Source organism: Nitrospirota bacterium (genome assembly GCA_016219645.1).
In the GTDB taxonomy this organism is placed as follows: domain Bacteria; phylum Nitrospirota; class Nitrospiria; order Nitrospirales; family Nitrospiraceae; genus Palsa-1315.
Map to the genome: position 1 here is coordinate 1 of JACRLR010000016.1, position 57,671 is coordinate 57,671.

The 57,671-nt window shown below is 59.0% G+C and carries 52 protein-coding genes (1 of these 52 running past the window's edge); 31 read left to right on the plus strand and 21 right to left on the minus strand.

All coding sequences use genetic code 11. From position 1 onward, the window contains the following. The 5 genes from HZB34_04400 to HZB34_04420 form a co-directional block, all read left to right on the plus strand. Positions 1 to 385 (plus strand): DUF3313 domain-containing protein (locus HZB34_04400; GenBank protein MBI5315190.1); only part of this gene is annotated, 385 nt, incomplete at its 5' end. Positions 386 to 473: 88 nt separating this feature from the next. Then, positions 474 to 2,051, plus strand: coding sequence for an arylsulfatase (locus HZB34_04405; GenBank protein MBI5315191.1), 1,578 nt, complete (start codon positions 474 to 476; stop codon positions 2,049 to 2,051). A gap of 191 nt (positions 2,052 to 2,242) precedes the next feature. After that, positions 2,243 to 3,418 carry an ATP-binding protein gene (locus HZB34_04410; protein ID MBI5315192.1) on the plus strand — a complete coding sequence of 392 codons (1,176 nt, stop codon included), beginning with the start codon at positions 2,243 to 2,245 and terminating at the stop codon, positions 3,416 to 3,418. Positions 3,419 to 3,457: 39 nt separating this feature from the next. Further along, the gene (locus tag HZB34_04415; GenBank protein MBI5315193.1) at positions 3,458 to 5,110 is read left to right on the plus strand and encodes a haloacid dehalogenase-like hydrolase; all 1,653 of its coding nucleotides are present in this window, start codon (positions 3,458 to 3,460) and stop codon (positions 5,108 to 5,110) included. 167 nt (positions 5,111 to 5,277) lie between these two features. Then, positions 5,278 to 5,718, plus strand: coding sequence for an META domain-containing protein (locus HZB34_04420; GenBank protein ID MBI5315194.1), 441 nt, complete (start codon positions 5,278 to 5,280; stop codon positions 5,716 to 5,718). 128 nt (positions 5,719 to 5,846) lie between these two features. Here HZB34_04420 and HZB34_04425 read toward each other — a convergent pair whose 3' ends face one another. The 3 genes from HZB34_04425 to HZB34_04435 all read right to left on the minus strand — a co-directional run bounded on the left by HZB34_04425 (position 5,847) and on the right by HZB34_04435 (position 7,531). Next, positions 5,847 to 6,140 carry a putative addiction module antidote protein gene (locus tag HZB34_04425; protein MBI5315195.1) on the minus strand — a complete coding sequence of 98 codons (294 nt, stop codon included), beginning with the start codon at positions 6,138 to 6,140 and terminating at the stop codon, positions 5,847 to 5,849. Next, positions 6,137 to 6,469, minus strand: a complete 333-nt coding sequence (locus tag HZB34_04430) for a type II toxin-antitoxin system RelE/ParE family toxin (GenBank protein ID MBI5315196.1) — start codon at positions 6,467 to 6,469, stop codon at positions 6,137 to 6,139. Before HZB34_04430 ends, HZB34_04425 begins: the two co-directional genes overlap by 4 nt. Positions 6,470 to 6,625: 156 nt before the next feature. After that, positions 6,626 to 7,531, minus strand: coding sequence for a hypothetical protein (locus HZB34_04435; protein MBI5315197.1), 906 nt, complete (start codon positions 7,529 to 7,531; stop codon positions 6,626 to 6,628). Between the two features lie 344 nt (positions 7,532 to 7,875). Between HZB34_04435 and HZB34_04440 the strand changes: the two genes are divergently transcribed. After that, complete coding sequence (locus tag HZB34_04440; protein MBI5315198.1) at positions 7,876 to 9,297, plus strand: TolC family protein; 1,422 nt, start codon at positions 7,876 to 7,878, stop codon at positions 9,295 to 9,297. Between the two features lie 197 nt (positions 9,298 to 9,494). Continuing rightward, positions 9,495 to 10,553, plus strand: a complete 1,059-nt coding sequence (gene cax / locus HZB34_04445; protein MBI5315199.1) for a calcium/proton exchanger — start codon at positions 9,495 to 9,497, stop codon at positions 10,551 to 10,553. Between the two features lie 41 nt (positions 10,554 to 10,594). Here cax and HZB34_04450 read toward each other — a convergent pair whose 3' ends face one another. Together HZB34_04450 and HZB34_04455 are read right to left on the minus strand one after the other, a co-directional pair. Beyond that, positions 10,595 to 10,906 carry a hypothetical protein gene (locus tag HZB34_04450; protein MBI5315200.1) on the minus strand — a complete coding sequence of 104 codons (312 nt, stop codon included), beginning with the start codon at positions 10,904 to 10,906 and terminating at the stop codon, positions 10,595 to 10,597. A gap of 51 nt (positions 10,907 to 10,957) precedes the next feature. After that, positions 10,958 to 11,725: a ParA family protein gene (locus tag HZB34_04455; protein ID MBI5315201.1), complete on the minus strand. Its 768-nt coding sequence runs from the start codon at positions 11,723 to 11,725 to the stop codon at positions 10,958 to 10,960. A 230-nt stretch (positions 11,726 to 11,955) separates the two neighbouring features. Here HZB34_04455 and HZB34_04460 point away from each other — a divergent pair, with 230 nt between their 5' ends. The 6 genes from HZB34_04460 to HZB34_04485 all read left to right on the plus strand — a co-directional run bounded on the left by HZB34_04460 (position 11,956) and on the right by HZB34_04485 (position 17,679). Beyond that, entirely contained in the window at positions 11,956 to 12,225 is a 270-nt protein-coding gene (locus tag HZB34_04460; GenBank protein MBI5315202.1) for a DUF5132 domain-containing protein, read from the plus strand. A gap of 391 nt (positions 12,226 to 12,616) precedes the next feature. Then, entirely contained in the window at positions 12,617 to 12,832 is a 216-nt protein-coding gene (locus HZB34_04465; protein ID MBI5315203.1) for a DUF5132 domain-containing protein, read from the plus strand. 162 nt (positions 12,833 to 12,994) lie between these two features. After that, on the plus strand, positions 12,995 to 13,384 hold the full coding sequence (locus tag HZB34_04470) for a DUF5132 domain-containing protein (GenBank protein MBI5315204.1): 390 nt from the start codon (positions 12,995 to 12,997) through the stop codon (positions 13,382 to 13,384). Positions 13,385 to 13,549: 165 nt separating this feature from the next. Continuing rightward, complete coding sequence (cadA, locus tag HZB34_04475) at positions 13,550 to 15,979, plus strand: cadmium-translocating P-type ATPase (GenBank protein MBI5315205.1); 2,430 nt, start codon at positions 13,550 to 13,552, stop codon at positions 15,977 to 15,979. A gap of 13 nt (positions 15,980 to 15,992) precedes the next feature. After that, positions 15,993 to 16,670 (plus strand): hypothetical protein, encoded by a 678-nt coding sequence (locus HZB34_04480; GenBank protein ID MBI5315206.1) that lies wholly within the window; start codon positions 15,993 to 15,995, stop codon positions 16,668 to 16,670. A 643-nt stretch (positions 16,671 to 17,313) separates the two neighbouring features. Next, on the plus strand, positions 17,314 to 17,679 hold the full coding sequence (locus tag HZB34_04485) for a hypothetical protein (protein ID MBI5315207.1): 366 nt from the start codon (positions 17,314 to 17,316) through the stop codon (positions 17,677 to 17,679). A gap of 33 nt (positions 17,680 to 17,712) precedes the next feature. Here the strand turns inward: HZB34_04485 and HZB34_04490 are convergent, their stop codons facing one another. Both HZB34_04490 and HZB34_04495 read right to left on the minus strand, forming a co-directional pair. After that, positions 17,713 to 18,420, minus strand: a complete 708-nt coding sequence (locus HZB34_04490; GenBank protein ID MBI5315208.1) for a hypothetical protein — start codon at positions 18,418 to 18,420, stop codon at positions 17,713 to 17,715. Between the two features lie 214 nt (positions 18,421 to 18,634). Further along, positions 18,635 to 20,167 carry an alginate export family protein gene (locus HZB34_04495; protein MBI5315209.1) on the minus strand — a complete coding sequence of 511 codons (1,533 nt, stop codon included), beginning with the start codon at positions 20,165 to 20,167 and terminating at the stop codon, positions 18,635 to 18,637. Between the two features lie 210 nt (positions 20,168 to 20,377). On the opposite strand from HZB34_04495, the gene HZB34_04500 reads away from it, so the two are divergent. The 5 genes from HZB34_04500 to HZB34_04520 all read left to right on the plus strand — a co-directional run bounded on the left by HZB34_04500 (position 20,378) and on the right by HZB34_04520 (position 24,013). Beyond that, positions 20,378 to 20,572: a hypothetical protein gene (locus HZB34_04500; GenBank protein MBI5315210.1), complete on the plus strand. Its 195-nt coding sequence runs from the start codon at positions 20,378 to 20,380 to the stop codon at positions 20,570 to 20,572. Positions 20,573 to 20,661: 89 nt separating this feature from the next. Next, positions 20,662 to 20,988, plus strand: a complete 327-nt coding sequence (locus HZB34_04505; protein MBI5315211.1) for a type II toxin-antitoxin system RelE/ParE family toxin — start codon at positions 20,662 to 20,664, stop codon at positions 20,986 to 20,988. Beyond that, on the plus strand, positions 20,985 to 21,272 hold the full coding sequence (locus HZB34_04510; GenBank protein ID MBI5315212.1) for an XRE family transcriptional regulator: 288 nt from the start codon (positions 20,985 to 20,987) through the stop codon (positions 21,270 to 21,272). Before HZB34_04505 ends, HZB34_04510 begins: the two co-directional genes overlap by 4 nt. A gap of 435 nt (positions 21,273 to 21,707) precedes the next feature. After that, entirely contained in the window at positions 21,708 to 22,502 is a 795-nt protein-coding gene (locus HZB34_04515; protein ID MBI5315213.1) for a DUF4239 domain-containing protein, read from the plus strand. A 245-nt stretch (positions 22,503 to 22,747) separates the two neighbouring features. Further along, complete coding sequence (locus tag HZB34_04520; GenBank protein MBI5315214.1) at positions 22,748 to 24,013, plus strand: cation:proton antiporter; 1,266 nt, start codon at positions 22,748 to 22,750, stop codon at positions 24,011 to 24,013. A gap of 240 nt (positions 24,014 to 24,253) precedes the next feature. Here HZB34_04520 and HZB34_04525 read toward each other — a convergent pair whose 3' ends face one another. From HZB34_04525 to atpG, 4 genes are all read right to left on the minus strand, one after another. Continuing rightward, a complete protein-coding gene (locus tag HZB34_04525; protein MBI5315215.1) occupies positions 24,254 to 24,493 on the minus strand; it encodes an antitoxin in 240 nt (79 codons plus the stop codon). 189 nt (positions 24,494 to 24,682) lie between these two features. Then, on the minus strand, positions 24,683 to 25,705 hold the full coding sequence (locus tag HZB34_04530; protein MBI5315216.1) for a hypothetical protein: 1,023 nt from the start codon (positions 25,703 to 25,705) through the stop codon (positions 24,683 to 24,685). A 299-nt stretch (positions 25,706 to 26,004) separates the two neighbouring features. Further along, on the minus strand, positions 26,005 to 27,108 hold the full coding sequence (locus tag HZB34_04535; GenBank protein MBI5315217.1) for a hypothetical protein: 1,104 nt from the start codon (positions 27,106 to 27,108) through the stop codon (positions 26,005 to 26,007). 157 nt (positions 27,109 to 27,265) lie between these two features. After that, positions 27,266 to 28,132 (minus strand): ATP synthase F1 subunit gamma, encoded by an 867-nt coding sequence (gene atpG, locus HZB34_04540; GenBank protein MBI5315218.1) that lies wholly within the window; start codon positions 28,130 to 28,132, stop codon positions 27,266 to 27,268. Positions 28,133 to 28,622: 490 nt separating this feature from the next. Here atpG and HZB34_04545 point away from each other — a divergent pair, with 490 nt between their 5' ends. From HZB34_04545 to pgl, 13 genes are all read left to right on the plus strand, one after another. Next, positions 28,623 to 29,690 (plus strand): fructose-bisphosphate aldolase class I, encoded by a 1,068-nt coding sequence (locus tag HZB34_04545; protein ID MBI5315219.1) that lies wholly within the window; start codon positions 28,623 to 28,625, stop codon positions 29,688 to 29,690. A 38-nt stretch (positions 29,691 to 29,728) separates the two neighbouring features. After that, positions 29,729 to 30,955, plus strand: coding sequence for an acetate kinase (locus HZB34_04550; GenBank protein MBI5315220.1), 1,227 nt, complete (start codon positions 29,729 to 29,731; stop codon positions 30,953 to 30,955). Positions 30,956 to 30,995: 40 nt separating this feature from the next. Then, positions 30,996 to 33,404 (plus strand): phosphoketolase family protein, encoded by a 2,409-nt coding sequence (locus HZB34_04555; protein ID MBI5315221.1) that lies wholly within the window; start codon positions 30,996 to 30,998, stop codon positions 33,402 to 33,404. Positions 33,405 to 34,059: 655 nt separating this feature from the next. Next, complete coding sequence (locus HZB34_04560) at positions 34,060 to 36,534, plus strand: glycogen/starch/alpha-glucan phosphorylase (GenBank protein MBI5315222.1); 2,475 nt, start codon at positions 34,060 to 34,062, stop codon at positions 36,532 to 36,534. A 37-nt stretch (positions 36,535 to 36,571) separates the two neighbouring features. Beyond that, the gene (pgm, locus tag HZB34_04565) at positions 36,572 to 38,233 is read left to right on the plus strand and encodes a phosphoglucomutase (alpha-D-glucose-1,6-bisphosphate-dependent) (protein ID MBI5315223.1); all 1,662 of its coding nucleotides are present in this window, start codon (positions 36,572 to 36,574) and stop codon (positions 38,231 to 38,233) included. A 7-nt stretch (positions 38,234 to 38,240) separates the two neighbouring features. Further along, positions 38,241 to 38,825 (plus strand): histidine phosphatase family protein, encoded by a 585-nt coding sequence (locus HZB34_04570; GenBank protein ID MBI5315224.1) that lies wholly within the window; start codon positions 38,241 to 38,243, stop codon positions 38,823 to 38,825. A gap of 72 nt (positions 38,826 to 38,897) precedes the next feature. Next, positions 38,898 to 40,538 carry a glucose-6-phosphate isomerase gene (gene pgi / locus HZB34_04575; protein MBI5315225.1) on the plus strand — a complete coding sequence of 547 codons (1,641 nt, stop codon included), beginning with the start codon at positions 38,898 to 38,900 and terminating at the stop codon, positions 40,536 to 40,538. Between the two features lie 41 nt (positions 40,539 to 40,579). After that, the gene (gene tkt / locus HZB34_04580) at positions 40,580 to 42,667 is read left to right on the plus strand and encodes a transketolase (GenBank protein MBI5315226.1); all 2,088 of its coding nucleotides are present in this window, start codon (positions 40,580 to 40,582) and stop codon (positions 42,665 to 42,667) included. A gap of 284 nt (positions 42,668 to 42,951) precedes the next feature. Then, entirely contained in the window at positions 42,952 to 43,260 is a 309-nt protein-coding gene (locus HZB34_04585) for an antitoxin (protein ID MBI5315227.1), read from the plus strand. Beyond that, entirely contained in the window at positions 43,200 to 43,526 is a 327-nt protein-coding gene (locus tag HZB34_04590; protein ID MBI5315228.1) for a type II toxin-antitoxin system VapC family toxin, read from the plus strand. The genes HZB34_04585 and HZB34_04590 overlap by 61 nt, the downstream gene beginning before the upstream one ends. A gap of 254 nt (positions 43,527 to 43,780) precedes the next feature. Beyond that, positions 43,781 to 44,650 (plus strand): universal stress protein, encoded by an 870-nt coding sequence (locus HZB34_04595; protein MBI5315229.1) that lies wholly within the window; start codon positions 43,781 to 43,783, stop codon positions 44,648 to 44,650. 97 nt (positions 44,651 to 44,747) lie between these two features. Next, positions 44,748 to 45,440, plus strand: a complete 693-nt coding sequence (locus HZB34_04600) for a voltage-gated potassium channel (GenBank protein MBI5315230.1) — start codon at positions 44,748 to 44,750, stop codon at positions 45,438 to 45,440. Between the two features lie 32 nt (positions 45,441 to 45,472). After that, the gene (gene pgl, locus HZB34_04605) at positions 45,473 to 46,156 is read left to right on the plus strand and encodes a 6-phosphogluconolactonase (protein MBI5315231.1); all 684 of its coding nucleotides are present in this window, start codon (positions 45,473 to 45,475) and stop codon (positions 46,154 to 46,156) included. Positions 46,157 to 46,383: 227 nt separating this feature from the next. On the opposite strand, the gene HZB34_04610 is transcribed toward pgl, so the two are convergent. The 10 genes from HZB34_04610 to HZB34_04655 form a co-directional block, all read right to left on the minus strand. Then, positions 46,384 to 47,031 (minus strand): hypothetical protein, encoded by a 648-nt coding sequence (locus tag HZB34_04610; GenBank protein ID MBI5315232.1) that lies wholly within the window; start codon positions 47,029 to 47,031, stop codon positions 46,384 to 46,386. 192 nt (positions 47,032 to 47,223) lie between these two features. After that, positions 47,224 to 47,499, minus strand: coding sequence for a hypothetical protein (locus HZB34_04615; GenBank protein ID MBI5315233.1), 276 nt, complete (start codon positions 47,497 to 47,499; stop codon positions 47,224 to 47,226). A gap of 62 nt (positions 47,500 to 47,561) precedes the next feature. Then, positions 47,562 to 49,958 carry an arylsulfatase gene (locus tag HZB34_04620; GenBank protein ID MBI5315234.1) on the minus strand — a complete coding sequence of 799 codons (2,397 nt, stop codon included), beginning with the start codon at positions 49,956 to 49,958 and terminating at the stop codon, positions 47,562 to 47,564. 187 nt (positions 49,959 to 50,145) lie between these two features. Continuing rightward, a complete protein-coding gene (locus HZB34_04625) occupies positions 50,146 to 51,750 on the minus strand; it encodes an arylsulfatase (GenBank protein MBI5315235.1) in 1,605 nt (534 codons plus the stop codon). 36 nt (positions 51,751 to 51,786) lie between these two features. Beyond that, positions 51,787 to 52,218 carry a DUF3313 domain-containing protein gene (locus tag HZB34_04630; protein MBI5315236.1) on the minus strand — a complete coding sequence of 144 codons (432 nt, stop codon included), beginning with the start codon at positions 52,216 to 52,218 and terminating at the stop codon, positions 51,787 to 51,789. Between the two features lie 144 nt (positions 52,219 to 52,362). Further along, a complete protein-coding gene (locus HZB34_04635) occupies positions 52,363 to 53,688 on the minus strand; it encodes an outer membrane protein transport protein (GenBank protein MBI5315237.1) in 1,326 nt (441 codons plus the stop codon). 114 nt (positions 53,689 to 53,802) lie between these two features. Then, a complete protein-coding gene (locus tag HZB34_04640) occupies positions 53,803 to 54,144 on the minus strand; it encodes a transposase (protein MBI5315238.1) in 342 nt (113 codons plus the stop codon). Positions 54,145 to 54,221: 77 nt separating this feature from the next. Further along, the gene (locus HZB34_04645; protein MBI5315239.1) at positions 54,222 to 54,920 is read right to left on the minus strand and encodes a transposase; all 699 of its coding nucleotides are present in this window, start codon (positions 54,918 to 54,920) and stop codon (positions 54,222 to 54,224) included. A 114-nt stretch (positions 54,921 to 55,034) separates the two neighbouring features. Beyond that, a complete protein-coding gene (locus HZB34_04650; protein ID MBI5315240.1) occupies positions 55,035 to 56,075 on the minus strand; it encodes a hypothetical protein in 1,041 nt (346 codons plus the stop codon). A 701-nt stretch (positions 56,076 to 56,776) separates the two neighbouring features. Then, a protein-coding gene (locus HZB34_04655) for a hypothetical protein (GenBank protein MBI5315241.1) crosses the window boundary here: on the minus strand, positions 56,777 to 57,671 show its 3' portion. The gene runs 215 nt beyond the window's last position; 895 of the gene's 1,110 nt are visible here — the last part of the coding sequence; its start codon lies off the right edge, out of view — the gene reads right to left on this strand; it ends in the stop codon at positions 56,777 to 56,779.

Sequence of the window (57,671 nt, forward strand, 5' to 3'; positions counted from 1 at the left end):
CAAGAATTATCAGATGGTGCAGTCGCCAGGGCCTGACGTGATGCACGTCCGTATCGGCATTACCGAAGCCGGTAAAAACGTTCCGGTGGTGGATAACCTCACCGCCGCGTATCCGGCCGCCATGGTCCTGTCAAAAGGGAAAAAATACGTCAGCAGCACCGAGTCGTTTGTCGGCAAGGCGTCGATTGAAGCGGAAGCGACCGACAGTCAGACCGGTGAACTGCTGGCTGCCGCAGTCGATCGCCGGGGAGGCGGCAAGTATGCCTGGAAGTCGCTGCATCGGTGGGGCGATGTCGAAGAGGCCTTTACCTATTGGGCCAAGAAGTTTGCCTGGCGGGCCTGCATGATGCGGGGCGACGCCACGTGCGAGCTGCCGAAGGAATAGCGGATCGTTCGAAGTGACGTTCACCGACGGTTGAGCATGCGTTGCGTGAAGAAAGATGCACGCTACCATATAAGAAGGAGGAGCAGTCATGAGTCGTTTGCTTCAATGGTCCGTCCTCGTGGGGGCGATTGCGCTGGTCGCCGGCGCGCTCCCCGCGGTCGCAGCCGACAAGAAGCCCAACATCGTCGTCTTCTGGGGCGATGACATCGGCCAGGCGAACCTCAGCGCCTACACGAAAGGTCTGATGGGATACAAGACTCCGAACATTGACCGGGTGGCCAATGAGGGCATGCTCTTCACCGACTACTATGCCGAGCAGAGTTGCACCGCCGGACGCTCGGCATTCATCATGGGCCAGAGTGTCTTCCGCACCGGCTTGAGCAAGGTCGGACTGCCGGGCGCCGCCGCAGGCATGCAGGCCGAGGATCCCACCATCGCCGAGGTGCTGAAACCGCTCGGGTATGCCACCGCCCAGTTCGGGAAAAACCATCTTGGCGATCGGGACGAGCACCTGCCGACGATGCACGGCTTCGATGAGTTCTTCGGCAATCTCTATCACCTCAATGCCGAGGAGGAGCCGGAGCTGCGCGACTACCCGCCGGCGAAGGACTTCCCGAATTTCCGCGCAAAGTTCGGTCCGCGCGGCGTGCTGCATACCTGGGCCAATCCCGACGGCACGCAGAAAATCGAGAATACCGGCCCGCTGACCAAGAAGCGCATGGAAACCATCGACGATGACATCACGGCCATGTCAGTGGCCTGGATCAAGAAACAGCAGGCGGCCGGCAAGCCCTTCTTTATCTGGATCAATACCACGCACATGCACTTCCGCACGCACGAGAAACCGGAGAGCGTGGGGCAGGCGGGGCGCTGGCAGTCCGAATATCACGACGTGATGATCGATCACGACAAGAACGTCGGCCAGGTGCTGGCCGTGCTGGATGAACTGGGCATCGCCAATGACACGGTGTTCTTCTACAGCACGGACAACGGGCCGCACATGAATTCCTGGCCCGATGGCGGCATGACCCCCTTCCGCAGCGAGAAGAATTCCAACTGGGAAGGTGCGTTCCGCGTGCCCGCGATGGTGCGCTGGCCCGGTCACATTAAACCCGGCACCGTGTCCAATGACATCGTGAGCCACATGGATTGGTTGCCGACGTTTGCCGCCATGGCCGGAGAACCAGACCTCAAGGAAAAGCTCTTGACGGGCTACCACGTGGAATCGCCCCGCAAGAAGACCTTCAAGGTCCACCTGGATGGCTACAACCTGCTGCCGCTGCTCACGGGCCAGGTTGCCCAAAGCCCCCGCAAGGAGTTCTTCTACTTCTCGGACGACGGCGACCTGTTGGGCCTGCGCTATGACAACTGGAAGCTCGGGTTTGCCCAGCAGCGGGCCCAAGGGACCTTGGCGATCTGGAGTGAACCCTTCGTGAAAACGCGCATTCCCATGATCACCAACCTGCGCACCGACCCGTACGAACGGTCCTCCATCACCTCCAATACGTACTGGGATGATCTGATCAACCATGCGTTCCTCCTGGTGCCGGCACAGCAGTACGTTGGCCAGTTCCTCGGGACGTTCAAGGCGTATCCGCCACGGCAAAAAGCAGGGAGTTTCAGCATGGACCAGGTGTTGGAGATGCTCCAGCAGCCTCAAAAGTAACAGCAGACTCGGAGACACGCTGACTCAACACATCGGGCCGCACTCGCCGCAAGGCGGGTGCGGCCCGACAAGCCACTGATTCCAAGCAGGGGCCCCTCATGAAAATCTTACACGCGCAACATCTCATTGTCATGGCGCTCGTTTCAGTTCAGGCTTGAGAAATATAAAATGACAGTTTAAGATTCTCATTCATGCGCTATATCAGACGCCAACTGGAAGAGCAGGTGTTGCAGGCGGTGAAAGGTTTTCCGGCCGTGGTGCTGACCGGGCCGCGCCGTGCCGGCAAGACGTTGCTGCTGCGGCGGCTGTTTCCCAAGGCGAGCTACTTTCTGCTCGAAGACCCCGACATGGTGGCGCGGCTCCGGGCCGATCCGCAGGGATTCCTCGACGCCGTGCCGACGCCCGCGATCCTCGACGAGGTGCAGAATGTGCCGGAGGTATTCGCGTTCGTGCGCTCGCGAATTGATCGCCGGCCGCGGCGCATGGGACAGTGGCTGTTGACCGGTTCGCAGGAATCGCCGCTGATGCGGGGTGTGACGGAATCCATGGCGGGCCGGGCGGCGGTGCTACAATTGCTCCCGCTGTCGTGGCGTGAGACGCCGAAGGTCAGCCTGTGGCGCGGCGGGTATCCCGAGGTGGTGGCACGTCTGAGCGGGGCGCGCTTGTGGTTCAGTTCATATTTGCAGACGTACCTGGAACGGGATGTCCGGGGCGTGACGGCAGTGAAGAACCTCGCGCTGTTCCGCCGGTTCCTCGCGTTACTGGCCAGCCGGCATGGGCAGGTGTTGAACAAGACCGATCTGGCTGCGCCGTTGGGTGTGAGTGTGCCGACCATTGCCCAGTGGCTCGGCATACTGGAGACAACCGCGCAAATCCTGATCGTGCCGCCGTTTTACGAGAACCTCGGCAAACGCCTGATCAAGTCGCCCAAGATATATGTCGCCGATGCCGGTCTCGCGTGTCATTTGCTGGGCATTGATACGGTGGGAGAATTGGCTCGATCGCCGTTTCGCGGCGCGTTGTTTGAAGGTTTCATCGCGGCGGAGATCGCCAAAGCTCAGGTGAACGCGGGCGGCCGGCGCGAGCTGTACTATTTTCGCGACGAGCAGGGCTTGGAAGTGGATTTTCTCGTGCCCGGACGCGCCGGAGCTGTGGCGCTGGTGGAGTGCAAGGCCGGACACACGGTGACGCCCGCCATGGCCGCGCCGATGCAACGGCTGGCCGAGGCGCTAAAACGGAATCGCGCAAAGGCTGCCGGCACGAAGATGTTCCTTGTCCATCAATCACCGCAGGCGGGAACACCGACAGCGGCTGTCGCTCCCGGCGTGCGGGCGCTGCCATGGCAGGAGTTTCTCGAAGAGCTGTGACGACGAAGCAAGCCTATCAAGCGCCGAAAGGACCCCATGATGAAAACTATGCGCACACAACATCTCATTGTCGCTGCGCTCGTGTGCGCGCTGGCTCTTACCACCACCATCGCCCACGCCGCTGACGCGCTCCCGTCCTGGAATGACGGAGCAGTCAAGCAGTCTGTGGTTGAATTCGTGGCGAAGGTGACGAAGGAAGGCGGACAGGATTTTGTCCCGCCTGCCGAGCGCATCGCCGTCTTCGACAACGACGGCACCCTCTGGGCCGAGCAGCCGCTGCCCGTTCAATTGTACTTTGCGCTCGACCGCGTGAAGGCCCTCGCGCCGCAGCATCCCGAATGGAAGACCAAGGAGCCGTTCGCTTCGCTGCTCAAGGGCGATCTGAAAACCGCGCTCACGGGCGGCGACCACGCGCTCCTCGAACTCCTCATGGCCACGCACGCGGGCAATACCACAGCGGAGTTCGAGCAGATCGTCAAGGACTGGATCGCCACCGCGAAACATCCGAAGACCGGGCGGCTGTACACCGAAATGGTCTATCAGCCCATGCTCGAACTGCTGGCCTATCTGCGCGCGAACGGCTTTAAGAACTACATCGTCTCCGGCGGCGGTATCGAATTCATGCGCCCGTGGACGGAGAAAGTCTATGGCATCCCGCCCGAGCAGGTCATTGGCAGCAGCATCAAAACGAAGTTCGAGTTGCGCGATGGCAAACCCGTGCTCGTGCGTCTGCCGCAGTTGAACTTCAATGACGACAAGGCCGGCAAGCCCGTCGCCATCAACCAGCACATCGGCAGGCGCCCGATCGCCGCCTTCGGAAATTCCGTGGGCGACCAGCAGATGCTGGAATACACGCAGGGCGGCAGCGGCGCGCGGTTCGAGCTGCTCGTGTTGCACGACGACGCGGCCCGAGAATTCCCCTACGGTCCGGCGCGCGGATTGCCGAACGTCAAGCTCGGTGCCTTCACGCCGGCACTCGATGAGCATGCGAAGAAAGATGGCTGGACTGTTGTCAGCATGAAGGACGATTGGAAGAGCGTCTTCCCTGCCGCGCAGTCCGAGATCACCGCCATTGACATCCTGCTGCTGCCGGACGCTACGATGATCCAGCACGCGGAGGCTGACAACGCCCGCCTGCTCGGAGTCTTCCCGAAAGGCTTCGCTCTCGACGCCGCACACCACCCGCACATCACGATGCTCCAGTGTTTCGTCCGCACGGCGGACTTGGACAACGTGTATGCCGCGGAAGAAAAGGTATTCGCCGCCGCCAACGTCAACGCCATGAAGCTGGAGGCCGTCAAGTTGTACTACATCCCGGCCGGGGCGCTTGGGCTCGCCGGCATTGTTGCGAAGCCGACCCCGGAATTACTCAAGCTGCAAAAGGACATCATAGCCGCCGCGAAGCCATTCATGCTGGAAACCGGCCCCATTGGCGCGTTCACTGCTGGGCACGATAATCCTGCCATCGACGTGGCCCTCATCCAGTACGTGTCGACGTTCGATCCGAATGCGTCTGGCGCAAAGTTCAATCCGCATGTCAGCACTGGCACCGCGCCGAAAGAGTACCTCGACAAGATGCTCGCTGAACCGTTTAAGCCGTTCACCTTCTCGCCGGCGGGCGCGGCGGTTTACCAGCTCGGCCCGTTCGGCACGGCGGCGAAGAAACTCAAAGAATGGGAATTGAAACCCTGAGGTGTCGAATGGCGCATTCCTGCTACACCGATTCGCAAGCCGCCTATCGGACAACTCGACAGAGCTTGGGATGAAGCGCAGGCCAAAGGCTGGACGATCGTGGATATGAAACAGGATTGGAAGACCGTCTTTCCGTCCGAAAACAAGTGAGTTGTAATCGGCGAGACATGAAACGAACGTGGTTGTCAGTGTCGATTGTGGCCATTGCCCTGATCTCTCCATGGGAAGGGGTTGGCAGGGGAGAGCCGCTGTCAACTCACCAATTGACGGGCGTCGAGTGGCGGGTGCAGGAACTCTCCGGTCACTCGGTCGCATCGTCCGTTGATCGGCAGCAGCCGTTCATCATCTTTGACGAAGCGAAGAAACAAGCCAGCGGCTACGCCGGCTGCAACCGTTTCTTTGGCGGGTACGAACTGGAGGGAGTTGCGTTGAGGTTCGGCCTGATCGGCGCAACCAAGCGCGCATGCCCTGATCTTGAGGAGGGCGTCGAAACGGAATTTTTTAAAGCCCTCGATGCTACCAGTGGCTGGCGGATCGTCGATGGGACACTCGAGTTGCTGAATGGCGATCTGGTACTGGCGCGTCTAAAGAAGATTCAAGGGCCATGAGGTGTACCGGTCTACCATGCTCCAGCCGGATCCCTGTACTTCCATCACCGGCGCCTGTCGAAACGTTGCTCTCCCTGTCCCTTGCCGATCATTGACTGGTCAGTCGCCTCATACCGCACGCTGCAGACCTAACGAGTCGCCGTTACGGCGAGGCGGAACCCTAATGCATGGAGGAGCGCATCGAGACTTCTGAGTTCGGGGTTCCCACGCTCTGAGAGCATCTTGTAGAGGCTTTCACGGTTGAGCTTGGCTTTCTCGGCGAGTTGCCCCACGCCCCCCTGGGCTTCGGCCACGTTTCTCAATGCCAGTAGGAACAATTCAGGATCATCTTCCTCCAGGGCTGCATTCAAATACTCTTTGGCCTCGCCTGCATCGCGCAGGCTTTCGATCAAATCCGGTTGATAGGCTGTACGTTTTTTCATAACCGCCTCCTGTACTCGTTCCAATACCGTTTGGCCGTTTCAATATCCTTGCTCTGTGTGCTTTTGTCGCCTCCGCAAAGGAGCAGCACGATTGTTGCCCCTTCTTGGCCGAAATACACGCGATAGCCTGAGCCATAATCGATTCGTAGTTCCTGCACTCCTTCACCTACGGCATGGCAATCCCCCAAATTGCCTAGACTAACTCGATCCAACCGTATGCGGATCTTTGCGCGAGCCCTGATGTCGCGGAGAGATGCAATCCATTCACTGAAGGGTTCGCGACCATCTTCGGTGACATAGATGTGAAGCTCTTTGGGTGTCGCTTCCATACCGGCAAGTGTAGCTTATGCGCTACTATCTGGCAAGGGGGGAGAATGCCTCGGGAGAAGTATCGCTGGACGACTGGCCTTGCGTTCCGGCGACTCCAAAATCACCATGTGGGCTCAGTCCAAACTGTCTCAGCAGAGGGTTTCACTCCACTCCTACTACGTTTCCTGCTGTCCTGTTCCTTGGAAGTTTCTGGGAAAACCCAGACAGACATCACCGGCGATGGATCGGTCGCCGCTTGCTCCGCTTTGACGGGCCACAATAGGGTATCGTAGACGTTCCATTGTCAGTGTGGCCATACTGGCCAGCCTGGCCCCAAGCGCAGGGTCCATAGTCTGAACCTGATTCGTGAAAAGCGCGATGGCGTGGCGCCGCAGCCGTTCGTCGATCTCGCGCGCGAGATCTCTGAGGCCGGTTCGAATGGACGTTTCGATCGCGTCCCTTGAAACGAGGAGTCCGACCAGCCACGAAGGACCGGGCAGTTCCAAGAGAAAGTCCTCAACAGAGTGGCGCAGCATCGTCTTCAGATCGCTGGACTGATCGGGCTTGAGCACGAGCCGGCCTGATGCCTTCCCGCCCTTTCCGATGCAGGTGAGGGCGATACCGTTCGGGGTAATCGTTCCGGAGATCCGTTCGAGGTCGGCGACCTGTTTTTTCGTCTGTTCCAATAGACCGGCGAGATCGGCTTGAGAAAACCCGGATTTGTCTGAAATCACAGCGCGGGCCACGTAGATCTCTTGTGCATGTTGGTCTAATGCGCCGGGTCGAACGCAGGCGGATCGATACCAACAACTCTCCTGAAGTTTTTCAGAGCCCCCCGCAACCACGAATACCGGAGCATCGGGGACTTGTGATAGGTCCAGCTCGAAACGCCCTGTGTCATCCGTTCGACAGGGGGGCGGCAACGGAGATCCGGAATGAGCTCCATCGCCTCGGCAGAGTCTGACCCAGCCATTCTTGATCAGGCGGACGCAGTCCGGATGCGGCCGGCGCGACTTCAGCACGTAACGCTGAACGAACGACTCAAAATTTGTGATCTCATAGAGGGTGCCGTGCAGGGTCATACGCACATTACTTCCTGATCGTATCGCCGAAGTTCAGCGATGTGAGTGAAGACCATGAGGTGAGTCGGTGGTGTTAAGGGTGAGGCGCAGACCCGGCGGCTCGTCCTCGGATGCTGATCGGTCCGAGACCTCTCACGTTCAAACAATCCTGGCCGCTTGTACCATGCATCTCCTTCAGCTGACAAGACCTATTTCCTGTCCTTACACTATGTGCTAACTTTACATCCCTTTTCACTTCGTGTGTGGTCTGTCTGGTTTGTTTGGTTTGTCTGGTTAGTTTCGTTCAACCCAACAAACCAAATAAACCAAATAAACCAAACAGACCAGGATCAAGGAGGGATCATATGAACATTCAGTTCAGGCATGGGCGTAAGGAGACCAGACGCTGCATCCTCCCGTGGGCGATGGCCCCCGCGCTCATGATCGCCATTGCATGGCCAGGGTTGATCATAGATGCTCCGGCGCTGGCGGCGAACCAGATAGAAACGGAATCCTGGATCGATAATATTCTTGGGAGGTCTGGGTTCAAGCGCGGTCAGGCGCCGGAACCGACGATGAAGCCGGCGCCGCGTCCTTCCTTCCCGAAGGTCTTGCGGCTCACGCTGGATGACGCGATGGCGCTATTCCTGAAGCAAAACCTCGATCTCATCATCGCAAGTTACGGAATCGATGCCGCGAAGGGCCGGCAGATCACCGCGCGGCTATATCCGAATCCAACTCTATCGGTCAGTACTCTTAGCGCCTATACGCAGGGGTGCAACTTTGACAAGTGCGGTGCGGTGGCTCCGTCGCTGACCCAACTGTTCGAGGTTGCGGGGAGACGGGGATACCGGATGGAGGCTGCCGCATTGGATACCATGTCCATCGAAGCGAAGTTTGAAGACGCGGTGCGGCAGTTGGGGTTCACGCTCAAGGAGACGTATTTCCGGGTGCAACGGCAGCGAGGGCACCTTGCGGTGGACCAAGAGGTCCAAAGCGTTCTTATCAAGTTACTGCACGGCTTCATCGGCGAGGGGAAAAAGGCCGGTCAGGATCTCGATCGCGTCCGGCTGGGCCTGCTGGCCGTGAATGCCGACTCCGAGGTGCTCCGAGATATGCAGAGGATCGAAGAGGCATCGGGAGATTTGCGGATGATGTTGCAAATTCCGCCGGACGTGGAACTGGAACTCGACACGAATCTTGCGTATCGTCCGGCGGAACCGAACTTTGCAAAGTTGCTGGAGTATGCTCTGGCGAATCGGCCGGACATCCGGTCTAAAAGGCTGACCCGTGACAAGCGAAAGACTGAGTTACAGCTTGCCAAGGCGATCCGGATTCCCAACGTGACAACCAATCTCGGCTATTCGGTGCAGGGACCGCAGGGCCCCGATAACCAGCAACAGTGGGCCTTGGGTCTTTCCGTGCCGTTGCCCGTCTTTAACCGGAATCAGGGTGGGATCGTCGAGGCTGAAGTCGCAGTCAGTTCGATTGACGCGGAGATCGAGAAGACGGAGATCCAGATTCAGAACGAGGTCGCTGTCGCCTACCGGAAGTTCTTGCATGGGCGGAAACTTGTTGAGGCCACGAACGGAGCCATGGCGCAGGCGTCAACCCTGTTGGGCGCGGCGCAGCAGGCGTTCGTCAAGAAAGAGATCGGAATTGTGGATCTAGAGAATACATACCGCTCCTATGCCGACACGGAGGAAAACCATCTGGAAGCGATATTCGGTTATCAGCAGAATTGGCTGCGGCTCGAGTGGGCGGCCGGACGTGATATCACGTTCTAGCAGGATGTTGGAATAGTCCGCCTGCACCAGAAGAGCGTTATGGTGTTTATTTGGTTTGTTTCGTTTGTTTGCTCAGACAAGACCAACCAGGTGAACCAAATCAACCAGATAAACAAAACAAACCAGAGCAACCAAATGAACCGTACAGACCATGCTTGTCCAAGATGCGCCGTACGCTGCGAGAAAGGAAAGCCGACATGGGCTTGAATCTGTTGTTGGTGTTTATCCCGATCGCCGTGGGGCTCGACTGGTATGGCGCCAACCCTGTCATGGTGTTTGCCGCTGCGGCGCTCGCGATCATCCCGCTGGCCGGCTTAATGGGGCGCGCCACGGAACATCTCTCGACCTATGTCGGGGCCACCATCGGCGGCCTGCTGAGCGCGTCCCTCGGAAATGCCCCGGAGCTGATCATCTCAGGCTTTGCGCTGAAAGAGGGGCTTGTCGATGTCGTCAAGGCGTCGATCACCGGTTCGATTCTCGGCAATACGCTCTTCTCCCTCGGCCTGTCGATGATCATCGGCGGGTGGGGCAGGGAACGTCAGCGGTTCAATCCCACCGTCGCGGGCATGAGCGGAGGACTCTTGTTCGTGGCGGCGGTCGCACTGCTGATCCCGGCCATGTTTCATTTCGCGAGCGGCAAAGAGCGCGAAGTGAGCATGGAAATCGCGGTCGTGCTCTTTGTCGTCTATATATTGAGTCTGGTGTTTACGCTCAAGACCCATCGGCAGCTTCTTCAGCCCGAGCCTGCTGCGTCCGGCGTGGCGGAGTCGCACGAAGCCTCGCACGAAGCTTCATGGAGCAAAGGGAAGTCCATCGGCGTGCTGGCCGGTGTGACTATCGTGATCGCCGTCGTGAGTGAAATCCTCGTCGGGGCGATCGAGCCTGCGTCTGCCTCGATCGGAATGACGCCGATTTTCACGGGCATCATTTTTCTCGCGCTGGTCGGCAATGCCGCAGAGACCATGAATGCCGTGGGGTTCGCCCGCAAGGACCAGATGGATTTATCGTTCGGCATCGCGGTCGGGGCCAGCACGCAGGTGGCATTGTTCGTGGCCCCCGTGCTCGTGTTTGCGGGCTATCTGATGGGGAAACCCATGGATCTTCACTTCACCGCCTTTGAGATCGTGGCGATCGTCCTCGCCGTCGCCATCGTCAGCCGCCAGACGTCTGACGGAGAGTCTCACTGGATGGGGGGAGTGATGCTGATGGCCGTCTATCTGATGCTCGCGATCGGGTTTTTCTTTCTACCGGCATGAGGGGGCGACTCGACAGTCCAGATAGCTCACAGTCCGGTCGGCTAGAGCATAATCGCAAGGAGGATTGCGCCCACGACCAGCAACTTGATGAACGCATTCTCTTTTTCCAGTGACTGGACGCGGTTCATGAGATCGGCAGGAGAAGGGGGTTGTGCAACTTGCGCGGCGGGCGCTGGTACGGTGCTGCTCTTAACTTTGGGCCGGCTCTGCGGTGCGGGTGTCCGGGCGCTGTCAGCGGAGGGACCAGCGGATCGAGCTAGGGCTGCGGACGGTGACTTGTTCCACCGGTCCTGTTTGGGATCAGGTGGAAGCGTGTCCAGCGGATTGACGCCGATTGTCTTGCGCTTAGCCATCAGCCCTTTCACTTGGTGTGACAGGATTCGAGATTTTTGCGCACGGGAAAATTATGCCATGGGTCCGTTCTCTTGTCGGATCACGTCGCTCGACAGCTTCCGGTAGTCCACCGCTCCGGCACAGAACGGATCATAGCGATCGATGGATTGGCAGAACGAGGGACACTCGGCCAGACGAACGTTTTCCCGAATCATCGTGTCGTATACGAGCGGACCGAAACGGCTTCGGAGTTGCTCGACCACTTCCAGCCCGTGGCGGGTTCTCGCATCGACGCGGCAGGCGAGAATGCCGGCTATTTTAATATCGGGATTGAGTCGCTCCTTGACGACCTCGACAGCTTGGAGCAGCCGCGCAAGTCCACCGAGACCCATGACATGGCACTCCACGGGAACGAGCACCTCCTTGGCCGCGACCAACACGTTGGTCACCAGGATACCGAGTGTGGGAGGACAGTCGATGAGGATATAGTGCCACGGTCCCTTCAGCGCGGCGAGTCGCTGACGGAGAATCGATTCCGCTTCGACTGTACTCGCGAGAGCCTTCTCAGCTCCGACCAGCCACGCAGAAGATGGAATCACCTCGACCCCTTCGGCCGATGACGGTTGAACCAGCCCGGAGAGTGCCAGTCCGCCGGTGAAGACGTCCAGCAGGCCTCGCCCACCGTCTTTCACGCCGAGCCAACTCGACGCGGACGCTTGCGGATCGAGATCCAGCACGAGCACCCGCCGACCCTGCCTGCCCAATGCCGCCGCCAAGTTGACAGTGGTGGTGGTCTTGGCGCTTCCGCCTTTTTGATTGATGATGGCGATCAGGCGCATCATGATCGGTAGGTTCCGCAAACCCTCGCACCTTTCCTTCATGGCGCGAGGCGGCATTCTATCTGACTTTCCTGCCACTGGCAACGCGCGCTCTTGGCATGAATCGATAGGAGTTCGTTGAGCTTTTCGAAGAAGTTGACTTCGGGGAAATAGTTCCTCTAGACTGAGTACGGTTGAACGCGTAGCAGACTCTTCAGCAGAAGGATGAGCGAACAGAAAAGGAGGGAGTTATGGAAGTTATTATCGGCAGCGTAGCCGGTTTGGTAGTCGGTGCAGTCGCGACGAAGGTGCTCACGGGTGTTGCGTCAAGCGTAGGAACCGTGGTGTGGGCTGCGGCAAAAGAAGTGGTCAAGGGCGGGCTGGTTGTCCAGGAAGCTGTGACCGATATGTGCTCCGGAGGGGGTAGCTACTTCAGCGATTTAGTTGCCGAAGCCAAAGCTGAACTGGCTGCGCCTCAGACTGGAGCAACCGTGCCGGCTAAGGCGCATGCGGCTCATTAAAGTCTGAAGCAAGTCCGTCAGGGACTGTTCTCACATTTCTTTCGGGGCAAACCTTCTCATGGTTATTCAGGTAGCCTGAGGATCGATCGTGGATATTCCCTTCGAGCAGTGCTATGTGACTTGTCGACCGCGACCGCGAACCCATACTACATCCTCCCCCCCCCCCCCGTATACGCACGACACTCCCTCAACCAAAGTTAGAGTGCGCTCCCGCACATCCAGCGGGAGGCTGTTCGTTTCAACTTAAGATCTTATCAGATCATCTGTACCCCCCCCCCTTAAGATGGGTGTCATCTCAACCATGCCTGTATTGAAACTTATCTAAGGAACTTATAGAGTCAACCCCCTATCCCGTTTTTCAAGCACGTCGGTATCTAATAGGAGGTCAGCCATGGAGCGCATCGTATCAGGGATCGGATCTATTCTTCGTCCCATTGCCAAAGAACTGATCAAGGGGGGAATCGTTCTGGCTGACAACGTCGCTGAACTCGCCTCTGAGACGGGCGAGAAGTTTAAGGATCTCCTCGCCGAGGCAAAGTCCGAGATGGAAACATCGAAGACCCAGGCACAGGCGACGAATCAGACTGATGGAAAAGACGGTCATTAAAGACAGCACGTTTGGACTGCCTGTAGTTGCGTGAAGTAGGTACGGGGTGATCAGTTCGTCCGGGCGTGCGCGCCGGCGCCGGTATTGATTGAGCCGCGCGGTGGGGCTCGAAACTTGATTCAGGAAGGCGAGTGCCGACCTTGTTTCCTGAGGAGGCGTTTCATGGCCAGGGAAAAGAAAAAGACCGGAGATCAGGGCAGGCCCAGGGTGATTGTGAAGCGAGACGAATCAGGTGCTGAGGCTGTCCAGAAGAAACCTGATCATCCCCCTACTCTCCATCAGGACACCGGCAGCCTTGCTGAAGACGTTGACGCGACGAAGGCGACTTCCACGTCAGCGGAACGCATCGTATCAGGGATTGCGGCCGCTTTCCGTCCTATTGCCAAAGAACTGATCAAGGGGGGAATCGTTCTGGCTGACAACGTCGCTGAACTTGCCTCTGAGACGGGTGAGAAGTTTAAGGATCTTCTCGCCGAGGCAAAGTCCGAGTTGGAGACGTCGAAGTCTCAGGCACAGGAGACGGAGAAGACTGATGGCAAGGACGGCAGTTAAGGACTGAGTGGATGGACTGTTTGCAGTCGAGAGCAGGCATCATCGGGGCGATTGAGAATTGTCCACTCGCAAGCAGCCGACATTGGTCGATTAGCAACGTGGTATTCACATGTGGAGTTGAGGGAGGCAGTGGCCGACTGCGGCCCGGAAGGGGTATTCCTCATCATGGAATCGATTCACACTGGAACGCGAGTCGAGAAGGTTCGAAAAAGACGGAGTACATTACACCAGGAAGATGGCCAGGGGAACCGCGATGCCTTCTCTCTGCTCACGAATGGAAGTGAGCGAGATGCGCTCTCGACTCTGATACCTCATCACATACCACCGCGCCAGAAAAATGGGGATCACCCTTCTGCCCCGGCAACGACCGTTGAACCAGTCACAACGCCTGCGAAGCTGACTGATACGCTGGCTGATACCAGCGTGGTCCATGCCATTCGCGGGCGCGTTCGATTGCGCGTACCGGCGCTTAAAACCTTCCCCGGCTTGGCCGACCCGCTGCAGCGGCTTCTCAGGGACCAGCCCGGAGTGATCGACGTCACGGTGAACGATTGGTGTCACAGTGTGACGGTCGTCTGCGATCCCTCCACATGGACATCCGACAGGCTCTGCCTGTGGGTGCAATTACTCAATCCGGCAGAGGTCATATCGTACAAATCAGCGAATGAACCGGCAGCTCAGGCACAGGCCTCGACTGACGAGGCGGGCAATGAACTCTGGTATTCGAGCGCCGGCATCTGTCTGGTGTTCCTCGTCCAGCCGCTGGCGGCCCCGCTGGTGCCGCTGTTGCTTCTGGCCAGTGCTCTGCCGATGCTCAAGCGGGCCCATCGCTCGTTGTCCGAAGACGGCAAACTGAACGTCGATGTGCTGGATGCCTCCGCCACTTCGTTGCTCGTCGTGCAAGGCGCCTTCCCGATGGCGATCTTCATGGTCTGGCTCATCAACGTGGCGGACGTGATTCGAGACCTCACCATGCTGCGGTCGAAGAAGGCGATTGAGGAAATCCTCGGTTTCCAGAACATCGAGGCCTGGGTCGTGCGGGACGGACAAAAAATACGTGTCAGCGTGGCAGAGGTTCAACCCGGCGAGACAGTGGTGGTCTATCCGGGTGAGCGTATTGCCGTTGACGGGACCGTGCTCAGCGGCAAGGCCCTGGTGGACCAGGCTGCGCTCACCGGCGAATCGCTTCCGGTCGAGAAGGAAGAGGGTGCCCTCGTATACGCCGCCACGGTGGTTCGGGAAGGCAAACTCTATATCTGCGCCGAGCGGATCGGAAGCGCAACCGAGGCGGCTCAGATTCTGCGGCTCGTGGAAGCGGCGCCTGCTCGTGAGACCAAAATCCAGAATTACGCCGTCAAGTGGGCGAACGATCTCGTACCCTACAGCTTCGTGGGAAGCGCCATCGGAGCGGTGATGGGCGGCGGTCTCCCGGGCGCGGCTGCTGTCCTCGTCGTCGACTACGGAACCGGAATCAGGATTGCGGCCCCCACGACCGTGTTATCTGCCATGACGAAGGCGATCCGGAACGGAATTCTGATCAAAGGAGGGCGGGCTCTGGAAAACCTCGCGGAAGTGGATGCCGTGGTCTTCGACAAGACCGGCACCTTGACCACGGGGCATCCCGACGTCCTGGAAGTAGTGCCGGTCAATTCCAGCACAGTCGATGAAGTGCTGGCGCTGGCCGCTGCAGCGGAACGGCGGTTGACGCATCCTGTGGCGAACGCCATCGTCCGGGCAGCAGAGGCCAGACAGGTGACGATTCCGGAGCGGACGACATCGGATTACAGCCTGGGTCTCGGCGTCGAAGCGATCGTGGACAATTCGGTGGTTCTTGTGGGAAGTCCCAGGTTCATGACCCTTCGGGGGCTGACCCTGTCACCGGTAGTGCAGGACTACATCTCGAGATTCCAGCAACAGGCGATCTCTCCGCTCTGCGTGGCGCAGGATGGCTCAGTCATCGGATTACTGGCTATCTCCGACCCGGTGCGGCCCGAGGCACGGGATGTCGTCCAGGCGCTGAGGGATCGGGGAATCAAACATATTGTGATGCTCACCGGCGATCACACCGATGTCGCCAGGAGAATCGCCGCGGAGCTCGGAATCACCGAGTACCTGGCCGAAGTGTTTCCGGGAGACAAGTCTGAGGCAGTCCAACGCCTGCAACGGGAGGGCTTCAAAGTCGCGGTCGTCGGAGACGGGGTCAACGACTCGCCGATGCTGGCCTATGCCGATGTCGGTATTGCTGTCGAGGGAGGCACGGAGGCAGCGCGGGAAACGGCGCCGGTGGTACTCTTGCACGGGGGGCTCTGGAAGGTTCCCCTCGCGATCGACATCGGCCGCGAAACGGTCGCGTTGATCAAGCAGAATTGGAACATCATTGCGATTCCCAACACGATCGCAGCCGCGCTGGCCTGCATCGCCTTGCTCGGACCGATCGGGGCCACGCTGCTCAGTAACGGGTCGGCGATTGTCGCGACACTCAACGGCCTGCGTCCGATCATGGAGCAGCAGCCGATCAAGGTGGTCTCTCCGGCGCGTGAAGGCGCAAAACTCTTGCCTGCGCCTGCTGCCGAGAAGCTAGTCCTCGCGGGATGATGAGGTTGTACGAATGGCTCGGGACGATATGAGCGCATCCGATGCGCTGCTTGAAGGAGTCAACAACCCTTTGATTACACCTGCGCGTGTTTCAGGAGAGGATCGGCTCGCGCCAGTCAAACGCGACGGACCATTGGTGGCTACCGATGTCATCCATTCGATTCCCGGGCGCGTCCGGTTGCGTGTGCCGGCGCTCAAAGCCGATTCGAACCTGGTTCGCGGACTACAAGGATTGCTGTCGGCGCAAGCTGGTGTGACTGAAGTCACTGTTGCGTCAGTCTGCCAGAGTGTGACGGTCGTGCACGATCCGGCGCGGTGGACCCCGGAGTCGCTGTGCATATTTCTACAAAGCCGCAATTGCGAAGAACTCGATCAGTACGCATCAGCCGTCTTGCCGGACGAGGCAACCAGTTCGTTTGCGAAGACCTGGCTGCAACCGTGGCGATACCTGAATACGGCCGAAGATAGCCCTGATTCCGGGGGTGTGCCTCAGACAGCCGGGCCAGCCAAGTCCGGCTATTGGAAGGTGGGATATGCCAGCATGGTTGTGGGAGTTGCTTTGTTTGCTGTGCCGGGAGTTCCGGGCGTACCGTTCCTGATCCTGTCCACGTACTGCTTTTCCAAGGCCACCATCTTCAAAGCAGGCGATGAGCCTGAAGCCGGAGAGCGAGTTCCCAAAGCAGGGCAGTAGGTTTTCTCCTCTAAAGAAGACAGCTAGATAAATGGTGGTTAGACTATGACATGAAAGGGCCACTCACGTTCACTTTGTGAGCATGAGTGGCCCTTTTGTGCAGTTTCTGTGCGGTTTGCAGACGCGCGGCCCATATGACCGTCGCCGGTCTTACAGGATGGCAACCGTCAGCAGAAATGCTGTGACCTCTAGCCCAAACCCAATGATGGATAGTATAAATCCTATAGTCTTCATGTTTGCTCCTCCTTGTGGGGTTCATGGCCTGATTTGAATCAAGCCCGTCTGTCATGGTTAGCATCGAGCAGCTTCTGTGCCAGGTTGTGTATTTATGCAAAGAGGCTCCATAAGTACATGACTTCTCAGTAAGAACTGATGGTGAAGCGGAAGCAGATGTGCGTGAGAGAAGCATTTCGTCATCAAGCCGAGTGCCTGATCTACCATGCTGGGAGATGCTGTTCATGAACGAACCCTATGGCACCAACGTTCGACCACCTCTCGCAGGTTCGCTGCTCTCTCCTCGGCGACAGTGGCTGGCGTTGCCGAGATACCTCCATTGGAACATCTATACAAGCTACCTCCGTTGAGGTAATATTTGCGCGTTATTTTATTCAGTATGCAGGCCATGAAGGTGGAGGAGAGGGCTATGGAAGAAAGCACAGCCGGTACGATGAACACAGAATCGGCGACTTCGACTGATTCTGTTGCTGCGGGCGGCAAGGGCGCATACCAGGTCCTAGAGGAAGGCTGGGAAGCGATAGGTACTGGAGTCCGGCATGTGTTTCACGCCCTCCCGGGCCACGGGACGATTCCTGGTTTTGCTTTAGGTGTTGGCGCGGCGATGGCGTTCGGCGTCGGGGAGTTGGTAGCGGGCTGCTTCACGGCTTATGTCAGCTATAGATATTTCGCGTATGGAGAATCGCTGAGCGAGGCGATTGAAAAGGCGATCAAGTTCGAGGCAGGCAAGCTTGAGGAGAAAGAGATCAACAAGCCTATTCCGAAGGACGTGTAACGTTTCGCGCAGACATCAAGGGCCGCATCACGATCACTTCACGTCGGATAAGCTCAGCTGTTTCCCGCCCATCACTACATAGGCTGTTCCCGGCCACACGAAGTGTCGGCCTTCCGGGACGTGGATCTGAATCCCAGTGAACACTCCATAATTGCTTCGCGTGGGATCGACCGTCAGGTGAATCATCCGCTCGACTTCTTCGAGGATGACCCCATGAACGATCCTGGTCAAAGAGAGTAAATCCGGGACATCGCCATACCGGAGCTTGCCCAACAGATGTCGCTTGAGAACGCTCTGCTCTATGTCATCAGGATCGGGCACCAAATGGAGAGACCGGCTTTCGAGTTCATGTTGAAACGCTATCAATGCCCCACAGGCATGGGAGGCTTGCTGACGACCTGGACGGAAATAAACGCCGAATTCCCCCTCAGGCCCGATTGCAATATGGGGCAGGGCGTAATACACATATCGCTCTAGGCCGCTTTCATCGACAGGGGCATGATGCTGGGCGGCCAAGAACCCGGTCTTGCCCAAAATGGGTAGTCCAGCGAGACCGGAAAACAAGAACGCTTCTCCCCAGGTTCTCTCAATATCTTCTACCAGGGGCCAGGTGATTTCGTCGCGGCAGACACATGCGAATGCGATCGTATTCTCCGGCCGAAACCCTTGTCTCAATAGTGCCTCATAGGATTGGGCGACGAACCGGTCCTGTGGAATCGCCTCAGGAAACTCACTGGCCATGCGTGTCTCCCAATTCATTGCGTCTGCCTGCCTATCGCACTCAGTTCCCTTGGGCCCTATTCAAAGGGCATTCTAGGATTCCGGCCGGTGGAGGTGTGAAACCTATCGCGGGGCCCAGGTACTGTCAATGAAAGAATACTCGGGCCCAATTGCTCCTCGGTCATGAACAGAGCGCGATTGGAGCCAGATGTCCGGTTCGTGTGGGCGACGGGGTTCAGAAAAAGAGCCGCAACGACAAGAATACATAGTCCGTATTTTTGTCGTTGGGAGCGCCTGCGATGCCTTGCTTCAAGAGATTGGAGTAATAGCTCCCTTTCATCAAATACAGCCATCCTCCTTCAACCACCATATTGGGGCTGACCGTCCAGGCCAGGCGCAGGTCGAGTTCTGACCCGACATACTTGCCGGCTTGTCCGGTCTGGTCCTGCAAACCGGTTCCGACAAATTCGTCTCTAGCCTGGGCCAGCCACCAGAACCGTTGTTTGAAAATGACATGGAGGTCCTTCAGCGGCTCTACGGAAGCGACATAGCCGGGGGAGCTGATATTGGCTCGTTTGAATAGCGACCAAATCCCTGTATACGTGAAGGGGAAGTTTTGTGTGCCGAAGAGCGGATTGAAGCGCCCATTCTGATTGTCGTGAGGATCATTGTCGCCGCTGGCGTAGTCGTATTTGAAACGGATCGACGGTGTCCAGGGGAGCGCGAACGTATATCCGATCTCCGCATGCTGAAAGTACGCGAATGTGGTCAATAGAGGGCTGCCGGGCTTGAGTGCCGATCGGCCGAACTGGTAGGAGGATTCGATTTCGTAGTCAAAGGTGGCCTTGGCTTCCGGCTTGAAGAGCCGGAAGCCTGGGGTATAGAGGTCCGCCAGTTGGCCTTGGGTGCTCTGGTCCTGATTGATGCCGGTGGTGCCCCGTACCTGCTCGTTCTGCGATATGTAATAGACGTACAGTTCGGTATGGAGCCAGGGCATGCGCTGGTCCAGATAGGACATGCCGCTAAACAGAGTATTCGAGGGGACGGTGTCCGGCGACGTCTGATGATTCTGGACTGGGCGCATGACAAATGCGCGGACTTCCCAATCTTTGCGTGGTCCCAACGTCCAGTGAGCGCCCACAAACGAAAAGGGGACGTTGCTGTAGTTGCTCCTGGCGATGAGCCGGCTCTTTCCAAAGGCTTGAGTAAACTTACCGATCTGCAGCTCGGCCGGCAGGCCCGATTCGAGAAAATTGTCTGTCCCCACGCTGCCGTAGAGCTGGAGCACATCGTTCTGATTCTCCATCCGGCTGCTGACCGTGAGGCCGTAGTTGTAGAGCGGGCGGGCGTCGAGGAATTCCAGATGAAACTTGAACGGCTTGTAGCGGGCCTCAAGGTTCACGTCCGTACGTTCAGAGAACTGCGCGCCTCCGGTCGTTTCGTTCTTCTTGACCGGCTGGCTGTAGGCTTCGTAGCGTGTACGAAAGTCGAGACCCAGGTGTAGCCATTCAGGGACATGGAGCATCTGATCAAGATGGAGCGGAGACTGCGGGACGTTGAGTCGGAGATCGTCCGAGAAGATAATCTCCTGAAATCGACGCGCGAGCGGTCCGAGACGCCGCTCGGATGGACGATCAGTTCGTTGTTCCTCCGGTGACGACACGGCTGCCTGCGTTTCACCTGCCCAGGCTGGTTGCGCACCGAGATGAACGGCAATAAGTAACAGGGCACCCAGCGCAGCGGCGTTCAATTCCACGCGTGTCGTCAAGACTGTCATACGTTTAAGGAGTGGCCAGAGCGGAGCGGGGAGACTAGCAGACCGGTTGCTACTGAGCAATGCCTGGCGCAGCGAACCTGTTCAGAAAAAGCGGACATCCGGCGCGTTGTGTTTGCTCTGACTGTCGACGTTGATCGAGCGAGTATCACTACCCGGTCCGGTCGGGTGAGGGGGAGACGCATTGGGAATGTTGAATGGTAAATGTTGAATGTTGAATTGTCGGGACTGGCGCGACGGACGACGGATCAAGGGCCGAAGTTCGAGGTTTCCGGAACCGCGCATCCCGCATCCCGTATCCCGAACTTCGAGTCGCGCCCATCTCGCTCGTCCCGCCCCTCTCGCTTGAGTCAGGCATCGGCGATTGCAGCAGAAGCGCTCGTGAATAATGCGGGCTAGGCTAAGGAGCAGGTGGGGCCTGTCACCGCGTTCTCCTTCTCGCGCGATTTCAATTTGCGTACGTATATCCAATCCAGTATATTAAAGTCATGAAGCTTCTACGATTCCTTGGGGACTCGCTCACGTGCTTGCGGGAGTTCCCCGAGGATGCCAGGCACGATGCCGGCTACCAATTGGATAAGGTACAACGCGGAGAACAGCCGGACGATTTCAAGCCGATGCCTTCCATCGGCAAGGGTGTCGAAGAAATCCGGACGTGTGACGACACCGGCACATACCGCGTGGTCTACACGGCCAGGCGGGCCGATGCAGTCTTCGTGCTGCACGCGTTCCAGAAGAAAACGCAGACGACGGCCAAGCGCGACATCGAGCTTGCTAAAAAGCGATTCGCCGAACTGATGAGAGGTGCCCGATGACCAAGAGCAAAACCAAGATTTTCAGCAGTGTGTGGGATGCGATTGCCGACACCCCAGAGCAGGCAGCCAATCTTCAGGCGCGGGCCGAACTGATGCAGCAGATCGCGGCTATCATCAAGGCCAAGGACTGGAAGCAGGCTGACGCTGCAGCCCATTGCGGCGTCACCCAGCCGCGCATCAATGACCTGTTGCGCGGGAGGGTGTCGCGGTTCTCACTGGATGCTTTGGTGAATATCGCCACGGCGCTTGGCCGGCGCGTGCACGTGGAGTTAGAAGTAGCATAGCCAGCTGCCGGCATGGGCGTGGATATTGGCGGCTCGGTGGACCAGAAATCGTGTACGTTAAAAAGATTGAAGCTTTGAGCTGAGGCCGTGAGCTCCGATCAACAGCTCGCCACTTCGGCACGGGCTAGATTCCTCCTATATGCCGCTCGTGCGCGTGCGTCTCTTTCAGCCGATAAGACTCTTTCCTGCCTGCACGGGCTGTGCTACCTTGAGCGCCCTGTTCACTTCCGGTGTGGTCTGTCTGGTCTGATTGGTCTAGCTGGTCTATCTCGTTTATTTGGTTTGTCTTGTTTATTTGGTTGGACCAGACTAACCGGATACATCAAATGACCCAGATCAACTAAACAAACCAAATAAGCCAAATAAACCAGACAAACCAGAGTGAGCTGATTGAGCGAGTGTCACTGCCTGTTCTGATCGGGTGAGGAGGGAGACATGGCTGGTGAGTCTGGTCTGAGTTATAACGCCATCGCATTCTTACTGATCCTGGGTCTCTTTGCCGGCATGCTCCTGATGCTGACAATCGGGCAGCGATGGGGAAAGCGAAGCCTCGGACAGGAGACGGATGTCGTTCGCTCGCGACTGACAGGAGTCGAAACCGCCATCTTCGGCCTCATGGGTTTGATGATTGCGTTCACGTTCTCGGGCGCCGCTGCCCGATATGAGCTGCGCCGGGAGTTGGTCGTGGAGGAAGCGAATGCCATCGGCACGGCCTATTTACGGCTCGATCTCCTGCCGGCTGCGTCGCAACCGGCGCTGCGGGAGAAGTTTCGCCAGTATACCGAAGCGCGCATCGCGGTCTATAGGCTGTTGCCCGACATCGGGGCCTCTAACGCGCGGGCAGCGGTTGGCATGACGTTGCAGAATGAGATTTGGACCGGGGCTCTCGCTGGATTGAAAGAGTCGCCGCCGCAGGCGACGATCGTCATGGTTCCGGCGCTGAACCAGATGATCGACGTGACCACTACTCGCGCCATTGCGGCGCGGACTCACACCCCCATATTAATTTTTGCCATCCTTCTGATTCTCGGGCTGGTCTGTTCCTTGCTGGCCGGGTATGTGTTGGCTTACACCAATTCACGCAACATCAGGCTCCACGTATTCACGTTCGCTATCGTTGTGACGCTCACCATTTATGTGATCTTCGATCTCGACTACCCGCGGTTCGGTTTCATTCAGCTCGATTTTGCCGACCAGGCGCTCATCGATCTCCTGGCCGGGATGAAGTAAGCCGCTGGATTCTCAGGAGCCATAAGAAACGGAACAGGGCGGATACAACACCAGGGTGCTCACCGGCTCCCTCCTCGAATGCTGTGTTGCACGATGAATTTGGATACGGGGTTTGCCATTGCTAAAACTGTATTAATCGAGTATGTGAATCCCGCATCGACTGTACGTGAAGTTGGGGAGCTGTTGCACCACTTTCTATGGTGCCGGCAGCACATTCCCGACATTTTCCGCCTGGAACTGTTGATATGGACAATATTACAGACTTATTCGCGCTGACCAAGACAACCATTACCCATCTGCCGTTATTAGTGCGTTTCATGATCGGGTTCACCGTCTTCCTGTTAGTTCCAGGCATCAGCGAGCGATTGAAGATTCCTGGCATGGTGGGCTTGATCCTGGTGGGACTGCTCGGAGGGCCGAGCGGCATCGACATCTGGCCCGACAATCCGGTGTTATTGACCGCCTTCTCAGAGGTGGGGGTGCTCTTGGTTCTGTTCTATGCCGGCCTGGAAATCGATCTCGCCGTCTTTAAGCGGGTGGGCGGACGTGCCATCACTTTCGGCCTGGCGACATTGCTCTTGCCGCTCTCGGCCGGGGCCGGCTTGGGCTATCTCATGGGGTATGAACTCAACGCCGCCATCCTGATCGGCTCGCTCATCGCTTCGCACACTCTGCTCGGTTTCCCGATTCTGCAAAAGCTCGGTCTGGCCGGCCGCGAACCGGTGTTGGTGACCATCAGCGGGACCATCTTCACGGACATTGTCGCGCTACTGATCCTCGCGGTCTGCGTGCAGATCCACCACACCGGTTTCGACAAAGCCACCCTGGCGCTGGAGATCATCGAAGTCGTGGCCTATGCCGCAATCGTCCTCTTCGTGGTCAGCCGCATCGCCAGTTATGTGATGAGCAAGTATTCGGCCAACCACGACATGCAGTTGCTCGCGCTGCTGCTCATCATCACCGTATGTTCGCTACTGGCCCAAGTGATTCATCTGGAGCCGATCGTCGGCGCCTTCCTCGCCGGCGTCGCAGCCAGCCGTTCGTTGCAAGGCACGAAGGCGCGCGAGCATATCGAGGTGATCGGCAATACTCTCTTCATCCCGGCCTTCTTCTTCATGATCGGCATGAGGATCAACGCCGGCGAAACTCTGCGCATGCTGTGGGACAACCCGCTGTTCTCGGCAGGACTGGTGCTCGCCCTGTTCGGCGCAAAATTTCTGGCCGCTTGGAGCGTGGGCTGGCTGTCTGGCTATTCCGTCCTCGATCGTCTCAACATGTGGTCGCTGACTTTGCCCCAGGTCGCCGCCACCATTGCCGCCACTGTCGTTGCCCACAGGACCATTAATTCCGCCGGCGAACCCCTGATCGACAAGACCGTGGTGAGCGGCATCTTCGTGCTGGTGATGCTGACCGCCACCTTCGGGCCGATCCTGACCGGGCGTTTCAGCAATGCGATTCACCGGAGGGAGTCGTCTCTCGCGGCAGAGCTGCCCCTTGAAACGGCACGATGAGGAGAATTTCAATTGGTAAGCTTGGAGCGTGGGAGAGCGTCGCTCGGTGCCGGCGCATTCGCCTGGTAGGTCGTTGCTCATTCGCTGACACTTCAGTTATGCGACTCGACCGGCAGGGGGCATGGGCAGAGCGGTCGGCTAGTTCCTCGTGACCTTCAAGGAGTTCCCGCCATGCTAGAAGGCGTCAGCTGCCCTCCCTAGCGACTCTGCGGTCGCGTTGGGGCGGGTCTATGGAGTAGCTCACGTCTTTTTCTCATCGAGAATAGCGTAGTGCGTTTCCTTATCCGTCAGATCGACGAAGGCCCGCATCGATCGTGATGTCCATTTGAAAGATGGCGCTTTCCGCGTGGTCCTCCGTCTTGCAAGAGCTTCGGACAAGAGCTGGGAAATAATTTGTCCCAGTGCGCGATGCTCCTTCTTCTGGAGAGACTTAATCTCCCTGAGAACAGGCGGGTCAATGTCAACAGTGGTTCGCGGCATGATGCGGTGATGCTAAATTATGTGGCATCAGATATCAAGCCTCGATGGCTTGATGCTTTTCAAGCATTATGCTCTCAAGACATAATGTCAAGGGTACCGGTGACGCATGCGGGTAAGACACTCGGAAGCAGCATAAACGAGACAAACCAAACAGACCAAATAAATAAAATAGCGATCTTCGGATGCAGGCTAGCGTCCTTCTATCGGGAGCTCTTCCACGAGTTTTTCGGAAAAGAGCGGGGTCTGAAACACCCACCGTACGCCGGCTAGCACCTGCCAGTCTATCCCGAAGGGCGACTCCTTTCCCGCCACTCCCGCGCCGGACCCGACAAACACGTTCCAATGGTTATCAAACCGGTGACCGACCTCGCCCAGCAGGTTCATCGTGGTCTTGTTGTTATTGTTCCAATCCACATAGTAAGCCATGGACGCCAAGGTCCACCATCGCTCGGACCAGATGGTGTTGACGGCTGCCACGGTTTTCATGAAGTGGATGTCGCGACGGCTGGGATCGCCCCCGACAGAGCTGAAGTCCTGGACAATTGTAAGGAACAACGAGCGCGCCCTGGGTAACGGGATCGCCACCGCGCCTGCCGGCCCAAAGGTATATTTCCCTGTGCTCAGCCGATCGTTCGAGCCTGTCGGAAACACGACATCTGTGCCGATCAACAGAGCCACATTCGGGCTGGCATAGAGTCGGTTAGCGGTGCGGACCGTCATGTCGCTTGCGCCGTGTGTCGTGAATCCGCGGGTTTGGTCCAGGTCGGCCCACACATAGGGCAGGGTTGCCCGCACGATCCAGTTGGGTGTGACGGGCACACGAACCTCGGCGTTCACGCTGTTGAAGCGCAAATTACTGTTGGAGAACGTGCTGTTCGCGTAGCTCAGTTCATAGTAGCCGTTGATGGCGGTGGGGTCTGTGCCGAAGGCCTTGGCGGCCGCCGAGATACGCTTTCGTTCTGCCTCGAGCCGTTCGTGCTCTTCGGGAGTGGCGCCCTGCAGCAGTGTTTGCAGCGGGCGGCGTTTACCCTCTTTTGATTCTGCGTCAGGTTTGGTTTCTTCGCTACTTTCAGATGCTGCGGCGGCTGCCGGCGTCGTACCGCCTCCTGTCACAGTGAGCGAAAGAGTCACGAGTGCAATGAGCAAGAAGCCCGCGTTCACATCCCTGCGCGCTGCCTGGTATTCCCGGTGCAATTTTCTTCGGTCATCCATCGACAGCGAAGCGTCCCGTCGCTTGCCAGACTGAGGAAACCCTACGATGGTTTGTCTGGTTCGTCTGGTCTTTCCGATTGGTCTGGTTTGTCTAGTTAGCAGGCTGTTGACAAAGTCCGCCAGCGGCGTTCCCTGCCTCCGCCGAAGCGCTTCGCGCAGGCAGGTCGCGGCGCTCAGAGGCTCAACGTACTGCAGAGAGTACGCTGTTAGTCTGGTTTACACCAAATAAACGAGTCAAACCAGACAGACCGAACAGACTAAATGAACAAGATGGGCTGGCAGACTTCTTCAGCGTCCTGCTACCGCTTCCCCGCTTTGGTCTGAACTTCCCGGAACATGTCCTTGATATAGGGCGCGGTGATCGCTCGCGAGACGGGATGTAGCGCGGAACTCCCGAACCCCCCGACTTGGTCGGTCGAGACCCGGCCGATGTAAATCAAGAAGGTGCCGTCCTTGGTCGGAAGCGCAGCGATGCCTTGCAGCATGCTGTTGTAGTCGTGGCTCGTGTAGTAGTGACGCTCGATGGCGAGTGCGGCATCGCCCACATGGTACAGCATGCGGTGAACCAGGACGAACATCGGGCGGCCAAACACGTTGATGTTGAGCCAGTAGAAGAATTCCTCCAGGTTCTTGGCCTCATCCTGAGCCAGGCCCTGTGGATAGTTGAGCAAGAATTTATGGAAGGCCGGGAGATGCTTGGCCACGCCGGTCAATTCTTTGGTAGACAGGAGTAGCTCATCGCCTGCCAGCCGCTGTTGTCCGTGGCCACGCTCGTAGGGCGCGATGCCTGGGAGCCCCTTGCTCCGATAGGCCTGGTAGCGGGCGAGCAATCCCTGGCGGATAAGGACCTCGACTTTTTCTACAGGCACGGCGTCCGCATCGCCTCCTGCCTTCAGCGCTTGGAACGCCGCCATCTCCTTCGCGTCCAGATTCAGTTCGCTGCCCGGCTCCACGTTCAGATAGCGCTTGGCTTCCTTATCCCCATTCGGTTGCAACTTTACCCCGGCCAATTCCGCCATGGTGCCTTCCGCCGTGAGCTTGCCGTTTGCCGTGATTACCGAGACTTCTTTCAGCACAAGGGCCTGCCGATACATCTCGGCCAGGTCCTCTGGTTTGGTCTTCACCAGGAAGGCCATGCCGAGCGCCAGTTCCCGATCCGATCCTTCACTGGCCGTCCAATCGACGATCTTGCCCTGCATGATGCTTTCCCTGTCGCTGTCCGCTAGATGCAATTCTTTCAGGACTTCATCGACCGTCGGGAGGGTTGCTGCCTCAAGGATGGGTCCGTTGAACGTCAGGCCGACCCAGAGGCTGAGGGCGGCGCAGGTGACGATTCGGCGGGTCGTCAACCAGTGGTGGAGATTAAGGGAAGGGGAATGGGTGACGGTCATGCGTTGGTCCATAGGTCTGCTCCTCAAGGTTTCGACATTTATCGGGTGTTCACAAGGTCGACCAGCCAGCCTTGTCTATTTGGTTTATTTGGTTTGTTTAGTTTATCTGGTTGGTTTGGTTCGAAGAGCGACAGAAACCAGATAAACCAAACAAACCAAACAGACCAGACTATTTCAAAGCTTCCGCGCCACCCACAATGTCCATCAGTTCCTTGGTGATTGCCGCTTGCCTGGTCTTGTTGTAGTAGACCGTCAACGATTTGATCAGCTCACCGGCGTTCCGCGTGGCGCCGTCCATGGCCGACATACGCGCTGCCTGTTCAGCAGCCGATGACTCCAATAGGATTCGGTAGATCTGGGCCTGGGCCCACTTGGGAAGCAGCACGGCAAGCAACTCTTCCTCGTCTGGTTCGAACAGAAAGGCGCCTCCCGTAGGAGCCGCTCCGGTGTCCTCGAAAGGCTCGATCGGGAGCAATTTTTCGACGATGACTCGTTGCTGGACGGCCGATTTAAATTCGTTGTAGACGACATGGATTTCATCAAACACCTCGGTCCGGTAGGCTTCAGTCCCGGCCGTGCCGATCTCGATGGCATGTTCAAAGCTCAGTCGCTCAAAGATATTGATGAAGGGATCGTGGATCGGCCAATGGCGACGTCGAAAAAAGTCGCCTCCTTTTTTGCCGACCACTCCAACGCTCACTTTTGCGCCCCGCGCCTCGCATTCCTCGATAACCTGGAAGGCCTTGCGAAAAATGTTGGCATTGAAGGCACCGCACAACCCGCGGTCGCTTGTCACGACTGATACTCGAATGTTCTTGACCGGGCGTTTCTGGAGGAGCGGGTGCGCTGTTCGATTTGTCCGGACACTCAGATCCGTGATTGCTTGGCGCATCCGTAATCCATAAGGGCGAAACGCCAGAATGCGCTGTTGCGCACGTTTCAGCTTCGCCGCCGCCACCATTTTCATGGCTTTCGTGATTTTCTGGGTTTTCTTGACGGAATTGATTTTCCGTTTCACGGATTGAAGGCTCGGCATATCGGCTAAATCTCCCTGTCCATCGAAGCGGGCCCTGCACTATGACTCAGCGCCAACTGGGGCAGCAGGCTACCATCGGCAGTCAATGTGCGTCAAGGTTGCCGGATTCCGTCATCCGGATCTGATGCGATGTTCATTAGAAATTAGTCTTTCCCGGGTGAGGAGAATTGGGACAACTCCCCTTGCGACTTTGTGGCACTTCTCCCCACGGACCTTCTTCCATCTGAAGCCCCCCCCCTTTAAACTGCTGGGGAAGTTAACCTTTCTGAGCAAAAGAGGGCACTCAATCCCGCTACGTATTTACGGCAAGGCTATTGCTCAATGCGCTGAGCAGGACGAAGAATTTACCAGGAATTTACCGTTGCTTCTATTTGGGGTGCTGGATACATTATTCCCCATTCAGTTATTTCGGATGGATCTGCCGGAAATAAGAGAGACTGGGTCGGGGGGGATTAGGGAGTAACGAATCCAGATATTGGGGGGCATCCAGATGGGACGACAAGAGCTGGAACAGACGGCAAGAGAGCTGGTCGCCGACGGCAAGGGTATTCTGGCAGCAGATGAAACGGTTTCCACGATCACCAAGCGGTTCGACGCCTTAAAAATTACCTCCACCGAGGACAGCCGCCGCACCTATCGCGAAATGTTTTTTACGACGCCGGGCGCTGCCGCTTTTATCAGCGGCGTCATTATGTATGACGAGACCATCCGCCAGAAGAATGCGGCAGGGGTACCGTTGGCCGAGGTGTTGTCCAAGCAGGGGATTATTCCGGGGATCAAAGTAGATACCGGCGCAAAGGAGCTTACCGGTTCACCGGAGGAAAAAATGACTGAAGGGCTCGATGGGCTCCGGGACCGTCTGAAGGAATACGCGGCCATGGGCGCACGATTCGCCAAGTGGCGAGCAGTCATTCGCATCACCGACACCCTACCCAGCCCGATGTGTGTGAACGTCAACGCCCATGCGCTGGCCCGGTATGCCGCCTTGTGCCAGGAACAAGGCATCGTGCCGATCGTGGAGCCGGAGGTTCTGATGGACGGGGCTCACACCATTGAACGCTGTGACGAGGTCACGAGTTCCGTGCTCCATACGGTCTTCGACGCGCTCTTCGAGCAGTGCGTCAGGCTGGAAGGTATGCTCTTGAAACCCAGCATGGTGATCGCCGGAAAAGTGTGCCCCAGGCAGGCTTCCGTGCAGGAGGTCGCAACGGCCACGTTGCGCTGCTTGCGCCGCCATGTGCCGGCGGCGGTTCCCGGCATCGTGTTCCTGTCCGGCGGGCAGCCGAGCGTGACGGCGACCGCGCATCTCGATGCCATCAATCGCCTGGACGGACCGAAACCCTGGTCGATCAGTTTTTCATACGGTCGCGCCTTGCAGGACGTGGCATTGGAAGCCTGGCACGGGAAAAAGGAAAACTTGAAGGCGGCCCAACAGGCCTTCCATCATCGGGCCAAGTGCAACAGCGAGGCGGCATTGGGCCGCTATACCGACAAGCTGGAGCGCGAACCGGCCGGTGCAAATGCGCCGGCGCATCGCCCGGACTGGCACGATGACTGATATCTTCCGGGCACGGGCCGCAAGGCGTCAGCATTGATATGCAGGTTCTGGTGATCAACAGCGGGAGTTCGTCGGTCAAATTTCGCCTCGTGGAAGTGGTCGAAGAACCGGGGGGCGGACTGACAACCAGGCCGGCGTTGCTCCAGGGCGCCGTGAAGGGCATTGGAGGCGTCGCAAGCTTTGAGGTGACGGGGCAGGCTGCAGACCGTTCGACGACGACGTTGGAGATTCGGGACCATGCGCATGCGTTGCGTGTTCTGCTCGATCGTCTCGCCGGCTCTCTGGGTAAGGTTGAAGCGGTCGGGCATCGGGTGGTGCACGGAGGAGATCAGTACGTGAGGTCCACAATGGTTACTGAGCAGGTCGAGGCCGGAATCGACGCGCTGTCCGAGTTGGCGCCCCTGCACAATCCCTCGTGCCTCGCAGGGATCCGCGGAGCGCGGGCGGCTTTTGGCCCGACGTTACCGATGGTGGCCGTGTTCGACACGGCCTTTCACCGGACCATGCCGGAAGTCGCCAGGCGGTATGCGCTTCCTGTTGACCTGGCCGAGCGGCATCGAATCCGTCGCTATGGTTTTCATGGGATTGCGCACGCTTCGCTTGCGGATGGGTACGCGACGGTTACGGGGATTCCCTTGGAGGAGGTGCGTCTGATCACCCTGCAGTTGGGCAATGGCTGCTCCGTCGCCGCGATTGCACAAGGCCGGTCGGTCGAAACCTCGATGGGGTTCACCCCGCTGGAGGGGTTGGTGATGGGGACACGCTCGGGCGATGTGGATGCCTCCATTGTCGGCTATTTGTCCGACCGGGAGAAGGTCGAAGCAGCTGAAGTCGAGCGGTGGCTCAACGAGCGATCGGGCCTCCTGGGGCTCTCAGGCCGGTCAAACGACATGCGGGAGTTGCTCCGCGCGGTCGGGCAGGAACAGGACAAACGAGCGGAGTTCGCCATTGATCTGTTCTGCTATCGGGCGCGCAAGTATCTCGGTTCCTACCTTGCCGTGTTAGGCGGCGCCGATGCCGTCGTCTTCGGAGGGGGAATTGGAGAAAACGCACCGGAGATTCGGGACCGGATTTGCAAGAAGATGGAATGGTGCGGCTTGAGGCTCGATCCAGACTTCAATCAAGCGGCGGTCGGGCTTGCGCCCGGTCGCGCAGCGAAAATCAGTGCGGATGGATCGCGGTTGGCGGCCTACGTGGTCGCGGCGGACGAAGAAACCTGGATCGCCAGGGAGACGGTTCAGTGCGTGCGAGGCGGACAGTCATAAAGTCAACAGAGCCGGCTATAACAGAGGGAAAGGAGAGGTCATGGACAATCCGTTATCGCAGAAGGAACTGAAATTGATCGATGCCTACTGGAGGGCGGCGAACTATCTCTCGGTGGGACAGATCTATCTGCACGATAACCCGCTGCTGAAGAAGCCGCTGAGCAAGGAACATGTGAAGGCGAGGCTGCTGGGTCACTGGGGCACCACCCCGGGCCTGAATTTCATCTATGCCCATCTGAATCGAGCGATCAAGGCACGCGACCTCAGCATGATCTACATTATCGGTCCGGGCCATGGCGGTCCCGGCATCGTCGCCAATACCTACATGGAAGGCACCTACTCGGAGGTCTATCCGAACATCGCACAGGACGAAGAGGGCATGCAGCGGCTGTTCAAGCAGTTCTCGTTCCCCGGAGGCATTCCCAGCCACGTGGCGCCCGAGACCCCCGGCTCAATACACGAAGGCGGCGAATTGGGGTATGCGGTCTCTCACGCGTACGGGGCTGCGTATGACAATCCCGACCTGATCGTCGCCTGCGTCGTCGGCGACGGCGAGGCGGAAACCGGACCATTGGCGACCTCCTGGCACTCCAACAAGTTCCTCAATCCGGCGACCGACGGAGCCGTGCTGCCGATCCTGCACCTGAACGGGTACAAGATCGCCAATCCTTGCGTGCTGGCTCGTATCAGCCACGAAGAATTGGATCAGCTCTTCCGCGGCTACGGCTACACGCCCCATTTTGTCGAGGGCAGTGATCCGGAGAAGATGCACCAGCTCATGGCTGCCACCATCGACACCTGTATGGAGCAAATCCGCAGCATCCAGACCCAGGCGCGGACGAAGGGTGTGAAGGAGCGGCCGCGCTGGCCGATGATCATCCTCCGTTCGCCCAAAGGGTGGACCTGCCCGAAGGAAATCGACGGTAAACGGACCGAGGACTACTGGCGCAGCCACCAGGTGCCGATGGGTGAAATGCACGAAAAGCCCGGGCATGTGAAAATTCTCGAAAAGTGGATGAAGAGCTACAATCCGGAGGAGCTGTTCGATAAAACCGGCCGGCTGAAGCCCGAACTCGCTGATCTGCCGCCGAAGGGCGCGCGCCGCATGAGCGCCAATCCGCATGCCAACGGCGGCCTGCTGCTCCGGGACCTGCGTCTTCCGGACTTCCGCAACTATGCCGTCAAGGTGACGACACCCGGCGCCATCACAGCCGAATCCACCCGCCTCATGGGAAAGTTCCTGGCCGACACGATGAAGCTGAATATGGAGAGCCGCAATTTCCGTCTGTTCAGTCCGGACGAGAACAACTCAAACCGCTGGCAGGATGCGATGGAGATCACCAATCGCACCTGGATGGCGGATCGCTATCCCTACGATGACCATTTGGCCCCTGACGGCCGCGTGATGGAAATGCTCAGTGAACACCAGTGCCAGGGGTGGCTGGAAGGGTATCTCTTGAGCGGCCGGCACGGGTTTTTTTCCTGCTACGAGGCATTCATTCACATCATCGACTCGATGTTCAATCAGCATGCCAAGTGGCTGAAGGTCTGCCATGAGATTCCCTGGCGCCGGCCGATCGCCTCGCTCAATTATCTGCTGTCCTCCCATGTCTGGCGGCAGGATCATAATGGATTCAGCCATCAAGATCCCGGTTTCATCGATCACGTTGTGAACAAGAAAGCGGAGGTCGTCCGTGTCTACCTGCCGCCGGATGCCAACACGCTGCTGTCGGTCACCGATCATTGTCTGCGCAGCCGTAATTATGTGAACGTCATCGTCGCGGGCAAGCAGCCTGCTCCGCAATGGTTGACGATGGACCAGGCGATCAGACACTGCACGGCTGGCATCGGAATCTGGGAATGGGCCAGCAACGACAAAGGAGGAGAGCCGGATGTCGTCATGGCCTGTTGCGGAGACGTGCCGACGCTGGAGACTCTGGCCGCCGTGGATCTGTTTCGCCAGCATCTCCCGGCGCTGAAGATCCGCGTCGTCAACGTCGTGAATTTGATGAAATTGCAGCCGCAGAGCGAGCACCCGCACGGCATGTCCGATCAGGACTTCGATGCGCTGTTCACCAAGGACAAGCCAATCGTGTTCGCCTTCCACGGCTACCCCTGGCTCATCCACCGGCTCACCTACCGGCGGACGAACCACAAGAACCTGCACGTACGCGGCTACAAGGAAGAAGGCACGACGAGCACCCCGTTCGACATGGTGGTGATGAACGATCTTGACCGGTTTCACCTCGTCGCCGATGTGATCGATCGGTTACCGCAACTCGGGTCACGCGCCGCCTATGCCAAGCAGGCGATTCGCGATAAGCTGTTCGAGCACAAAGAATACATCGCCAAATACGGCGAGGATATGCCGGAGATCACCGACTGGCAATGGGGTAAGGTGAAAGCGGCAACGAGGCGGAGGACAACGACGGAGGGGGACAACGTCTAACAGTATGCTGAAAAAGACCGCCAGCGGGGGGGGGAATGACCCGATGAGCCCTCTGTGCTCGCGCAACGCGCGGTCTCAGAAAGGTGGAAAGGGTAGTCTGGTCGTCCTCCTGCTCGCGGAACGCGCACGATAAGGATGTGCTCGTTCGACGCGCGCAATCGAGGATCGACCAGGCTACCCTTGAAAAGATACTGGGGGAATTGAAAGGACGCGCGCAGGGGAGGGCTCAGTCGGGCCATTCTGGGGGAACTGCGACGAGCAAGCTTGGAGAAGCTATCGTTAGGTGCTCGCTGCAGCCTGGCCTGAGTCAAGACGCGTCCCTGGGCGAAGAGGCTGTCTTGGCAGACTCAGGGCGGGCGGGTGAAGAAGCCGCCAGGGTTGGGCGGGTGAGAAGTCTGGACTTTTGAGCATCCTGCGGCTTTGTTGCCATCGGCGCCAACATGGAGGATTCCAGCAGTATATTGTGTATAAACCGAGTTTGCCGCAGACTGCTAGGCGGCTGCGGAAAAGTTTTGTTGGTTTGTTTGGTTCATCTGGTCTAGCTGGTTGATCTGGTTGATTTGGTTCATCTGGTTAGTTTCGTTCAACCGAAAAACGAGACAAACCAAACAAACTAAATAAACCAAACAGACCAGACAAACCTATGGGAGGTGTTATGGAAAAGAACCGTCAGAACGAACTTCTTGAACAATATGGATGTGGCCCTATCCAGTTTACCGGCACGAAGGATGCGCTCTATGAACGGCATCTGATCTTCGACCATGTGATCGATCCCAAGAAGGCGGATCCGCGCGAACAGTTTGAGGCGGCGGCCCATGCAGTCCGCGACATCGTGTCACAACGCTGGCTGAAGACAGAAAAGACCTACGAGCAGAAGAATCCCAAGCGGGTGTATTACCTGTCGATGGAGTTCCTGCTGGGGCGGTCGCTCGCCAACAATGTCACCAATACGATGCTCGGACCATTGGCATTTGAGGCCATGGAAATGAGGGGTGTCGATCCATTGGCGCTGCTCGAGGTGGAGCCGGATGCAGGATTGGGGAACGGAGGGCTCGGCAGGCTGGCGGCTTGTTTCATTGATTCGATGGCGACGATGCAGATTCCCGGGATGGGCTATGGACTCCGTTACGAGTACGGAATCTTCAAGCAAACGATCAAGGATGGCTGGCAGTGCGAACAGCCGGATAACTGGTTGCGTCGTCCCGATCCCTGGGAAGTGGCACGGCTCGAAGAATCGGTTGAAGTGAAAGTGAACTGCTCGTTCGAGCTGCACGACGGGGTGTTGCGCTTGATTCCCGGGCGGCCGTCCAGCCTCATCGGCATCCCGTTCGACCGTCCCGTCGTCGGGTATGGTGGAAAGACCATCAATACACTCCGGCTCTGGGCTGCGACGGTACCGGATTACTTCGACTTCCAGCGATTCAGCAGCGGGGATTTCGTAGCCGCGTTGGCCGGAACGCTCGCGGCCGAGTCGCTGACGCGGGTGCTCTATCCCGACGACTCCACAATGCGAGGCCAGGGGTTGCGGTTCTTGCAGGAGTATTTCCTCGTCGCCTGCTCGCTGGGCGACCTTGTGCGGCGCTTCCGGCGCGGCAATCGCGACTGGAACGCTCTGCCCGGGAAAGTCGCCATCCAGATGAACGATACGCACCCGACGATGGCCGTCCCAGAACTGATGCGGATTCTGTTGGACGACGCACATCTCAGTTGGGACCAGGCTTGGGATCTGACGCAACGATCGCTCGCCTATACCAACCACACACTGCTGCCCGAAGCATTGGAAAAATGGCCGCTCGAATGGTTCAAGCTCTTGTTGCCGCGTCATTTGGAAATTATCTACGAGATCAACCGCCGGCATCTTGACCAGGCGCGCGTTCGCTTCGGTGGCGACGAAGGCCGTCTCGCCGGCGTGAGTCTCATCGAGGAGGGAGCGACGCGGAAAGTCCGTATGGCCAACCTCGCCATCGTCGGAACGCATAGCACGAACGGTGTGGCCGCTATTCACTCAGAATTGCTGCGCACGATGACGGTCAAGGATCTGGCCGAGATGTTTCCGGAGCGGTTTAACAACAAGACCAACGGCGTGACGCCGCGGCGCTGGTTGCTCCTGGCGAACCCCGCGCTTTCGCGCGCCATCACCGATGCCATCGGAGACGGATGGATTACTGATCTGAGCAAACTGAACAAGCTCAAAAAACTGTCTAGCGACAAGGGCTTTCGCGATGCGGTCCGCAAGGCAAAGCGCGAGGCGAAATCACAGTTTGCTCAGTGGCTCAAGACGACAACCGGGCAGATCGTCGATCCTGACAGCATCTTCGATTGCCAGGTGAAACGCATCCATGAATACAAGCGGCAACTGCTCAACGCGCTGCGCATCGTCGTGCTGTACAACCGGCTGCGGGAGAATCCGAACCTCAAGATGGCTCCGCGGACATTTTTCTTTGCCGGCAAGGCGGCGCCGGCCTACCACTTGGCCAAGATCATCATCAAGTTCATCAATAATCTGGCCGGCACCATCGACGGAGATCCGATCGTTCGCGGACGACTCAAGGTTGTGTTCCTGCCGGAATACTGCGTGTCTCTTGCCGAGCGGCTGATTCCGGCTACTGATGTCTCCAACCAGATTTCGACGGCCGGCTACGAGGCCAGCGGCACGAGCAACATGAAGTTTATGATGAACGGAGCCTTGACGCTGGGGACACGCGACGGCGCGACCATAGAAATGGCAGAAGAAGTGGGCGAGGACCACTTCTTCATGTTCGGTCTCACGGCGGACCAGGTGGCCGGCAGCAGGGGCTTTTATAGCCCGAGATGGCATTATGACAACGAGGCGGAGACCCGTGCGGCGCTGGACCTGATCTTTTCCGGCTACTTCAGCCAGTATGAACCGGGCGTCTTCGAACCGCTGCGGCACACGTTGCTGACGGGTGGGGACCATTATATGCACCTGGCGGACCTCACGGCCTATCTCAGGGCCGACCGGAAGTTGTGCGACCTGTACGACGATTCGGATGGATGGGTACGCAAAGTGATCCTGAATATCGCCGGCTCAGGGAAGTTCTCCAGCGACCGCACCATCGCCGAGTATGCAAAAGATATTTGGAATGTGAAGCCCTGTCCGATTCCGTAGTGTCGCTACAACGTGCCAGAAAGAAGGATTAAGGCCCATGGCGATTTCACCCTTCGCAGGTAAACGGGCAACCAGAGATATGTTGGTGGATCTGGCCAGGCTTGAAGGGGACTATTACGCGCGCAAGCCGGATATGGGAGATCCCAACCAGGCGGTCGCTTTCGGGACGAGCGGACACCGCGGCTCGTCGCACCGCGGCTCGTTCAACGAGGCGCATATTCTTGCCATCACGCAGGCCATTTGCGACTACCGGCGCGGGCAGGGCACCGACGGCCCGCTCTATATGGGCAAGGATACGCACGCGCTCTCCGGGCCGGCTCAGCGAACGGCGCTCGAAGTCCTGGCGGCGAACAACGTGCACACCGTCATCCAGAAGGACGACGGGGTGACACCCACGCCTGTCATCTCACGAGCCATCCTGGTCTACAACCGCGGCCGCGACGAGCATCTCGCGGACGGGGTCGTGGTCACGCCTTCGCATAACCCGCCGGAGGACGGAGGCATCAAGTACAACCCGCCCAACGGCGGACCGGCCGATACCGATGTGACGAAATGGATGCAGGATCGTGCGAATGATTTGCTGCGAGAAGGCAACGCCGGCGTCAAGCGCGTGCCGTTCGAGAAGGCGTTCAAGGCGGAAACCACGCGCCAGGAAGATTACATCCTGCCCTATGTTCATGATCTTCGGAACGTGATCGACATGGAGACCATCCGCGAGGCGGGCTTCGTGCTGGGCGTGGATCCGCTTGGCGGCGCCGCGGTTCATTACTGGGAGCCGATCAATCGAATCTACAAGCTGAACATCACCGTCGTGAACCAAAAAGTCGATCCGACCTTCTCCTTCATGACGGTTGATCACGACGGCAAGATCCGGATGGACTGCTCGAGTCCCTATGCGATGGCAAGCCTCGTCGGCCTGAAAGACCGGTTTCGCCTCGCCTTTGCGAATGATCCGGACTCGGATCGCCACGGGATCGTCACGCCGTCCTCCGGGCTGATGAATCCCAACCATTATCTCGCCGTGGCCATTCGCTATCTCCTCACGCATCGACCTCAGTGGCCTGCCGACGCGCTGGTCGGCAAGACGTTGGTGTCGAGCGGCATGATCGACCGTGTCGTCGCCAAACTCGACCGCCGGCTGTGCGAGGTGCCGGTCGGCTTCAAGTGGTTTGTGCCGGGCCTGTTCAACGGCTCTTGTTGCTTCGGCGGTGAAGAGAGCGCCGGAGCAAGCTTTCTCCGTCGCGACGGCACAGTGTGGACGACCGACAAGGATGGTCCGATCATGAACCTGCTCGCGGCCGAGATTACCGCTCGAACCGGCAAAGATCCGGGGGAACATTACCGCGAACTGACGGCTGAATTTGGGAATCCTCTCTACACACGCATTGATGCGACGGCCACACCCGAGCAGAAGGAAAGGCTGGGAAAGTTGTCGCCCGATGCTGTGAGGGCATCGACGCTCGCCGGCGACCAGATCACTGCCAAGCTGACCAAGGCGCCGGGCAACAACGCCTCCATCGGAGGATTGAAGGTCATCACCGCGAACGGCTGGTTCGCGGCCCGGCCCTCCGGCACCGAGAACATTTACAAAATCTATGCAGAGAGCTTTAAGGACGAGCGTCACTTAAGGACGATCGTGACGGAAGCCGAACAGATCGTGAACAATGCCCTGGCTGGGGCCGGGAGCCGCAATCGGTAGATTTGCTATGGCTGTTCCAGCGCAACTGGTGTTTCTCGTGCGTCACGGCGAAACCGAGTGGAGTCTCAACGGACGACACACAGGGACCACCGATATCCCGCTGACGGAAAACGGCCGACAGGTGGCGAGACTCCTGCTGCCGATCCTCGCGAAGGAGTCGTTCGCGCTGGCCCTGACGAGTCCCTTGCAACGAGCCAGGGATACCTGCCGGCTGGCCGGTTTCGGGGATGTGGCACAGATCGAGCCCGATCTGGTGGAGTGGAACTACGGGAACTATGAGGGATTGACACCAGGCCAGATCCATGCGACGGCCCCGGGCTGGCTGCTCTTTCGAGATGGCGGCCCGGGCGGAGAACAGCCGGGGGAAATCGGCGCACGGGTCGATCGTGTGATTGAGAAAGCGCGCGCCGTCAAGGGCAATGTCATCTTGTTCGCCCACGGGCATGTGCTCAGAGTCTTTGGGGCTCGCTGGCTGGGCCTCCCTCCTTCGGAAGGCCAGCGCTTTTTGCTCGATACGGCCACAATGAACATCCTGAGCTACTACCGCGGTATTCCGGCGATCAAGCGATGGAACGCGCCGGTTCAGTTCTGAGCGAGCGCGCCGCGACGGTGTCAGGAAAAGAGATCATATGGGGAACTGTCTGAATGCTAAGGAGGTGATGCGATGACGAGCGGCGCAGTTCCACTCACGCAAGGCACTGCCTGGAACGCCCTTCGTGAGCATTACGAGGCGATCAAGACCCTGCATATGCGGGATCTGTTTGCGAAAGATCCCGTGCGAGGCGCGCGCTTGGTGTGCGAGGCGCAGGGCATCTATCTCGACTATTCGAAAAATCGCGTCACGGATGACACGATGCGGTTGCTGCTCGACCTTGCCAACGCCGCCGGCTTGCGCGCCGCAATCGACGCGATGTTCCGCGGCGACAAGCTCAATGTGACGGAGAATCGCGCGGTCCTCCACGTCGCGCTGCGCGCCCCCGCCGGTGCCACCATTACAGTGGACGGCGAAAACGTGGTGCCGAAGGTCCATGCGGTGATTGAGGAAATGGCCGGCTTCGCACACCTTGTGCGCAGCGGCCAGTGGAAAGGCCATACCGGCAAGCGCATTCGCAACGTCGTGAACATCGGCATCGGGGGCTCGGACCTGGGGCCCGTCATGGCCTACGAGGCGTTGCGGGCCTACAGCGATCGCGCGCTGACGGTTCGTTTCGTCTCGAACGTTGATGCGACCGATGTCGCCGAGTCGACACGGGACCTCGATCCTGAGGAGACCTTGTTCATTGTCTGCTCAAAAACATTCACCACGGAGGAGACTCTCGCCAACGCGCAGACCGCGCGTACGTGGTGTCTGCAAGCGCTCAAGAGCGATAAGGCGGTGGCCCGGCACTTCGTGGCCGTGTCCACGAACGCGGCCGAAGTCGCAAAATTCGGGATCGACCCCGCCAACATGTTCGAATTCTGGGATTGGGTCGGAGGCCGCTACTCGCTGCCCTCGGCCATCGGTCTCTCGCTGATGGTCGCCATCGGGCCCGAACGGTTCCGCGAGATGCTGGCCGGGTACCATGCCATGGACGAGCATTTCCGGACCGCCCCGTTCGACAAGAACCTGCCCGTGCTGTTGGGGCTCATCGGACTCTGGTACGTGAATTTCTTCGGCGTCGAGTCCCAGGCGATTCTGCCCTATGATCACTACCTCGGGCGGCTGAGCGCCTATCTGCAGCAGCTCGACATGGAGAGCAACGGGAAGCGCGTGGACCGCGATGGGAACGTGGTTGATTTCCAGACGGGCCCGGTCATTTGGGGGCAGCCCGGCACCAACGGCCAGCATGCGTACTACCAGTTGATCCATCAGGGCACCCGGTTGATCCCATGCGATTTCATTGGTTTCTGCCGGTCGCTCAATCCCATGGGGCAACATCACGATCTGCTGGCATCCAATCTGTTTGCGCAGACGGAGGCGCTGGCCTTTGGCAAAACTGCCGCGGAAGTGGAGGCGGAAGGAGCGTCTCCGGCCCTGGTGCCGCACCGGACGTTTCCGGGCAACCGCCCGACGAATACCATCCTGGTCGAGCAACTGACGCCGGACATGTTCGGGAAGTTGATCGCGCTCTACGAGCATAAGGTCTTCGTCCAGGGCACGATCTGGCGTATCAACTCGTTCGACCAGTGGGGCGTGGAACTGGGCAAAGTGCTGGCCACACGGATCACGCCGGAATTGACGAGCGGGACGGATCCCGATCTCCGGCACGACAGCTCGACCAACGCGTTGATCCGGCGTTATCGCCGGCTTCGCCTGCCGGGCTGACACCTCGTTCCGCCAACAACAGATAACCAGAAAGGCTTGCGATGACTGGTGAACAGCTTGATCAACTCTGCATCAACACGATCCGCACGTTGTCCATGGATGCCGTTCAGCAGGCCAACTCAGGCCATCCAGGGACGCCCATGGCCTTGGCCCCCGTGGTGTATTGCCTGTGGCAGCGATTTCTCCGTTTCGATCCGCAAGACCCGATCTGGCCCAACCGGGACCGTTTTGTCCTGTCCATCGGTCACGCCTCGATGTTGCTGTACTCCCTGCTTCATCTCACCGGGGTGAAGGCCGTGAGCAAAGAGTACGAAACCCTCGGTGAACTGTCGGTGCCGTTGGAGGCCATCAAGCAGTTTCGTCAATTGGGGAGCCGCTGCCCCGGTCATCCGGAATACCGCTGGACCTCCGGGGTCGAAACCACAACCGGACCGCTCGGGCAGGGGATTTCGAACAGTGTCGGCATGGCCCTGGCCGGCCGCTGGATGGCTGAGCATTTCAACCGGCCCGGCTTCGACGACCTGATCAATTTTAACGTCTATGCCTTGTGCGGGGATGGTGACATGATGGAGGGGATCTCTCACGAGGCCGCCTCGATGGCCGGACACTTGGGCATCTCGAACCTCTGCTGGATCTACGACAACAATCACATCACGATCGAAGGCCACACCGCGCTGGCGTACTCGGACGATGTCGCAACCAGGTTTATCGCCTATGGCTGGAACGTCACCCGCGTCGGTGACGCCAACGACCTCGTGATGCTCGAGCGGGCGTTTCGAACCTTCCAGAAGACGACAGGCCGGCCGACTCTGATCATCGTGGACAGCCACATCGCGTATGGGGCGCCCAACAAACAAGACACCTCGGCGGCTCACGGAGAGCCGCTCGGCGAAGAGGAAATCCGAAAGACCAAGAAAAATTACGGTTGGCCGGAGGATGCCAAATTCCATATTCCCGACGGCGTCGCTGAGCATTTCCGGAAGGGGATCGGCGCTCGAGGGGAGACGCTCCGCGGCGCCTGGTTCACGCGGATCACAGAGTACAAGGCCAAGTACCCGGAGCTGGCCGATGAATTGTACCGGATGCAGCACCGGCAGTTGCCCGAGGGATGGGACAAGGACCTGCCCGCCTTCCCGGCCGACGCCAAGGGTCTGGCCACGCGGGTCTCGTCCGGGCAGGTGTTGAACGCGGTTGGAAAGCGCGTGCCCTGGTTGATGGGCGGGTCGGCGGATCTGGCCCCGTCGGTCAAAACGCGGTTGACGTTTGAAGGGGCGGGCGATGTCTCAGTCGAGACTCCCGGTGGCCGCAATCTCCACTTCGGAATCCGCGAGCATGCGATGGCGGCGATCCTGAACGGGATGGCCCTGGTGAAGGTCCGGGCCTATGGTTCCGGATTCCTGATTTTCAGTGATTATGCGAGAGGCGGGGTCCGGCTTGGCGCACTGATGGAATTGCCGGTCATTCATATTTTCACGCATGATTCGATTGCCGTGGGAGAAGACGGGCCGACCCATCAGCCGGTCGAACACCTCGCCTCCTTGCGCGCGATGCCCGGGCTGATTGTCCTACGGCCGGCCGATGCGAATGAGGTCGTGGCAGCCTGGCGCGTGATCATGAATCTGCATCACGAGCCGGTGGCGCTCATGCTCACCCGGCAGGATGTGCCGACGCTGGATCGCACGAAATACGCTTCCGCGGCCGGTCTGGCGCAGGGAGCCTATATCCTGGCCGATGCCGCCGGCGGCAAGCCCGATGTGATCCTTATCGGAACCGGCAGTGAAGTCTCGCTCTGTGTCGCAGCCTACGAACAGCTCAAGTCCGAAGGACTGAAGGCTCGGGTCGTGAGTATGCCTTCGTGGGAACTGTTCGAGCAGCAGGACCAAACCTATCGCGACCAAGTCCTGCCGCCGGCGGTGACGGCTCGCGTCGCGGTTGAACAGGCTTCGACTTTCGGGTGGGCACACTACGTCGGCCCGACGGGCGCCATCGTCGGCATGACGACATTCGGGGCGTCGGCTCAACTGAAAGTATTGCAGAAGGAGTTTGGCTTCACGAAGGAGCGTGTGATTGATGCCGCCATGCAGCAGCTAGCCCTCATTATTCGTGACGGTTCGTTGCGAAATCGCTGAGCTGCGTCGCGAGACCGGCGCGCGGAGCCCTGAGGACCCGATGCGTACTCGTGCAGTACGGTGAGGGTCCGAGTGGCGAGCCCGCCGGCCGAAGGCTCGTCGCAGCAGCGGATCGGTGATTGGAGCAGAAGCGTTCATGAATAATGCGGGCTCGGACAAGCGAAGTAGCCGGCACTGCACACAACCTGTTTGAGGCGAATATCGATAGCCGGACGATCGATTGACTCAATCTGCAGACCTGTATATCATCGCGTATATACATAAGATATAGAGGGGGCGCCCCCATGGCCACAAAGAAAACACGGCTCTTTATGAGCGGGAATAGTCAAGCTGTCAGAATTCCGCGGGAGTTCCAGCTGGATGGCGACGAAGTCGAGATTCGGCAACGCGGCAATACCCTCGTCATTCGTCCGAAAAAACTCTCGTGGGCGCCGCTCATGGACAGTCTGAAGAAGTTCACGGCAGACTTCATGGCACAGGGGCGTCGGCAACCTGCCGTTCAAAAGCGGAAGCGGCCCAGCAGCCTCCTTCCGTGCTCGAACGGTTCCTTTCGCATCCGGTCGGTGACATCGGGATCTCCAGTATCACCGTAGCGGAACTTGATTACGGCGTGAGTAAGAGCCGGCATGCCGTGAAGAATCGTCTCGCCCTCGCCCAGTTTCTCTCTCCACTCGAAGTGGCATCGTTCGACCGAGACGCAGCAGCCGCCTATGGACGACTCCGCACAACGCTTGAACAGAAGGGGACGCCGATCGGATCGATGGATCTCTTAATTGCCGCTCACGCGCTCAGCCTCGTGACGAACAATGCGCGAGAATTTCGGCGCGTCCCCGGGCTACGCGTTGAGAACTGGGTCTAGCGAAGGCATCGGGGAGCCGCTGATGGCTCCGGCCGGATTCATGATTTTCCAATCGTATTTGTGCTAGCAGTGTGTTGACAAACGAGATGACGACACCGGAAACGACACCACGTCTGAGATCACTGACGGAAGCTGAATGGCCTGCGGGCTGTTCAGAAAGGCCGTCCAGCAAGGCCGCAGCGAGCGAAGAGGCGACGCGTACTCTGTGTGTCAACAGCCTGCTAGGTATTGGCCGACCGAGCTGGAGGAGCTTCATGAACAAGACGCCTCTGAGTCTGCCGATTCTGCAGCACGTGTTTCATCCTTCCGACTTTAGCGCAGCCAGCGAAACCGCCTTCGCCCACGCATTGAAAGCCGCGCTGATCGCCAAGGCCACGCTCACCATTTTCCACGTGTCGCCGGACCGGAAGGAGAATTGGACTGAGTTTCCCGGCGTGAGGCAGACACTCGAGCGGTGGGGGCTACTGCCGAAAGACAGCCCGAAGTCTGCCGTACCGGAGCTGGGCATCAAGGTCAAGAAAGTTATTGCTCAGGACAAGGATCCGGTGAAATCGGTGTTGGGATTTCTTGAGCATCAGCCCAGCGACCTGATTGTCCTCGCCACGCAACAGGACAAAAGGCAAGTCCTATGGCTGGAGAACTCCGTCGCGAAACCTGTGTCCAGGAAATCTCATCAGATGACACTCTTCATCCCCGCAGGCGTGGAGGGGTTTGTGTCGTTGAAAGACGGCTCCGTGTCGCTCAAGAACATCTTGATCCCTGTCGCACCGGTTCCGAAGGCACAGCCCGCGATCCAGGCCGCTGTCCGGATCGCGCAACGGCTCAACTGTTCCACCGGTCAGTTCACTATCCTTTATGTGGGCGACGAGAGCGAAATGCCCCAGGTCAACTGTCCCGAGTTGCCGGGATGGGAATGGACGAAGATGTCACAGAAGGGCGATGTCACGCAGGTGATTTTGCAGATCGCTCGCGGGATGGAGGCCGATCTTATCGTCATGTCCACCGAGGGGCGGCAAGGTTTTCTCGACGCCCTGCGAGGCAGCAATAGCGAACAAGTGCTCCGGCACTGCGGCTGCCCGTTACTGGCCATTCCGGACGAAAGCCGGGTCTTGTCTGTGCTGTAGGGGCAATTCGACCGGATGCGAACAAGACGGGATGGGGGATACGCGATATGGGATATCCCGCATCTCGCATCCCGTATCACGGGAAGGATCATGTGTCATGCCGAACGAAACGCTGAACGAGCGCCTGGCGCATATACCCGAGCAGCGCTGTTTCTTTCTCTTCCTGGCGCTGCTCGCTCTGCTTGTCGCGCTGCCGTTCCTGAGCGAGGCCACTCACGGCCCTGTGATACTGTTTCTCATCAACGTCACCATTCTCTTGACCGCGGTTGCGGCAATGGGGCGCTCGCGGATAATGTTTGTCATTGCTGTGATCCTGGTTCTGCCGGCGATTGTCTTTCGATTCCTGGCGCTGGAGTCGGGCCAGCCAGGGTACCTCGTCTTGACCTGGGGTTTCAACGCCGTTTTCTATGTATTCATCCTCGCCAGGCTTCTGCATTATGTACTCCGACGGGACTTTATGACCTCGGACAAGCTGTACGGCGCCGTGGCTGCATACATACTGGTCGCCATCTTCTGGGCACAACTGCACGGCGTGACACAGTACTTCTACCCTGGCGCCTATGCGTTCGGGGGAACGCCAAAGGCTCTCGACATGGCGGAACTGATCTATTTCAGTTTCGTGGCGCTCACGACTGCTGGATTCGGCGATGTTACTCCTGCGTTGGTGCAATCCCGTTTTCTGACAATCCTGGAGATGATTGCCGGTGTGATGTTTGTCGCCATTCTGATCGCGCGCCTGACCGGCGTCTATCCGGTCGTGGATAAACCGATCGCGGATAAACAATCATGATGCAAGAGACGCTCCAACAATGACGGCACCTCATGAAGATTGACGTGCTGGCCGACGCCGATTCAGTTGCCCGAGCGGCGGCTTCGATGATTGCCGAGAAGGCTCGGTCAGGCGTGGCCGCGCGCGGACGCTTTATCATGGCCGTGAGCGGCGGCCGCACGCCCCGGATGATGTTGCGCGCGCTCTCAAATCAGGACATGCCGTGGGAGAAGGTGCATGTGGTGCAAGTGGACGAACGAGTGGCCCCGGCCGGGCACCCGGATCGTAACCTTACGCATCTGCGCGACAGTCTGCTCACACACGCGCCGCTTCCGATGGATCACATTTATGCCATGCCGGTGGAAGCCGCCGATCTGGAGGCTGCTGCCGCACAATATGCCGCGACGCTTCAAGAACTCGCCGGCTCGCCGCCGGTGCTTGATCTGGTCCATCTCGGGCTTGGGTCTGACGGCCATACGGCGTCACTTGTGCCTGGCGACTCCGTGCTCGACGCGACCAACACCGATGTCGCACTGACCGGACTTTACCAGGGACTGCGCCGGATGACATTGACCTATCCCATCCTCAATCGTGCGCGGTGTATTCTGTGGTTGGTAACCGGCAGCGAGAAGGCCGGAATGCTCGCCCGCCTGCGCGACGGAGACCTGTCGATTCCGGCCGGCCGTATTCACCAAACCCAAGCGCTTGTGCTGGCCGACCGGACAGCGGCCGCATAATCGGGCTCGTAACCCGTAGGTCACATGTTCAATTCCTGCCGGGCGCACCAATGGTTTCAACGAGGTACACCGGCGCAAAGGGTCAGCAAGAGTCGCAACGACATCAGCATTCTTATCCAACATGAATTGCCGCATGCGCAGTCGTATCAATCTCCCTGATGAACTTCTGGTGCAAGTCAAGAAGCTCGCTACCCGTCCGCGGTTCTGCCTCTTTCCTGACAGGCGTTTCAGGGCTTCGAATCCCATTCTTTGAGTTTCTTCGCAGCCGTGCCGAACTGACCTAGCTGGTAAACGGACGCACCCGCTGGCGAGAAGGTGAACGGCTCAAACGGTTCGGTGAGCATTTTGTCGAGGTATTCCCGGGGAGCGACGCCGGTGCTGACGTGCGGACTGAAATGCTCGCCGGTATTCTTGGGAACGAACGCCGACACATATTGGATCAGGAGCGCGTCGAGGGCGGGGTCGTCGTGCACACTGACGAACGCGGCCATGGTTCCAGTCTCCACCGTGAACGGGGCCACAGCGGCGATCACGTCCTGCTGCAAATTGAGCAACTCAGGGGTCGGCCTGTCGACAATGCCCGCAATGCCAACATCCTTGCCCAGGGCATAGTAATACTTGAAGGCCTCCAGCTTCATGGCGGTCACATTGGCGTCGGCGAGTACCTTGCCGGCGGCGGCATAGACCTGGTCGAGATCCGCCGTGCGGACAAAACGCTGGATCAGCGTGATGTGCGGGTGGTGCGCCACATCAGGGCGAACCCTTTCGGGTAGACCGCCGGAGACGATGAAGTTCTTGAAGCCGTTCGCGCGCAGGTAGGCGAGCACTTCGAGCATCGGCTGATAAACCATTTCGGTGTAAGGCCGCTGGGTCACGGGATGCTTCGCCGTGGCGAGTCAGTCCTTCGCGATCTTCTCAAACTCCTCGGTCGTCATGCCCGCGTGCGTGGCCATCGCCATTTCCATGAGCGCGTGTTCGCCGCCGGCGAGCGCGGATTTCAGGTCGCCTTTGAGCACGGAGGCGAACGGCTCTTTGTCCTTCCATTCCGGATGCTGCGACGCGAGGGCCTAGATACGGTCGAAGATGAAGAGCGCCTGGGAATACATCGGCTGCTCGGCCCAAAGACAGCCGTCGTTGTCGAACACGGCAATGCGCTCGGCAGGTGGCACAAAATCAGATCCACCTTCCTTCGTCACCTTCGCGACGAATTCAACAACGGAGTTCTTGGCTGTTCCGTCATTCCAGGACGGGAGCACGTCTGCGGCGTGGGCGATGGTTGCGGTGAAAGCCAGCGCGCTAACAAGCGCGGCGGCGATGAGGTTTTGTGTGCGGGTGGTTTTCATTGTTCTGTCTGTTGGCTGCTGCGCCCGCCGCCTTGTGACGGCGGACGCAGGCGCGTCGTCGCTTACTGTCCGACATTGATGGCGGCTTTCGCCCGCCGGATCTGCTCCTCGTCTTCCGCACTGAGCGGGGAGTCGCTCAGCCGGATGACGACGCGGTTGAGGTCCCCCGTGAACTTGAACGGCACGTGGTAGTCCTCGCTGACCGGCGTGCCGGTGTCCTCGCCGATATCCAGCGTTTCATCGAGCGCGACGCGGAGCGAGATGGTGCGCTCGATCCGGCTCTGGGCGACTTGCTTGCCGTCCACCGTCAGCGTGGCCGTGCCGCCTTTGCCGATGCCGCCGCCGTCATACTTGAAGTCCAGCAGGATGACATGCTTGCCCGGCGCGAGCTTGTCCGGGCCGGCGATGGTGGTACGGGTGACGCCGACGAGGTTGTAGTGGAACACCGGCTTGCCGCCGAGCAGGTAGAGGCCGATGCCGTTGAAGCGTCCGCCCTGCGTCACGATCATTCCCTCCGCGCCGCTTTGGGGAATCTCCACGTCCGCGCCGATGCGCCAGGACTTGTTCTTGAGGTCGGGCGCTACGCCCTCGGAGATGCGCGTCTGACCGTCGTAATAGGTGAACACGGAGCGACCGTGGGTGAGGCTGGGACGCAGGCTGACGTCGAAGCGCTCGACCTTGCTGTTGTCGAGCGGGAGCACGTTGTACTTGGCGGCTTCGATCCAGAAGAGGTCTTGCAACTCGCGGAGCTTGGCGGGCTCTTTGCCGGCGAGGTTGACCGATTCACTGAAGTCCTCCGCCACGTTGTAGAGCTCCCACTTGTACTCGTCCACGGCCGGGGCTTTGCCCATGACCCAAGGCGCAACCGCAGGCGTGGTGCAGGCGACCCAGCCGTCGTGATAGATGGCACGGTTGGCGAACATCTCGAAGTACTGCGTGCGGCGCGCCGAGGGGGCCTTGGCATCGTTAAACGAATAGACCATGCTCACGCCTTCGACCGGCTTCTGCGGCACACCGTTGAGCACCGAAGGCGACTGCACGCCGACGGCTTCGAGAACCGTCGGGTAGATGTCGATGACGTGGTGGAACTGCGTGCGGATGCCGCCCTGATCCTTGATGCGCGCCGGCCAGGAGATCGCCAGGCCGTTGCGCGTGCCGCCGAAGTGCGAGGCGATCTGCTTGGCCCACTGGAAGGGCGTGTCCATGGCATGCGCCCAGCCGACGGGATAGTGGTTGTAGGTCGTCGGACCGCCAATCTCGTCCATGCGACGCAGGACTTCGTTGGAGGCCTCCGGGATCATGTTAAAAATAGCCACCTCGTTGAGCAGGCCCTGCGGCGTGCCCTCGGCGCTCGCGCCGTTGTCGCCCTGGATATAGATGACGAGCGTGTTCTCCGTTTCACCCATCGCCTCGATCGCGTCGAGGATGCGGTTGATCTGGTAGTCGGCGTGCGCGAGGGCGGCGGCATAGACCTCCATCATGCGGGCATAGAGCTTCTTCTGATCGGCGCTGAGGCTATCCCAGGCGGCGATCTCCGCAGGCCTGGGCGTCAGCTTGGCGTTGGCGGGGAGGATGCCCAGCTTTTTCTGGCGGGCAAAGGTCTCTTCCCGCACTTTGTCCCAGCCCTGGTCGAACTGGCCCTTGAACTTTGCGATCCACTCCTTCGGGGCGTGATGCGGCGCGTGCGCCGTGCCCGGCGCGTAGTATTGCAGCCACGGCTTCTGCGGCGCGACCGAATTCAACAGGCGGATGCGGGCGATGGCGTGGTCGGCCATGTCCTTGTCGAAGTGGTAGTCCTTTGCATCGTGCGGCGGTTCGATGGGTTTGGTGTTCTCAAAAATGGCCGGCGCCCACTGGTTGGCGTCGCCGCCGATGAAGCCGTAGAAGTATTCGAAGCCCAGCCCCGTGGGCCAGAGGTCGAACGGCCCAGCTTGACTGGTGTGCCAGTCGGGGACGTTGTGGTTCTTGCCATACCAGGCGGTGTTGTAGCCGTTCTGCTTGAGCACCTCGGCGAAGGTGCCGGCGCTCTTCGGCATCAGCGAGTTGTAGCCCGGATAGCCCGTGCCCAATTCCATGATGACGCCCGTGGCCGCCGAGTGGTGGTTACGCCCGGAAAGGAGCGCCGCGCGCGTGGGCGAGCACAACGCCGTGGTGTGGAACTGCGTGTAGCGCAGCCCCGCTTGCGCGACCCGCTCGAACGCGGGCGTGGGAACCGGCCCGCCGAACGGACTGGTCGCGCCGAAGCCCACGTCATCGGTCATGATGAGCAGAATGTTCGGCGCGCCCTTGGGCGCTTTGACCTCTTGCGGGAAGTCCAGCTTGGAGTCTTTGGTCGTGCGGCCGACCTCGCCCTTGAAGGGTTGTTCGGGTCTGGGAAGGACTTCTTGCGCCCCTGCCGGCAGCACGATGGCCGCGACCAGCACGAGGCTGAGGACGGCGAGCATGGTTTTGGTTTTCATGGTTGTGTTCTTTCGATAGTTGGTTGGTTTTTCAGAACTTGAACAGGAGGTAACGGAGATTTCCATTTTCGCCTCTGCTATCTCTGTTTGCTGCTGTTGCATCAGGTATTTCTTTGGTGTGGGCCGCACCCGGTTGTGACGGGTGCGGCCTGGCAGATCAAGTCAGCAGTTCATTTCGAGCGTGGTGTCAGTTGCCTCCCTTGGTCGGGGTCTGGAGCGACTCCAGCACTCGATCCAGCGAGAAGCTGCCGGCCTTCTGGCTCGGTGGATATTCCTTGAACGTGGCGAGGAACTTCCCGACGTATTGCTGCGCCGGCACCAGCACGAATGCGTGCTCAGCGGTCCAACGGGTGTAGTCCATGCCATCCTTATCCGCGGTCTCGAAGGGGTCGGCGCGGAGGTTGAAGAGCTTGGGGAATGCCAGCGGCGTAGGCTCAGCCTGCCAGACAGGCCAGCCATACTCGGGCTTCTCGGCGAAGACGATCTTCCACCGGTCATAGCGGAGCCCGGCGAGCGTGCCGTCATCCAGGAAGTAGAAGAACTCATGGCGCGGGCTGGGCGTCTTGCCCGCCAGCGCATCGGTGAGGTTGTAGCCGTCGAGATGGACCTTGAAGGTCTTGTTGCCGACTTTCATGCCCTTGAGCAACTGCTCCTTCACGTCGGGGACGCCGGCGGCGGCCAGCAGCGTGGGCAGCATGTCTTCGTGGGCGAAGATGTCGTTCAGCACAGTGCCGGGCTTGATGACCCCGGGCCAGCGGATGGCGGTAGGCACGCGGAAGCCGCCCTCCCAGTTGGTGGCCTTCTGGCCGCGGAACGGTGACTGCCCGCCTTCCGGCCACACGTCTTTCATCGCGCCGTTGTCGGTGGAATACATGACGATGGTGTTCTCATCGAGGCCGAGTTCCTTGAGCTTGTCGAGCACCTGGCCGACGTGGCCGTCGTGCTCGACCATGCCGTCGGGATAGGGGCCGAGGCCGGTTTTGCCCCGGCTCTCTTCCTTGAGCCGCAGCCAGATGTGCATGCGGGTGAAATTCACCCAGAGGAAGAAGGGCTTGTCGGCCTTCTTGGCCTTGTCGAGATAGTCCATCGAGACCTTGGCGATCTCGTCGTCGATTGTCTCCATGCGCTTCATGTTCAGCACACCGGCGCTCTCGATCTTTTGCGTGCCGTCCGGGTTGGCCCAGCTATGGATCACGCCGCGGGTGGCGTATTTCTTCCGTAGTGCCGGGTCTTTGAAATAGTCGGGATGTTCCGGCTCATCCTCGGCGTTGAGGTGGTAGAGCGTGCCCATGTACTCGTCGAACCCGTGGGCCGTGGGCAGGTGTTCATCCCGGTCGCCGAGGTGGTTCTTGCCGAACTGGGCGGTCGCATAGCCCTGGCCCTTGAGCAGCTCGGCGATGGTGACATCCCGCGCCTGCAAGCCTTCCTTGGCGCCCGGCAGGCCGACCCTGAGCAGGCCGGTGCGAAAGCCGCTTTGCCCTGTGATGAAGGCCGCGCGCCCGGCCGTGCAGCTCTGCTGGGCGTACCAGTCGGTGAACAGCGCGCCTTCCTTCGCGATGCGGTCAATGTTCGGCGTCTTGTAGCCCATCATGCCCTGGTTGTAGGCGCTGACGTTCCAGTAGCCGATGTCGTCACCCCAGATGATGAGGATGTTGGGTTTCTTGTCGGCGGCGACCGCGGGGAGCGCGCCGGCGACCAGCGCTATCGCTCCCACGAGAACGAACCATTGAAGAAAACGACTCATGACTGCTCCTCCTTTTGTGTTGCGTGCGCGTTTCTTGACATAACGCATGCTCAATTGTTGCTGAGCTTCAATTCGAACAATCCACTAGTCCTTCGGCAGTTCGCACGTGGCGTCGCCCCGCATCATGCAGGCCCGCCAGGCAAACTTTTTGGCCCAATAGGTATAAGCTTCTTCGACATCGCCCCACCGGTGAAATGACTTCCAGGCATATTTCCCGCCACCCCGGCGATCGACTCCGGCAGCCAGCAGTTCACCGGTCTGACTGTCGGTCGCTTCCGCTTCAATCGACGCCTTGCCGACAAACGACTCGGTGCTGCTCACGTATTTCTTCCCTTTTGACAGGACCATGGCGGCCGGATACGCGGCGGTGAGGTTATCCACCACCGGAACGTTTTTACCGGCTTCGGTAATGCCGATACGGACGTGCATCACGTCAGGCCCTGGCGACTGCACCATCTGATAATTCTTGGCCACCACACAGATCGCACCCAACAGTAAGAATCGAGTTGCAACCATTTCAATCCTCCTTTTTTCTCGTCTACGATGAATAACAAAAACAACTTGGGGGTGGAAACTTGGCGGAATACGTTACTATTTTCAAGTAGTAGTTTAGGCCGACATTCGATTAGAGCCAGTCACGCATCCTGGCTCCCCTTGTCGTCACGACGCCTGGCCACCGGGACCGAAGATCACCCCTTGAGATCCCCAGTTCATGGTAAAGGCGAAGAAATGCATCATCGTGTCCTTGTAGGCGCCGGTCACTTCCCCGGCCTGCAAGCTGCGATTTTGCGAGATCGCCATATCACCGATATAGGCCAGCTCGTAGCTGAATCCCAATTTGACCTTCGGGTTCATCAGCCAATTGGCGCCCAGGCCGAACTTATAGGTCGCGCCGACCGGAGCGGCCAAGGTCCGATCCGCTGCGCTGACCATCGAGGAATCGTAGGCAAATCCACCGTTGAGCAACCACTCGGGATTCAGCCGGTACTGGGTGCCAATCCCCACGTGATAGGTGTCGTTGTAGTTACTGGTGGTCGTCAGCGACGTGGGACTGGCCCCACCTGAGACTGAGACGTCGACCTTACCGAAATCACTCCAATCTTCCCACCCGAAGTCGCCCATGACCGCCCACCGGTCACTGAGCTCATGATAGCCGCTGAGGATGACATGCTGCGGCACCGTCATGCCCAGATCGATATTACGGGTCAGGAGACCATTGCCTTGCAATGTGCTCCCGAACGTCCCCAGGTTCGAAAAGGTGGGGCTGGTCGAGAAATCCAATTTGATCGGAGAATAGTAGGTGACGCCGACGCGGGTGCCTTTTTGGGGCTCGACGAGGATGCCGAACTGGCCGCCGACGCCCGCGGTCGTATCCGAGAGATACAGCTGCCCGTCGCCGTTGCCCTGGCCCAGGGTGTTGATGTTCACGGTGTTCTTCAGATAGGCCACCATGACGTTGGGACCGCCTCCAATGGAAATATATTCGTTGACCCGGTAGCTCGCCACCGGCGCAAACGTGATCCCGACCAACGTCGCCTGCTTCACATAGTAGCGGCCGACAAAGCCCTGGTCATTCTTCAATCCCAAGCCGAAATTCCCCAGCATACCGAGCCCGACTTTGAAATCCTTGCCGAGGCTGTGCACATAGAAGCCGCTCGCACCCGGCACCACACCGACCGGATTCCCGCCGCCATTCCCGCCCTGTGGGGTATTGGTGCCGCTGAACCCGCCGCTTTGGAAGTACAAGGCTTGCAACCCGCCTTGGAATTGATTGCCTTCGAGTCGACTCATGCCGGCTGGATTTTTGAACAAAGTGGAGGCATCCTGCGCGCGCGCCGCCCAGCCTGCTCCCGCAAGGGCCACGTCCTCCGTTCCGAATTCCGTCAAGAACAGTCCTCCGGCATGAGTCATCCCGGGGATAAGGAACAACGCCAGAAGAAATGCTCCGACGGATACTTGAACAACGACTCGCCGATACACGCTCATAAACCTCTTCGTAGTCACATATCCTAAAGGTCTTTCATTAGCGTCTACTTGCATGGGCGGGTCTTATATCACGAATTCAGAAAAAAGTAACAACCTCCGCTCACCCGGGTGATGTCACGCGACTTGTGTAAATTGGCGAAGGGTGCGTGGGCGCCACTCCAGATTAAATCGGTTGAAGATCGAGAAGATCATCCGCTCCACGCTCTGCACGTTCACGAGACACACCATCGGGCGGGTCCGCCGTCGCACTTCGACGAAGCACCGCTCAATCACATTGGTCGTCCGCAGCTTGCGCCAGAGCGCCCGCGGACACTGGAAGAACGCCAGCAACTCGGGGAGATCCCGGAGCAGCCGGACCACGAGCTGCGGGTACCCCTCTCGCCACCGACGGGCGAAGGCCTGCGCCTGGGCCACCGCCGGGCCATGCTCAGCAAATTCCGCAGCGTGTGCACCCAACAGCGCCGATGCGCCACACGGGGATAGACCGTCTGCAGGGCCGCGGCCAACCCCGCACAGCCATCGGTCACGACGAGCTAGAGCTGGTGGCCCTCCAGTCCGCGCCGATAGAGATCCAGCAAGAGCCCTTCCCAGGCCGCTTGGCTCTCCCCCGTACTCCGGGTAAACCCAAGCAGGTGTCGTGTCCCATCCGCTCGAACGCCGTAGGCCACGAGGAGTTGGACTCGCTTGCGGCCAGTGGGCCGCCGCACCCGCAGACTCACGCCATCCAGAAACAAATAGCGCCACTCATCGGCCAGTGGGGCCTGATGAAACTGGGCGACCGCGTGGTCGAGATCTCGCGTCACCCGCGACACCGTCTGGGCACTGACCGGTTCCTCGGTGACCAGCGCGACCATGCGGCCCACGGCCCGCGTACTGAGCCCGCGTAAAAAGGCTTCCCGAATCAACCGCAACACCTCCGCCGCTCGGCGCTCCACCCGCACGAGTCCTGCTGGCAGGAACGCGCGGTGCCGGGTCCGGGCGCCCCACACTCGCAACGTGCCGAGGCGTGTCACGAAGTCCCGCTCATAAAACCCGTTCCGGGCATCGGTCCGCGCCGGACTCCGTTCATAGTCCCGCACGCCGAGATAGCAATCCCGCGCCTCAAGGGAGAGCCGCCCCAACAGGTCTTGCCAACTCTGCCGGGTGTGCTGGGCGAGGTCGCCCCAGAACTGCTCCCGGACCTCGGAGGTGAAGTGTTGCCACTGCTCGGTCCACGGTGCTAGCGTCGTCATGGGTGTAAGCCTCCTTGAGTGGAATGGGTTTGCCTTCGACAGCAACCCAGCTTACACCCTTCGTCTTTTACACAGAGAAGATTACATCACCAATGGCGCGAGATGACCAAGAGCTCAAAACGATTTGAACATGTAGCGAGTGCCGATCTCTACATTCCAATCGTAGGCTCCGGCGACATCGTTGCCCCAAATCCCAACACCGGGGCGCAGATACATCCCCCATCGCCCCACCACATTCCGGCCAAGTTCGACTTCGAACGTCATGCTGCTCTTCGCTTTCATTTCCCAATTGACTTGCCACGCCCCTTGCACGGTGCTCCACCAACGGTCAGCCCAGATCGTATTGATCTGGACATTCGCTTGAGTCAGAGAGATCGCAGCTCGAGACGGATCGCCGCCGGCTGAGACCGAATGTTGGAACACCCCGAACAGGAAGGACTCCCATTGAGGGAGGAAACGGCCCGTGGCGATGAATGGGCCGACCGTATACTTTCCACTGCTCAAGGAGTTGTCGGATGCGGTGGGAAATGTAGAGGCGGCGCCGATGAAGAAGGCGTATTCCGGCGTGTTGTAGGCGCGCCACCCGAGTAAGGCTGATAAGTTGCCCAAGCCTTGGGCGCTGCTGATGCCGGAACGATTGGGATCGAGCCACCGGTGGAACGGAGTGTCCACACGGAGCAACCAGTTACTCCGGAACGGGAGGTCCACGCGGGCTACGGTATCGGAGAGCCGAGCGCCATGAGGTAAGTCTGCGTATTGAGAGGACAGCTGCACACGGCCCACAATGGCGGTCGGATCGGTCCCATACTTGGCGGCCAGCGCTCTGAGTCGCTCGGCCTCCTCAAGTTCTTCCTGAGTCAGTTTGGGCCTCAGTCTTGGGGGGAGAAACCGGTGTTCGCGTGGTGAATCTTCCCGTTTCTGCTCCGAAGCTGCATCTGGTTCGTTTGTGGCGGGAGTATCCGTTCCCTGTTGAACTGACTTGCCACGTTCGCTCTCTTGAGGTGCCCGCGACGGTTCCTGGGCTAGGGCAACGTGCAGACTCCCTATTCCGAGCCATCCGTACAAAACTGAAGCGAGACCCACGGTTGCAATCCGGCCCCACGTGTCTCGGCTGCAATGTCTGGATTGAGTGTATCCGGTCGGTGTCGCGTCCATTGCGCTGATCGGCGAGAACAGGAGATATCCTAACCCGCATTATTCATGAGCGCTTCTGCTGCAATCGCGGATTCGCCGCTACGACAAGCCTGGACGCGGTGGCTTGGCGTCCAGGCAGGCGGGCTCGCCGCTCGGTCGGTCAACATACTGTTTCAAGTATGCCTTCCTCCCTCGCGGCTCCGCGCGCCTGTCTCGCTTGGCGACTGCACGATTTCGCGACGAACCGTCATGAATAATGCGGGCTAATGCGCCTTTGTTTTGCACAGTGAAGCCCATTCCGTCAATCGATTCGCCACCTCGATTGTTCCAATCGAGGTCCCAGGTCAACGACGGTGTGGTTCACCAGTGATTGGACCAGATCGTATTGACGGTCGGTTGGACTTGCATGAAGTGGATGTCGTTCCGGCTCGGATCCCTTCCGAAGGAGTTGAAGTTTTGGACCAGTGTAAAGAACAACGAGCGCAGCCGGGGCATTGGGACCGTCACCCCGCCTCCCGGCCCAAGCCTGTACTGGCCCGTGCCTAGTTGCTTTTCCGAGGCTGTCGGATCGCGGCGTCACCACCGATGAACAGCACCGCGAATACCGTGATCGTGATGTCCTCTGTGCGGTAGGTGCAGGCAGAGGGCCCGTCCCTATATTTCCATTATCACGGCGTGATTCGCAGGAAGTTTTTGACCCTGATTTTGTGATTGACCGTGGCTCAATTGGCCTGGATCGTCATGATCGGCGACGGGGCCTTCTCGCCTGTGTCAGCCAGGGTCATCAAGATGAGGAGGAAGGTGAACGTGCCTTTGGAGCGAAGATCATGGTTATCGATCCAAAACCACAAGTCGTTGTATCGAATAATCGCGAAGGCTTCAGCCGGCTTGGACGTTCCGCTCATAATCCGAATCAGCGGCGGGGGAGCTTCCTGCCCATCGGGCGAGACCATCGCCTGCGGATATGCGCGCTGCTGCTTCTGGTGCTCTTCAGGAATCTGGACATGTGATGAAAGTTCTCGGAGGATCTGCATTCCCGAACGTGTCTGGATGGCCACGATGTCATCCCGCTCGTGCACCGTCCCGTAGATAATCCGAAATTCCGTTGTCTCTGGATTCAACCCGAGCAGGCGTTTGACGGTGGCCCGCTCAGCCTGAATTTCCGGAGGGATGGTTTTGAGGGGGAAAGACAGGACGAGGCCTCCACCTTTCTTGTCTTGTTCGGGCTCGGCGCGTATTCCGACGGCGCCGGATTCCTGGATCTGCCGCAGGGACTTGAGCAGCTTGGCGAATTCCGGGTCCGCCGGTCGCGCTCGTCCTCCGCCTCTGGCGTTCGAGAGCGCATTGATGCTCTGTGCGCACACGTTGAGCAACATATCAATCGGATACCCTGACTCGACCAACTCGAACAGTCGGATCGGCGGAATGGGAGTCATCAGGGTGCGGATGAATTGAGATCCGGTCAGCGGCACGTAGGTGATGGTGGGCCGATCCGTGTACTGGCCCTGCGCGCCGAGATTGAAGAAGTTGGGGGTTGGCCCTGAGGGAAAGACGGTCCCCCCGGCTTGGACGGTGCTGACCAACTGGTAACCACTGACGATCTGACCAACATCGAGA

Coding starts and splice junctions, on each gene's coding strand:
- HZB34_04490 (MBI5315208.1), bottom strand. CDS start 18,420: ATGGCCAGTGAGTTTCCTGAGGCGATTCCACAGGACCGGTTCGTCGCC.
- HZB34_04650 (MBI5315240.1), bottom strand. CDS start 56,075: ATGGACGCGACACCGACCGGATACACTCAATCCAGACATTGCAGCCGA.
- HZB34_04595 (MBI5315229.1), top strand. CDS start 43,781: ATGAACAAGACGCCTCTGAGTCTGCCGATTCTGCAGCACGTGTTTCAT.
- HZB34_04465 (MBI5315203.1), top strand. CDS start 12,617: ATGGAGCGCATCGTATCAGGGATCGGATCTATTCTTCGTCCCATTGCC.
- HZB34_04410 (MBI5315192.1), top strand. CDS start 2,243: ATGCGCTATATCAGACGCCAACTGGAAGAGCAGGTGTTGCAGGCGGTG.
- HZB34_04620 (MBI5315234.1), bottom strand. CDS start 49,958: ATGAAAACCAAAACCATGCTCGCCGTCCTCAGCCTCGTGCTGGTCGCG.
- HZB34_04455 (MBI5315201.1), bottom strand. CDS start 11,725: ATGCGCCTGATCGCCATCATCAATCAAAAAGGCGGAAGCGCCAAGACC.
- HZB34_04545 (MBI5315219.1), top strand. CDS start 28,623: ATGGGACGACAAGAGCTGGAACAGACGGCAAGAGAGCTGGTCGCCGAC.
- HZB34_04570 (MBI5315224.1), top strand. CDS start 38,241: ATGGCTGTTCCAGCGCAACTGGTGTTTCTCGTGCGTCACGGCGAAACC.
- HZB34_04550 (MBI5315220.1), top strand. CDS start 29,729: ATGCAGGTTCTGGTGATCAACAGCGGGAGTTCGTCGGTCAAATTTCGC.
- HZB34_04460 (MBI5315202.1), top strand. CDS start 11,956: ATGGAAGTTATTATCGGCAGCGTAGCCGGTTTGGTAGTCGGTGCAGTC.
- HZB34_04525 (MBI5315215.1), bottom strand. CDS start 24,493: ATGCCGCGAACCACTGTTGACATTGACCCGCCTGTTCTCAGGGAGATT.
- HZB34_04470 (MBI5315204.1), top strand. CDS start 12,995: ATGGCCAGGGAAAAGAAAAAGACCGGAGATCAGGGCAGGCCCAGGGTG.
- HZB34_04420 (MBI5315194.1), top strand. CDS start 5,278: ATGAAACGAACGTGGTTGTCAGTGTCGATTGTGGCCATTGCCCTGATC.
- HZB34_04555 (MBI5315221.1), top strand. CDS start 30,996: ATGGACAATCCGTTATCGCAGAAGGAACTGAAATTGATCGATGCCTAC.
- pgm (MBI5315223.1), top strand. CDS start 36,572: ATGGCGATTTCACCCTTCGCAGGTAAACGGGCAACCAGAGATATGTTG.
- HZB34_04435 (MBI5315197.1), bottom strand. CDS start 7,531: ATGACCCTGCACGGCACCCTCTATGAGATCACAAATTTTGAGTCGTTC.
- HZB34_04510 (MBI5315212.1), top strand. CDS start 20,985: ATGACCAAGAGCAAAACCAAGATTTTCAGCAGTGTGTGGGATGCGATT.
- cadA (MBI5315205.1), top strand. CDS start 13,550: ATGGAATCGATTCACACTGGAACGCGAGTCGAGAAGGTTCGAAAAAGA.
- cax (MBI5315199.1), top strand. CDS start 9,495: ATGGGCTTGAATCTGTTGTTGGTGTTTATCCCGATCGCCGTGGGGCTC.
- HZB34_04505 (MBI5315211.1), top strand. CDS start 20,662: ATGAAGCTTCTACGATTCCTTGGGGACTCGCTCACGTGCTTGCGGGAG.
- HZB34_04630 (MBI5315236.1), bottom strand. CDS start 52,218: ATGGTTGCAACTCGATTCTTACTGTTGGGTGCGATCTGTGTGGTGGCC.
- HZB34_04560 (MBI5315222.1), top strand. CDS start 34,060: ATGGAAAAGAACCGTCAGAACGAACTTCTTGAACAATATGGATGTGGC.
- HZB34_04430 (MBI5315196.1), bottom strand. CDS start 6,469: ATGGAAGCGACACCCAAAGAGCTTCACATCTATGTCACCGAAGATGGT.
- HZB34_04450 (MBI5315200.1), bottom strand. CDS start 10,906: ATGGCTAAGCGCAAGACAATCGGCGTCAATCCGCTGGACACGCTTCCA.
- HZB34_04625 (MBI5315235.1), bottom strand. CDS start 51,750: ATGCGTTATGTCAAGAAACGCGCACGCAACACAAAAGGAGGAGCAGTC.
- HZB34_04535 (MBI5315217.1), bottom strand. CDS start 27,108: ATGGACCAACGCATGACCGTCACCCATTCCCCTTCCCTTAATCTCCAC.
- HZB34_04645 (MBI5315239.1), bottom strand. CDS start 54,920: ATGACGACGCTAGCACCGTGGACCGAGCAGTGGCAACACTTCACCTCC.
- HZB34_04485 (MBI5315207.1), top strand. CDS start 17,314: ATGGAAGAAAGCACAGCCGGTACGATGAACACAGAATCGGCGACTTCG.
- HZB34_04635 (MBI5315237.1), bottom strand. CDS start 53,688: ATGAGCGTGTATCGGCGAGTCGTTGTTCAAGTATCCGTCGGAGCATTT.
- HZB34_04500 (MBI5315210.1), top strand. CDS start 20,378: ATGTTGAATGTTGAATTGTCGGGACTGGCGCGACGGACGACGGATCAA.
- HZB34_04425 (MBI5315195.1), bottom strand. CDS start 6,140: ATGAAAAAACGTACAGCCTATCAACCGGATTTGATCGAAAGCCTGCGC.
- atpG (MBI5315218.1), bottom strand. CDS start 28,132: ATGCCGAGCCTTCAATCCGTGAAACGGAAAATCAATTCCGTCAAGAAA.
- HZB34_04530 (MBI5315216.1), bottom strand. CDS start 25,705: ATGGATGACCGAAGAAAATTGCACCGGGAATACCAGGCAGCGCGCAGG.
- HZB34_04515 (MBI5315213.1), top strand. CDS start 21,708: ATGGCTGGTGAGTCTGGTCTGAGTTATAACGCCATCGCATTCTTACTG.
- HZB34_04520 (MBI5315214.1), top strand. CDS start 22,748: ATGGACAATATTACAGACTTATTCGCGCTGACCAAGACAACCATTACC.
- HZB34_04480 (MBI5315206.1), top strand. CDS start 15,993: ATGGCTCGGGACGATATGAGCGCATCCGATGCGCTGCTTGAAGGAGTC.
- HZB34_04585 (MBI5315227.1), top strand. CDS start 42,952: ATGGCCACAAAGAAAACACGGCTCTTTATGAGCGGGAATAGTCAAGCT.
- pgl (MBI5315231.1), top strand. CDS start 45,473: ATGAAGATTGACGTGCTGGCCGACGCCGATTCAGTTGCCCGAGCGGCG.
- HZB34_04615 (MBI5315233.1), bottom strand. CDS start 47,499: ATGAAAACCACCCGCACACAAAACCTCATCGCCGCCGCGCTTGTTAGC.
- pgi (MBI5315225.1), top strand. CDS start 38,898: ATGACGAGCGGCGCAGTTCCACTCACGCAAGGCACTGCCTGGAACGCC.
- HZB34_04405 (MBI5315191.1), top strand. CDS start 474: ATGAGTCGTTTGCTTCAATGGTCCGTCCTCGTGGGGGCGATTGCGCTG.
- HZB34_04600 (MBI5315230.1), top strand. CDS start 44,748: ATGCCGAACGAAACGCTGAACGAGCGCCTGGCGCATATACCCGAGCAG.
- tkt (MBI5315226.1), top strand. CDS start 40,580: ATGACTGGTGAACAGCTTGATCAACTCTGCATCAACACGATCCGCACG.
- HZB34_04440 (MBI5315198.1), top strand. CDS start 7,876: ATGAACATTCAGTTCAGGCATGGGCGTAAGGAGACCAGACGCTGCATC.
- HZB34_04415 (MBI5315193.1), top strand. CDS start 3,458: ATGAAAACTATGCGCACACAACATCTCATTGTCGCTGCGCTCGTGTGC.